This is a genomic window from Enterobacter cloacae complex sp. SYL003, assembly GCF_049236925.1.
GTDB lineage: Bacteria > Pseudomonadota > Gammaproteobacteria > Enterobacterales > Enterobacteriaceae > Enterobacter > Enterobacter intestinihominis.
Genome location: NZ_JBMKJK010000007.1, coordinates 113,736 through 171,406, shown reverse-complemented (window position 1 = coordinate 171,406; position 57,671 = coordinate 113,736). Strand labels below are relative to the sequence as shown.

Here is a 57,671-nt window from a genome sequence, read left to right as displayed (position 1 = left end):
GAAGCGACTATCCGTCTGCGTGAAGAGATTGCTGAACAGCACCGTGCGCTGGGTCAGATCAAAGAGATGGCGGCTAAATACGGCTGTGATATCTCTGGTCCTGCAACCAACGCTCAGGAAGCTATCCAGTGGACCTACTTCGGCTACCTGGCCGCGGTTAAGTCTCAGAACGGTGCAGCAATGTCCTTCGGCCGCGTATCCACCTTCCTGGATGCGTATATCGAACGCGATATCAAAGCAGGCAAAATCACCGAACAAGACGCTCAGGAAATGATTGACCACCTGGTCATGAAACTGCGTATGGTTCGCTTCCTGCGTACTCCAGAATATGATGAGCTGTTCTCTGGTGACCCAATCTGGGCAACCGAATCTATCGGCGGTATGGGCGTAGATGGCCGTACTCTGGTAACCAAAAACAGCTTCCGCTTCCTGAACACCCTGTACACCATGGGTCCTTCTCCGGAGCCGAACATCACCGTTCTGTGGTCTGAAAAACTGCCACTGAACTTCAAGAAATTCGCCGCTAAAGTGTCCATCGACACCTCTTCTCTGCAATACGAGAACGATGACCTGATGCGTCCGGACTTCAACAACGACGACTACGCTATCGCGTGCTGCGTAAGCCCAATGGTTGTTGGTAAGCAAATGCAGTTCTTCGGTGCGCGTGCAAACCTGGCGAAAACCATGCTGTACGCAATCAACGGCGGCGTTGACGAAAAACTGAAAATGCAGGTTGGTCCTAAGTCTGAACCGATCAAAGGCGACCTTCTGAACTTCGACGAAGTGATGGAGCGCATGGATCACTTCATGGACTGGCTGGCTAAGCAGTATGTCACTGCGCTGAACGTCATCCACTACATGCACGACAAGTACAGCTACGAAGCCTCTCTGATGGCGCTGCATGACCGTGACGTCGTTCGCACCATGGCGTGTGGTATCGCAGGTCTGTCCGTTGCGGCTGACTCCCTGTCTGCAATCAAATATGCGAAAGTTAAACCAATTCGTGACGAAGATGGTCTGGCTATCGACTTCGAAATCGAAGGCGAATATCCGCAGTTTGGTAACAACGACGCTCGCGTTGATGACATGGCGGTTGACCTGGTAGAACGTTTCATGAAGAAAATTCAGAAACTCACTACCTATCGTAACGCTATCCCGACTCAGTCTGTTCTGACCATTACCTCTAACGTTGTGTATGGTAAGAAAACCGGTAACACCCCAGACGGTCGTCGTGCTGGCGCGCCATTCGGCCCAGGTGCTAACCCAATGCACGGTCGTGACCAGAAAGGTGCGGTTGCCTCTCTGACCTCCGTTGCTAAACTGCCGTTTGCTTACGCGAAAGATGGTATCTCTTACACCTTCTCTATCGTGCCAAACGCGCTGGGTAAAGATGACGAAGTACGTAAAACTAACCTCGCGGGTCTGATGGATGGTTACTTCCACCACGAAGCGTCCATCGAAGGTGGTCAGCACCTGAACGTGAACGTGATGAACCGTGAAATGCTGCTCGACGCGATGGAACATCCTGAGAAGTATCCTCAGCTGACCATCCGCGTATCTGGCTACGCAGTACGTTTTAACTCCCTGACGAAAGAACAGCAGCAGGACGTTATCACCCGTACTTTCACTCAGTCCATGTAAGTGGAATTGACTGAAATCACGCGTTAAAAAGCGTACAATAAAGGCTCCACGCAAGTGGGGCCTTTTTAACACCCTCGCTTCATCAGTCTCTTTTGTCCGCTATCTATACTTAATGGATAACAGCCAAAACAGACTCGACATAGCCTTTGAGCTGTGCATCTACATAGGCCCCCGGATGGGCCAAATTCGGAGATATCACCGCAATGTCAATTATTGGTCGCATTCACTCCTTTGAATCCTGTGGCACCGTCGATGGCCCGGGGATCCGCTTTATCACTTTCTTCCAGGGCTGCCTGATGCGCTGCCTGTACTGCCATAACCGTGACACCTGGGACACCCATGGCGGTAAAGAAGTCACCGTTGAAGATCTGATGAAAGAGGTGGTGACCTATCGCCACTTCATGAACGCGTCCGGTGGTGGCGTGACGGCATCCGGCGGTGAAGCTATTCTTCAGGCTGAATTTGTGCGCGACTGGTTCCGCGCCTGCCATAAAGAAGGTATTCATACCTGCCTCGACACCAACGGCTTTGTGCGCCGTTACGATCCGGTTATTGATGAACTGCTTGAAGTGACCGATCTGGTGATGCTCGATCTCAAGCAGATGAACGATGAGATCCACCAGAATCTGGTTGGCGTCTCAAACCACCGTACGCTGGAATTTGCCAAATACATTGCCAACAAAGGCGTCAAGACCTGGATCCGCTACGTGGTGGTACCGGGCTGGTCAGATGATGATGATTCTGCACATCGTCTGGGCGAATTTACCAGGGATATGGGTAACGTGGAGAAAATTGAACTCCTGCCCTATCACGAGCTGGGCAAACACAAATGGGTGGCAATGGGTGAAGAGTACAAGCTCGATGGCGTGAAGCCGCCGAAAAAAGAGACGATGGAGCGCGTCAAAGGTATTCTTGAGCAGTATGGCCACAAGGTCATGTATTAACGAAAAGGCCCGGTGAAAACCGGGCCTTTTTATATTCTATTTAAAGACGCCGTTAATCACCGAAGTCACAATCGCGGTACTCAGCGCAATTAAGACCAGGTCGTCACCCACCACGCGCCATTCATAGCCCGGATAAGAAGGAAGCTGACCCAGCATATCGGCTGGCACGGTTTTCTTCGCAATGCCCGGAGGCAGTGGCTTACCGCGCGCCAGGTTTTTCGCAATACCCGGAGGCAGAGAGTCGTAGCCCGTTAAGCCGTAATTCAGTGCCAGATGGCGGGCATGATCGAAGCTCACGCGGACGTCAACATCATGACCAACATCGTTGCTGTTTTTAAAGCTCTTATCCGATTTTCCTGGATTATCCTGGCCGGTATTGTGCTTATTACCATGGTTACCAGCGTTCCCGTTACCATGATTGCCGCTATTACCTTGTCCGCCACCGTTTCCGTGACCACCGCCATTCCCGTTTCCTGGATTAGCCATGGCCGGAGCCGTTGCAAACGTTAAAGCCAACACTACGGCAAGTGCGGTAGTGGAAAAACGACGAGTAGACATGATTGCTGCCTTTTAGTGGTAGAACTCATTTGAATTATCGCCAGGCAGTAAAAACTCACAATAAGTAAAAGTCTTATATGTGACAGGGACAAAAAAGCCTGTCATCGACAGGCTTTTATTTAATCAGGCATGTGCCACTGGCGTTGGGTGCTCGCCCGCTTTGCGCAGCAGCATTAACAGATAAATAAACGATACGCTGGCGATCATGATAAACAGCAGATTATCAGAGTAATTTTGCATGAGCATAGCGGTAAAAGTCGGCCCCAGTAAACTGCCGATGGTGTAACTCAGCAACAATGCCTGGTTCATCGCCACCAGCTGGTGATGCTCAACTTTCTCACAGGCCCAGGCCATCGCGACCGGATAGAGCGTAAAACCCGCAGCCCCCAGAATGAACAGCGCAGGCGCCATCGCGGCGTTGCTGAGCATGGCGAGACAGCCCATGATGACCACGAAAACCTGGACGCGCAGCACCAGCAGACGACCAAAGCGGTCCGCCAGGCGGCCAATCGGCCACTGACCGACAATCCCCGCGCTGACCATCACCGCCATCCAGAAACCGATCCCGGAATCGCTGACGCCCTGATGGTTGAGATAGAGCGGCATCAGGCCATAGAGCGACCCCAGCACAATCCCGGAGATAATGCAGCCGTTAATCCCCAGGCGCGCCTGACGCAGTCTCAGCATCGGCCAAACGTGCGTGGCCTCCTGATGCTCACTGCTCTGGTTCACGATACGGGTAAAGAGCAGCGGCAGAATTGCGGCCAGCACCATCCCGGTTACCCATGGCAGAACGCTCATCAGGTCGGTTGGGAATTTGCTGACCATCAGTTGTCCCAGAACGGTACCGACGTAGTAAACCATCATATAAGCCGCCAGCAGACGCCCGCGATTACGGGACGTGCCGCTGCACATCAGCGCACTTTCAACCACCACCCAGATCATGGCGCAGCCAACGCCCGCAATAAAGCGCCAGACCATCCAGCTCCAGAAGCCGACCATCAGTCCTAAACCGGCGCATCCGACGGCAAAGATCAGTGACGCCAGATAATAACTGCGGTTAAAACCAAAGCGCTTAATAAGGCTGCCCGTTAATAAGGTACCCAGCAGATTGCCCGTAAAAAAGGACGAGCTAACCATACCCACCTGCCAGGTTGGTAAGTTTTCATGGGCGAGCCATAGCGGGACGAGTGTGTTCAACACCGCGATCGCCAGGGTCAGCAAAAGCAGGCCACAGAGCAACAAAAGCACCGGGCGGGTATAGGTGGTCATGGATTAAAAACCGTGAGGAAGTTCAGATTTCGTGCGCATCATGCCACTGGCAAAAACAAAGTCAATCCACCGATTCAGGCGTCACGCACGATATGCGCCTTGTCGATTTAAAAAACTCATCCTGCTAATGCAAAGCCTGCTACCAATATTAATTATCTATTTGTTTTTATTTATTTCCGGGAATTTTTACAACGAAACATCAGTCGAAAAATTTCATGAATGAAAAAAGAAAAGCCGGGCACTATGTCCCGGCTTTTTATAACAAAATCTAAAATTAGCTGGCGACAGCCATACCGACCGTCATATGCAGACCGTAAAATACGCCGCGACCAATTAACTCCCCTGCCAGCACCAGCACAAAGGCCAGTGACAGCAACGGTAGCGCAGGCGCGTAACCTTTAAGCTGAGGGGCAATCCAGCACACCAGCGCCGCCGTCAGCAGCACCACACGCCAGGCCATCAGAGAACCGTAATCCGGTACCAGCGCCGAAGCCTGTTGGATAGAGCTGTGAATCGTCGCCAGCTCCGCTCCCTGCATAAGCGCTACAACGGTACTGATGACCAGTGCCAGCAGCGAGACCGCGGGCAGCAGGCGCATCGCCCAACCATTAATGCCAGCTACACGCAGAAGCAGATAACCCAGCAGCGGCCCGCCAATAAACATGGTCAGGAAGAAGCTCATCGGCGTCCAGACGCTGTACCAGGTCGGAACGGTATCAATGGTGTTGTACACCCGGACCATCATCCAGACGAAGACAACGCCCAGTACCATGGTGACGATGAGCCACAACGCACGTAACCCTGACGGCAGCTTTTTCAGCGCTGCCAGTAACCACCCCAGCCCGCCAACTGCAAAGAAGATTGCGCCGCTGGCAATCTCGTTACTCAGCGAAGAGGCACCTACGCGGTTCAGGGAGTTAAACGCGCGCATCGGTGAGCCCAGGTGCAGCGTAGAGGCGATAAACCCAATCCCCATCAACACCCACAGGCCAAACATGCTCAACACTAAACGCTGCTGCTGTTCAGCATTGAGGTTCCCTTTTAACAGCGCCAGCGCAAGGACGATAAACCCGCCTGCCACGCACTGCCCAAAGACCGTGAAGATCATAAGCGGCCATTCATGCCATCCACTTCCCATCTCACACCTCCTTTGGGTTTGCCAGGTAGCCGGTGGTATCACCCGTCGGACGGCTGTTGGCGTTAGGTTTAATCACAATACTCGGCTTCGTGAAGTGCGCAGACGGCAGCGGCGCGACCGCAGCAAGCTGACCGTGTTTTTTACGCAGCTCTTCAATCGGGCCAAAGTCCAGCGCGCGCAGCGGGCAGGACTCGACGCAGATGGGCTTTTTGCCGTCCGCCACGCGGCTGTGGCAGCCGTCGCACTTGGTCATGTGGCCTTTAGCCGCGTTATACTGCGGCGCACCATACGGGCAGGCCATGTGGCAGTAGCGACAGCCGATGCAGACATCCTCGTTCACCACCACAAAACCGTCGTCGCGCTTGTGCATTGCCCCGCTCGGGCAGACCTTGGTGCAGGCCGGATCTTCGCAGTGGTTGCAGGCAATCGACAGGTAATAGGCGAAGACGTTCTGATGCCAGACGCCGTTATCCTCCTGCCAGTCGCCGCCTGCGTATTCATAAATACGACGGAAGCTGACGTCCGGGGTCAGGTCTTTATAATCCTTGCAGGCCAGCTCGCAGGTTTTGCACCCGGTGCAGCGGCTGGAATCAATAAAAAATCCATACTGGGTTGTCATCGGTTACTCCTTACGCCTTTTCAACCTGAACGAGGTTTGTGTGGGATGGGTTGCCCTTCGCCAGCGGCGATGGACGCTGCGTAGTGAGAACGTTGATGCAGCCCGCCTGATCGATACGGTTCGCATCCGGGTTATACCAGGCCCCTTCCCCCAGCGCGACAACGCCAGGCATCATGCGCGGAGTCACTTTAGCTTCGATATGCACTTCGCCACGTCCGTTGAAGATACGTACGCGATCGCCATTACTGATGCCGCGCGCTTTCGCATCCATCGGGTTGATCCACATCTCCTGTCGGCAGGCCGCTTTCAGAACGTCAACGTTGCCGTAGGTGGAGTGAACACGCGCTTTGTAGTGGAAACCGGTTAACTGAAGTGGGAATTTCTCCGTCAGCGGATCGTTGTAGTTTTCGAAGCCAGGCGTATAGATCGGCAGCGGATCGATAACGTCCCCTTCCGGCAATTCCCACGTTGCGGCAATTTTTGCCAGCTCTTCGGAGTAGATCTCGATTTTGCCCGACGGCGTGGTCAGCGGATTGGCCTGCGGATCGTCGCGGAAGGCTTTATACGCCACGTGATGCCCTTCCGGATCGCGCTGCTTGTACATGCCCTGCTTGCGGAAGGTATCGAAGTCCGGCAGGTCTGGAATGGCTTTGCGTGAGAGCTCGTGCAGATGGCGCATCCACTCTTCCTGAGTACGCCCCTCTGTGAACTGCTGCTCAACGCCAAGACGTTTCGCCAGCTCGGACGTCATCTCATAGATGGTTTTGCACTCGAAGCGCGGTTTGATGGCCTGGTCTGTGAAGATCACATAGGACATGTTGCCGCAGGAGGCGTCCAGCGCGAAATCCATCTGCTCAGAGGCGGTGCAGTCTGGGAGCAGAATATCGGCATACTTCGCCGATGAGGTCATGTGGCAGTCGATCACCACAATCATTTCGCACTTCTTGTCGTCCTGCAAAATTTCATGGGTGCGGTTGATCTCTGAGTGCTGGTTGATCAGGCAGTTACCGGCATAGTTCCAGATCATTTTGATTGGCACATCCAGCTTATCTTTGCCCCGAACACCGTCGCGTAGCGCGGTCATTTCCGGGCCGCGCTCGATCGCGTCCGTCCACATAAACATGGAGATGCTGGTCTGAACCGGGTTATCCAGCGTTGGCATACGTTCAAACGGTACTTCATACGAGCCTTCACGCGCCCCGCTATTACCGCCGTGAATGCCGACGTTGCCAGTCAGAATCGAGAGCATAGAAATAGCGCGGGTGGCAATTTCGCCGTTCGCGTGACGCTGCGGTCCCCAGCCCTGGCTGATATAAGCCGGTTTTGCTGAACCAATTTCACGGGCCAGCTGAACAATACGTTCGACTGGAATGCCGGTGATGGTGGATGCCCACTCAGGGGTTTTCGCTACCCCGTCGCTGCCCTGACCAAGAATATACGCTTTGTAATGCCCGTTAGCCGGTGCGCTGGCTGGCAGCGTCTTCTCGTCATAGCCGACGCAGTATTTATCAAGGAACGGCTGATCGACGAGGTTTTCAGTGATCATCACATACGCCAGCGCATTGACCAGCGCCGCATCGGTACCAGGGCGGATAGGGATCCACTCGTCTTCTCGCCCCGCGCCGGTATCGGTGTAGCGCGGATCGACGATGATCATACGTGCGTTGGATTTGGCGCGCGCCTGCTCAAGATAATAGGTTACCCCACCGCCGCTCATACGCGTTTCGCCCGGGTTGTTGCCGAACAATACCACCAGCTTGCTGTTTTCTATATCCGACGGGCTGTTACCGTCTGCCCAGCCGCCATAGGTGTAGTTCAGGCCCGCGGCAATCTGTGCGGAAGAGTAGTCGCCATAATGGTTGAGATAGCCGCCGCAGCAGTTCATCAGGCGCGCTACCAGCGTTTTACCCGGCGGCCAGGAGCGGGTCATGGTGCCGCCCAGCGTCCCGGTGCCATAGTTCAGGTAGATGGATTCGTTGCCGTACTCTTTGATCAGGCGCTGCATGTTGGTCGCGATAATATCGTAGGCTTCGTCCCAGCTAATGCGCTCGAACTTCCCTTCCCCACGCTTACCGACACGCTTCATCGGATATTTCAGACGATCCGGGTTATAAACGCGACGGCGCATTGAGCGGCCACGCAGACAGGCACGAACCTGGTGTAACCCTTCATAGTTATCATCGCCGGTATTGTCGGTTTCAACGTATTTGATTTCACCGTCCACAACATGCATACGCAGCGGACAACGGCTACCACAGTTAACGGTACAGGCACTCCACACCACTTTTTCCGGGGCTGAAGCGGGAGACAGAGCCTCCGCCGCCGACGCCAGACGGGTAAAAGGAAGCGTAAAGGCGCTGCTGGCAACCGCCAGACCACCTATTGCCGTGGTTTTCATCAACCCACGGCGAGTGACCTCGGCAGCCATTAACGCTTCAGGCGCTTTGATTTTCATAAAGACTCACTTTGGTTGCTCACAAAGAAAAGAGAGGCGGCGCATACCGCTATGTAGTTTTATATATAACGAATTCCTTCGTTACAGGTGTTTTATGCTAACTTTCGTTCGGAGGAGTATTACTACTTTAGAGGGAGGGAATATTGCGTCGTATCAAATCAAAGATATAAAAAAAGCGCCCTGAGGCGCTTTTTTGTTTTGCAGCAAAATATTAGCCGATAAACTGCTGGCCTTTCATGTAAGGACGCAGCACCTCAGGGATCTCAATACGACCATCTGCCTGCTGGTAGTTCTCCAGCACGGCAACCAGCGTACGGCCAACCGCCAGACCAGAACCGTTCAGGGTATGAACCAGACGGGTCTTCTTGTCGGACTTGCTGCGGCAACGCGCCTGCATACGACGCGCCTGGAAATCCCAGACGTTAGAGCAAGAGGAGATTTCACGGTAGGTGTTTTGCGCAGGCACCCAGACTTCGAGGTCGAAGGTTTTGCAGGCGCCGAAGCCCATGTCACCGGTGCACAGCGCCATACGGCGGTATGGCAGCCCCAGCAGCTCCAGCACTTTCTCTGCGTGACCTGTCATCTCTTCCAGCGCGTCCATAGACTCTTCCGGACGAACGATCTGCACCATCTCAACTTTATCGAACTGGTGCATACGGATCAGACCGCGCGTATCACGACCGTAAGAACCGGCTTCAGAACGGAAACATGGAGAGTGCGCAGTCAGTTTGATTGGCAGATCGTCTTCGTCGATGATCTCATCACGCACGAGGTTGGTCAGCGGCACTTCCGCGGTTGGGATCAGCGCGTAGTTGCTGCTGTCAGCTTCTTCGTCCAGCGGACGGGTATGGAACAGATCGCCGGCAAATTTCGGCAGCTGGCCTGTACCGTACAGCGTATCGTGGTTAACCAGATACGGAACGTAGGTTTCGCTGTAGCCATGCTGCTCGGTGTGCAGATCCAGCATAAATTGCGCCAGCGCGCGATGCAGGTGAGCAATCTGACCTTTCATTACCACGAAGCGAGAACCGGTCAGCTTAACCGCAGCCGCAAAGTCCAGGCCCGCGTGCATTTCGCCCAGCGTCACGTGATCGCGCACCTCGAAGTCAAACTCGCGAGGCGTACCCCAGCGTTTCACTTCAACGTTGTCGTTTTCGTCTTTGCCGACAGGGACGCTGTCGTCAGGAATGTTCGGGATCGCCAGAGCGATATCACGAATTTCAGCCTGAAGAACGTCCAGTTCAGCTTTCGCCTGATCCAGCTCTTCACCCAGTTTGTTCACTTCCAGGCGTAATGGCTCAATATCTTCCCCGCGCGCTTTCGCCTGGCCAATGGATTTCGATCGAGAATTACGCTCTGCCTGCAGATTTTCTGTTTGTACCTGCAAAACTTTACGACGCTCTTCAAGAGCGCGCAGCTTATCTACATCCAGCTTAAAGCCCCGGCGTGCCAGTTTTTCAGCGACTGCGTCTGGCTCATTACGCAGCAGATTGGGATCGAGCATGCTTATCCTGTGCTTATCGAATTAAAAGAGGAAAAAGTGACCACAGCCTGCGGCCACAGAGATATATTGCCAACATTACCGCAACGATTGAACTAACGGTAGCGTTTTATAGGGCTATTTTGATCCTGTCCGGCAAGCCAGGCGAGCTTTTCGCCAATCTTACCCTCAAGACCTCTGTTTGTGGGGTGATAATAGCGGGTTTGTGCCATCTCCTGCGGGAAATACTCTTCCCCGGCGGCGTAGGCGTTGGGTTCGTCATGGGCGTAGCGATACTCCTGCCCGTAACCCATCTCTTTCATCAATTTGGTAGGCGCATTGCGCAGATGAACCGGCACATCGTAGTCCGGACGTTCACGTGCATCCGACATCGCCGCTTTGAAGGCGGTATACACCGCGTTACTTTTCGGTGCGCAAGCCAGATAGACAATTGCCTGCGCAATGGCACGCTCGCCCTCCGCAGGCCCGACGCGGGTAAAGCAGTCCCAGGCGGAAATAGCGACCTGCATGGCGCGTGGATCGGCATTACCGACATCTTCTGACGCAATCGCCAGGCAGCGACGCGCGACATATAACGGATCGCCACCGGCGGTGATGATACGCGCATACCAGTAGAGCGCCGCATCCGGAGCGCTGCCGCGCACGGACTTATGTAAAGCAGAGATGAGGTCGTAAAAACGATCGCCTTTATTATCGAAGCGCGCGCTGCGCTCACCGGCAATTTCGGTGAGCAGTTCAGGCTTTAATACGCGCTTGCCCGCATCGTCCACTTCGGCCATATCGGCCATCATTTCGAGCGTGTTCAACGCACGACGGGCATCACCGTTAACCAGTTCGGCGATAGCAAGACGCGTCTCGTCCGGCAGAACGATATCCTGTCCGCCGTAACCACGCGCGTTGTCCTCCATCGCCTGCGTCAGAACTTTTTCGATATCTTCCGTGGTCAGCGATTTAAGCAGATACACGCGCGCCCGGGAGAGCAGAGCAGAATTCAGTTCAAACGACGGGTTTTCCGTGGTGGCGCCGATAAAGAAAATCGTACCGTCTTCAATATGCGGCAGAAAGGCGTCCTGCTGGCTCTTGTTGAAGCGGTGAACTTCGTCGACAAACAGAATGGTGCGACGTCCGGCATTGCGGTTTTGTCGCGCCCGCTCGATCGCCTCGCGGATCTCTTTCACCCCCGACGTGACCGCCGAGATGCGCTCAACGTCCGCGTTGGCATAGCGGGCGATCACTTCAGCGAGCGTGGTTTTTCCGGTGCCGGGTGGCCCCCAGAGGATCATGGAGTGCAGATGCCCCGCCTCAATAGCGCGCGGCAAGGGTTTCCCCGCAGCCAGCAGATGTTGCTGACCGATGTACTGCGCTAAATTTTCTGGCCGCATACGGGCGGCCAGAGGTTGAAACGCATTATCTGAAAAATCGAGCGACAGGTTGCTCACTCATGCCTCTTACTTATTGCGTTGGTCGTCCACCGTTACGCCCTGCGGCGGGGTAAAGGTGAATTTCGATGCATCAATGGCGCCGTTTTGCTGAGACTTCAACTGATAGCTGCTGCGCTGATCGTCCTGCTCAACCGCGCCGAACTGATTGATGGTACCGTTGCTGCTCACGTTAATGGTGAACTGCTTCAGATTACCGTTGCTGCCTTTTGGCGTCAGGACGAACTCATCACCGTTTTGTTTGATGTTGTACTGCTGCCAGTCGCTGGACTGGTTACGGGCAATGAGCATAAACGGCGTATTGCTGGTCGCGTCTTTGAGCCAGGTGGCGGTCGCCTGCTCAACAAACGGATTGTAGAACCACAGGGTTTTACCGTCAGACACCAGAACGCTTTCATCCGGCTGGGTCATGTGCCAGTTGAACAGATTTGGGCGTTTCACCCACAAATCTCCCTGGCCTTCCTGCACCGCGTTGCCGCTGCCGTCAGTCACTTTTTGCGTGAAGCTGGCGTGGAAACTGCTCACTTTATCCAGTCGGCTTTTAAGGTCGCTGGCTGCATCAGCCCAGACGCTGCTGGCAACAAAACTGGAGAGTAATGCACAGGCGATGGCGATTTTTTTCATTGTTATTCCTTAAAATACGTCTTCCCGATATGGGGGTTCCGTTTCTATTCTGTACCTGCCCGAAGGCAGGCGACAGAAGAATATGCTTAATTTTTGCTGATTTACCCTTCTTTGCAATCGCTGAAGGTTACTCAAAAGGCGGTGGCGCCAGCACCTCACGGTTACCGTTGTGCCCCTGTTCGCTCACGATGCCCTGGGCTTCCATCTGCTCAATGATACGCGCCGCGCGGTTGTAACCGATACGGAACTGGCGCTGCACGCCGGAGATGGACGCTTTGCGTTTTTCGGTGACGAAATTAACCGCCTGGTCGAATAACGGATCCAGCTCTTCGCCGCCGTCAAAACCACCGCCGCCACCTTCGTTTTCGCTGTCAGAGGTGATGCCGTCAACATATTGCGGTCGCCCGCGCGCTTTCCAGTCTTGCACAACCGCGTGCACTTCCTGGTCGCGAACAAACGCACCGTGAACACGCACCGGCGAGGTGGAGTTCGGCCCGGAATAGAGCATATCACCCATCCCCAGCAGCGACTCTGCTCCGCCCTGGTCAAGGATAGTACGGGAGTCAATTTTACTCGACACGGTAAACGCGATACGAGTCGGGATGTTTGCCTTAATAAGACCGGTGATTACATCCACGGACGGACGCTGCGTTGCCAGTACCAGGTGGATGCCCGCCGCACGCGCTTTCTGTGCCAGACGCGCAATCAGCTCTTCCACTTTCTTGCCAACGGTCATCATCAGGTCGGCAAATTCATCCACCAGCACCACGATGTAAGGCAGTTTTTCCAGCACCGGATGCTGGGCATCCATGCTGTCACCCGGCTTCCAGTATGGGTCCGGAATCGGACGGCCCATACGCGCCGCCTCGGCGATTTTCTCGTTATAACCGGCCAGGTTACGCACGCCCAGCGCCGACATCAGCTTGTAGCGACGCTCCATTTCATTGACGCTCCAGCGTAATGCGTTGGCGGCGTCCTTCATGTCGGTAACCACTTCCGTTAACAGATGCGGAATGCCTTCATAGACGGACAGTTCGAGCATTTTTGGGTCGATCATGATGAAACGCACGTCTTCAGGCTGCGCTTTGTAGAGCATACTGAGGATCATGGCGTTCACCCCGACCGATTTACCGGAGCCGGTAGTACCCGCAACCAGCAGGTGCGGCATCTTCGCGAGATCGGCAACCACCGGATCGCCTGCGATATCTTTACCCAATACCACGGTCAGCGGGGACGGGTTGTCGCGGAATTTGGTGTTATCCAGAACTTCACGCAGATAAACGGTCTGGCGTTTCTTGTTTGGCAGCTCAAGGCCAACGTAAGGCTTGCCTGGGATCACTTCCACCACGCGTACCGCCACGGTGGACAGAGAACGCGCCAGGTCGCGGGAGAGGTTAGAAATACGCGCCGCTTTTACGCCCGGTGCCAGGTTCAGTTCGAAACGGGTGATCACCGGGCCCGGTGAGTAGTTCACCACGTCCGCTTTAATGCGGAAGTCAGCCAGACGCGCTTCCACCAGACGGGCCATCTGCTCAAGGGCAAAGGTATCCACCGGCTCGACTTCCGCTGGCGGTGGCGTTAACAGATCCAGCGACGGCAGCGGCGTACTTGGTCGTTGCAGCGGTCGGCTGTCTCCGTTACGCATCAGCAGCGGGTGAATCAGGCTCTCCTGCGGCTGTGGTGCTGGCTGCTGGGACTGTGGCTGAGGCGGTTGAGAAGGTGTCTGCGGCTGCGCATACGCCTGCGGCGCCGGCTGTTGCGGCTGCACGTAAGCCTGTGGTGCAGGCGGCTGACGCACCGGCTCCGCTTCCGGCATTACGCTCGGCGTGAACAGCGGTTCGCTTGGGCCATCATCCACCAGATCTTTCATTGGTGAGAATTCGAAATCCGACAGCGAGAACGGGTTTGCCCCCGAAGGTTGCTCACCGGAATAACGCTGCTGCTGCGTTGCTGCAAACTGGCGCGCCAGCTCCGCTTCGGTCGCATCATCGTCGTCCTGCTGTGAAGGCACGTGATGCTGTGAAGGCACGTCATGCTGATACTCTTCGCCGTAACGCTGATTCTGCTGGGCAGCAAACTGACGCGCCAGCTCATCCTGATGCAGTTCGTCGGCATCATCTTCGTAGTCGGACTCACGGGCTTTTTCTTCAGCCATACGCTGGGAAGGCAGTTTAATGCCATAAGAGGCCAGCTCCCGGCGAGTCGGTACGCGCACGCGGTTAGGGCGCGGCAGCTGTGGGCCAATGCCCTCTTTCACCTGAGGACGCGGGGCACTGTCGGCTGCCGGGCTGAATAGCGGAGCGGACGCGGCAGCGGCTGCCGTTGCCTGCTTCACGGCTTCAGCACCCGACGCGACGGCTGACGTAGGTTCTACAGGTGGAACGCTTACAGTAGGCGCTTTTGCAACGGGCTCCTGTACCGGCTCGGGCACGGGCTGATACCAGGCGGCAAGCTGCTCGCGCTCACGGGCGCGGCGCTCTTCCACTTCTTCAAAATAGTATAATGGCGGACGAGATGGCTTCGCTTCCTCCACCACTTCGGGTTCAGACACCGGTGCAACGTATGGCTGTTCAGGTACAGCGGGTTCGGGCGTATAAGCCTGATACGGTTGTTGCGGCACGCTGGCAGGCTCAGGCGGCTGAGACGTTTGCTGCCACTGTTCCTGCTGCACAGGAATATAACTTTCAGGCTCAGGTGCAATGGTCGGTTCAGGCGTATGGACGCCTGGCGCAGTCTGCCAGTCTACCTGCGGTTGCTGGATCGCGGACTCCGGTGCCGGAACAGGCGAGGACGGCATCACGGCTTCAACAGGCGCAACATGGGCCTGCGCAGCCGTCGTTGCGGCGGCAGCAGCGGCTACCGGTTCAGTCACGGAGTGGCCATTCAGCAGCGGATCGTATTCGTCATACTCTCCCGGCGTGGCTCGATGGCCAGAGAACAGTACGTCATCAGGGTCGACGGCCGCACCGCGATACTCAATCTGCTCGTCTTCATCCATACGTTTGCCGGAGAACAGCGCGGCATCCGTTTTACGGCCTAACGGGTTAGCAAATTTTTCAGCGACGCGCTGGCGGCGCGCCAGAGCACCGCGCAGAATACGCGCGCGGCGAGATTCACGCCGCTGTACAGGCGCCTCGTCTTCCTCTTCGTACTCATCTTCATACTCGTCTTCATCGACCCACGTATCGTCACGACGGGTACGGTTGCTGGCGAACGTCAGCAGCGTCAGAATAAAGCTGCCGATCTTCTCAGCAATGCTCACCCAGGACCAGCCGGTAAACAGCGTCAGGCCCGCCGCCCAGATACAGAGCAGCGCCAGCGTGCCGCCGCTGCTATGAAGCATCGGTTGCAGCGCGGAGCTCAACAGGCTGCCGATCACCCCGCCGGAGGCGAAGTACCAGATATCATCGGCGTTGATCGCCGCCAGCCCACAGGAGGTGAGGATCAGTGCCAGGGCGCCAATCAGGCGCAGCGAAACGGCAAAATAATCGATGTAGTCGTCGTTCTGTCGATGACGCCAGGCAAACCAGCATCCGCCAATAATGATGACGGGAAGGGTATAAGCCATCACTCCGAAAATGAAAAAGAGCGTGTCCGCAAGCCAGGCACCGGGAACGCCACCTAAGTTATGAATAGGCTCATGCCATGCGGTTTGCGACCAGCTGGGATCTGAGGGGTTGAAACTGAGTAAGGCGGCCATCAGCCAGACGGCAAAAAGGGCAATAACAATCAGTAACGCCTCGAGGAGACGACGTCCGCTGCTTAGCTTAGATAATGTGACTTCTTTGTCTTCAGTGTATTCCTGGCTCAAGAAAGGCTCTCCAGGTATCAGGCATGTCCTGCCTGTGTGCTAAAACGGACAACAGCGCCGGGTATCCCCGGCACTGTTGCTGTATGGATTAACAGGAGTGTAATCAAACTACACTGATTTTGCACCTGTTCCGTGTTAGCGCGTCTTAATAACCAGACGATTGCTCTGTTTGACCTCTTCCATCACCACATAAGTACGGGTGTCGTTCACGCCTGGCAGACGCAGCAGGGTTTCACCCAGCAGCTTACGGTAGGCGGACATATCGGGCACACGGGTTTTTAACAGGTAGTCAAAATCACCGGAAACCAGATGACACTCTTGAATTTCTTCAAGTTTTTGTACAGCGGCGTTAAATTGCTCAAACACATCCGGCGCACCACGATTCAGAGTAATCTCAACAAATACCAGAAGTGAGGCATCCAGATAATGCGGGTTTAGCAGAGCCGTATAGCCCTGGATAAAACCCTGTCTTTCCAGTCGACGCACACGCTCAAGGCACGGCGTCGGGGAAAGTCCCACACGTTTTGAAAGCTCGACGTTGGAAATACGCCCATCCTTTTGCAATTCATTAAGAATGTTACGATCGATACGGTCGAGATCTTTGCCAGGGCGCTTCTTGCTATCTACCATTATTATTGTCTCTCTGTATTCCTTCCCTACTCCTGCCTGGACCCTGTGCACATCACTGTTCAGAGCCTGCACCCGTTATTCATCACATCGCCTGGTTATGTATTAGACGCGATGTGGATTCGGGTTCTGCGGTAAGAAGACCGTTGCCCGAAAGCAGTCACAGACATCACGTATGGCGTCTGTCCACACCATGCGTAGATTTCACTGACCCGGTAAAAATGGCATTTACGTGCATGTCTATTCGGCATGCAGTTCATGCGTCTTTTTTTCTTCCTTGAATGTTTTCGCAAAAGCGCAGGGGATTGTCAAAGCAAAACATCGATTTTTAGTACAAGATGCCGGATATTCATTACGGGGGGGTATTAATCATCATTTTATTGCCTTATAAACGCGCGATTTTCAGTAGCAGACGTGATATGACCGTGTCTGATCCATAGGGCGTGACTATTGCATATATCGGAAGCAAAACTGTCGTGCTCTTTTTTTACGGCAACAAATTCCCTACAATCCAGCCCATTGCCTGCCAACAACAATGGGGATCTCATGGGCACGACCAAACACAGTAAGCTGCTAATCCTTGGTTCTGGACCTGCGGGATATACCGCAGCGGTCTATGCTGCACGCGCTAACCTGCAACCGGTACTGATTACCGGGATGGAAAAAGGCGGTCAGCTGACCACCACCACGGAAGTGGAAAACTGGCCGGGCGACCCGAACGACCTGACCGGGCCGCTGCTGATGGAGCGCATGCACGAGCATGCTGCTAAATTCGAAACCGAAATCCTGTTCGACCACATTAATAAAGTGGATTTGCAGAACCGTCCGTTCCGTCTGACCGGCGACAGCGGTGAATACACCTGCGATGCGCTGATCATCGCTACCGGTGCCTCTGCCCGTTATCTCGGTCTGCCGTCTGAAGAAGCATTCAAAGGGCGCGGCGTATCAGCCTGCGCGACCTGCGACGGTTTCTTCTATCGCAACCAGAAAGTTGCGGTGATCGGCGGCGGCAACACCGCTGTGGAAGAAGCGTTGTATCTGGCGAACATCGCCTCAGAAGTACACCTGATCCACCGTCGCGACACCTTCCGCGCCGAGAAGATCCTGATCAAACGCCTGATGGATAAAGTGGCGAGCGGCAACATTGTGCTGCATACCAACCGTACGCTGGAAGAAGTGACCGGCGATCAGATGGGTGTGGCAGGTCTGCGAATTCGTGATACGCAGAACACCGACACCGTCGAAACGCTGGAGGTGGCAGGCCTGTTTGTGGCAATCGGTCACAGCCCGAACACGGCCATTTTCGAAGGCCAACTTGAGCTGGAGAACGGCTACATCAAAGTGCAGTCTGGCATTCACGGCAATGCGACGCAGACCAGCATCCCAGGCGTCTTCGCGGCTGGCGACGTGATGGACCATATTTATCGTCAGGCGATCACCTCTGCGGGCACCGGCTGTATGGCCGCGCTGGACGCAGAACGCTATCTGGACGGACTGGCAGAACAAGGTAAATAATCTTTACAAGTCAGTAACAAACGTAAATAAAGGCGGCCACTGGTCGCCTTTATTTTTGCTCACGTGTAACATGCAGATGTCTAATTTCTTATAACGTCACCTGCAAAGTACGCAATGGAAAAAACCCGTCAACAAGAGTTAACGCGCTGGCTGAAACAGCAAAGCGTTCTGTCCCGCCGCTGGCTTATGATCTCCCGCGTTCTGGGATTTATCAGCGGTCTGTTGATTGTTGCCCAGGCATGGCTGCTGGCCCGCATTCTCAATCATATGATCATGGAGAGCATCCCGCGCGAAGCGCTGCTGCTGCCGTTTATCGTTCTGGTGCTGGTTATCGTCCTGCGTGCGTGGGTGGTCTGGCTGCGAGAACGGGTTGGGTTCCATGCCGGCCAGCACATCCGCTATGAGATCCGCCGCAAAGTGCTCGACCGGCTTTCGGAAGCCGGGCCTGCGTGGATCCAGGGCAAACCGGCCGGTAGCTGGGCGACGCTGATCCTTGAGCAAATCGACGATATGCACGATTACTATGCGCGTTATCTTCCACAGATGGCGCTGGCAGTGTTTGTGCCTCTGATGATTGTTATCGCCATCTTCCCTGTTAACTGGGTAGCGGCTCTGATCCTGATGGGGACCGCCCCGCTCATCCCGCTGTTTATGGCGATGGTCGGCATGGGTGCGGCAGATGCTAACCGTCGCAACTTCCTTGCGCTGGGTCGGTTGAGCGGTCATTTCCTGGACCGTCTGCGCGGAATGGAAACCCTGCGGATCTTTGGTCGTGGTGAAGCGGAAACCGAAAACATTCGCCTGGCGTCGCAGGATTTTCGTCAGCGCACCATGGAAGTGTTGCGCATGGCCTTCCTTTCTTCCGGCGTGCTCGAGTTCTTTACCTCCCTGTCGATTGCGCTGGTGGCGGTTTACTTTGGCTTCTCCTACCTCGGCGCGCTGGACTTTGGCCACTACGGTACGGCGGTCACGCTTTCCGCCGGGTTCCTGGCGCTGATCCTGGCCCCGGAATTTTTCCAGCCGCTTCGCGATCTCGGCACCTTTTACCATGCCAAAGCGCAGGCGGTGGGTGCTGCCGACAGCCTGAAAACCTTTATGGAAACGCCGCTGGCGCATCCGGAGCGTGGTGAGGTGACGCTGAATACGAACGATCCGGTGACCATTGAAGCACAGGATTTTTCTGTTCTGTCGCCTGAAGGCAAAGTGCTGGCCGGCCCGCTGAACTTTACCCTGCCTGCCGGGCAACGTGTGGTGCTGGTGGGTACCAGCGGCTCAGGTAAAAGCTCATTGTTGAATGCGCTGTCAGGTTTTATGGCGTACACCGGATCGCTGCGTATCAACAAAACGGAGCTGCGCGAGCTCGATCCTGATGCCTGGCGTAAACAGCTAAGCTGGGTGGGTCAAAACCCTCAGCTGCCTGCCCCAACGCTGCGCGAGAATGTGCTGCTGGCAAGGCCGGATGCACGTGACGATGAGCTCCAATCGGTCCTCGACCGCGCCTGGGTCAGCGAGTTTTTGCCGCTGCTTGCGCAGGGTGTCGATACCGTCATTGGCGATCAGTCTGCCGGGCTGTCAGTGGGCCAGGCACAGCGCGTCGCGGTTGCCCGTGCGCTGCTGAACCCCTGTTCGTTAATGCTGCTGGACGAACCCGCCGCCAGCCTGGACGCTCACAGCGAGCAGCGCGTGATGGATGCGCTTAACGCAGCCTCACGCCAGCAAACTACCCTGATGGTGACCCACCAGCTGGAAGGTATTGCCGACTGGGATCAGATCTGGGTGATGGAAAACGGACACATTGTTGAGCAAGGCGATTACGCCGCGCTTGTTGCCGCGCAGGGGCCCTTTGCGACCCTGCTGGCGAACCGTCAGGAGGATATCTGATGCGCGCCCTGCTTCCCTATCTTGCTTTGTATAAACGCCACAAATGGATGCTGACGCTCGGGATCGTACTGGCGATTATCACTCTGCTCGCCAGCATCGGCCTGCTTACGCTTTCTGGCTGGTTCCTCTCCGCATCTGCGGCCGCAGGCTTTGCCGGGCTATACAGCTTTAACTACATGCTGCCTGCCGCCGGGGTGCGCGGCACGGCGATTACGCGAACTGCCGGGCGCTACTTCGAACGCCTGGTCAGCCACGACGCGACCTTCCGCGTGCTGCAACACCTGCGTATTTATACGTTCAGCAAATTGCTGCCCCTCTCCCCTGCCGGGCTGGCACGTTTTCGGCAGGGCGAATTACTCAACCGCGTAGTTGCGGATGTGGATACGCTGGATCACCTCTATCTGCGCGTCATCTCGCCCATGGTGGGCGCGTTTGTGGTGATTGTCGTGGTCACGCTGGGGTTGAGTTTCCTGGATGTTCCCATCGCACTGACGCTCGGCGGCATCATGCTGATGACGCTGATTATTCTGCCGCCCCTGTTTTATCGTGCAGGTAAAACCACCGGGGAAAACCTGACGCGTCTGCGCGGGGAATACCGCCAGCAGCTCACCTCCTGGTTGCAGGGTCAGGCCGAGCTCACCATTTTTGGTGCCAGCAAGCGCTACCGCACCCGTATGGAAAATACGGAACTGAACTGGCATGAAGCCCAGCGTCGCCAGTCTGAACTGACCGCGTTTTCTCAGGCGCTGATGATGTTAATCGGTGGGTTTGCCGTTATCGCCATGCTCTGGATGGCCTCCGGTGGCGTGGGCGGTAACCCGCAGCCTGGCCCGCTGATTGCGCTGTTTGTTTTCTGTGCCCTGGCAGCCTTCGAAGCCTTAGCCCCAGTCACCGGCGCCTTTCAGCATCTCGGCCAGGTGATTGCCTCTGCGCTGCGCATTACGGATATTGCAGAGCAGGAGCCGGAAGTGAAGTTCAGCGCGGGTCAAACCGCTGTGCCGGAGCAGGTCGCGCTGACGCTCAGCAACATCACCTTCGCCTACGACAAGCAGGCGCAAAACGCGCTGGAAGACATCAGCCTTTCTGTTGATGCCGGGCAGCGCATTGCGATCCTTGGCCGTACGGGATGTGGCAAATCGACGCTTCTGCAACTCCTCACGCGCGCCTGGGACCCGCAGCAGGGCGAGATTCGGTTTAACGACCTTCCGCTGTCTGATTTTAGCGAAGCGGCCTTGCGTAAAACGGTCAGCGTCGTGCCCCAGCGTGTGCACCTGTTCAGCGCTACGCTGCGCGATAATCTTCTTCTGGCGGCACCGGACGCCTCTGACGATACGCTGCGGGCGATGCTGGAACAGGTTGGGCTGCACAAGCTGCTTGAGGACGACGGGTTGAACAGCTGGCTGGGTGAAGGGGGCCGACAGCTTTCCGGCGGCGAACTGCGTCGTCTGGCCATTGCGCGCGCCTTGCTGCACGATGCTCCGCTGATGTTGCTGGATGAACCGACAGAAGGTCTGGATGCGACAACCGAGAGTCAAATTCTTGATTTACTGACAAAGGTGATGAAAGGCAAAACCGTGCTGATGGTCACTCACCGCCTGCGCGGGCTGGTGAATTTCGATCGAATAATTGTGATGGACAACGGACACATAATTGAGCAAGGTAATCACGCAGAGCTGCTGGCAAAACAGGGTCGCTACTACCAGTTTAAACAGCGCCTGTAGACTATATTTGTAGCGTCCTCTCTCGCGTACTGGAGTTCTGTTGTCATGCGCCTGGTGCAGCTTTCTCGCCATAATATTGCGTTCCCTTCTCCGGAGGGGGCGCTGCGTGAACCTAACGGATTGCTGGCTTTGGGCGGCGATCTCAGCCCGGCGCGTCTCTTAATGGCTTACCAGCGCGGCATCTTCCCGTGGTTTTCACCCGGCGACCCGATTTTATGGTGGTCTCCGGACCCGCGAGCCGTGCTGTGGCCCGGGCAGTTTCACCTGAGCCGCAGCATGAAACGTTTTCACGCAAATTCGCCCTATCGCGTCACGCTCAATCATGCCTTCGGGCAGGTTATCGAAGGCTGCGCTGAAGATCGTCATGAAGGCACCTGGATAACCCGCGACATCATTATCGCCTACCACCAGCTTCATGAGCTGGGCTACGCGCACTCCATCGAAGTATGGAAAGAGGATAACCTCGTTGGGGGGATGTACGGGGTGGCGCAGGGCACGCTGTTCTGCGGCGAGTCGATGTTCTCCCGCGCCACGAATGCGTCGAAAACCGCGCTGCTGGTTTTTAGCCAGGAATTTGCCCAACGCGGCGGACAACTGATGGATTGTCAGGTGCTGAATGAGCACACCGCCTCGCTCGGCGCGGTTGAAATTTCCCGCCGACGCTATATCGAACACCTTGAACAGTGCCGACTGGAGACTCTTCCGCGCGATTTTTGGGTTCCCAGAATGCTCTTTATGCCCAATGCCTAAATGTTTTCCGCATATTTTTTATGAGGGTGTTATAATTACGCCGCAGAGTAGCTTCTGCCTGTTGCCCCGCCGCCGTTTGGGACCCTCGCTTCAGATAACGTCCTGACGTTTATCCTGTCGTATCCCCTTTACGAATGCGCTTTCCGTTCGGTTGTACCGTGACGCTTGGGCAATACGCTGAAATTGTTTTGCTGCGTTTTAAACGCGCAATTCTTTACTTAATTGATGAATTTCGGCATTATCTTGCCGGTTCAAAACTTGGTAGTGATACCCCAGAGGATTAGATGGCCAAAGAAGACAATATTGAAATGCAGGGTACCGTACTTGATACGTTGCCTAATACCATGTTTCGCGTAGAACTGGAAAACGGTCACGTGGTAACTGCGCACATCTCCGGTAAAATGCGCAAAAACTATATCCGCATTTTGACGGGCGACAAAGTGACTGTTGAACTGACCCCGTACGACCTGAGCAAAGGCCGCATTGTCTTCCGTAGTCGCTAATTGTTTTCGCCTGTAATGGCAGATGAATATTTAAAAGGTCGGGACAATCCCGGCCTTTTTTATTTATGGCCTTAGTGTGGCTGTGTCGGCAGATGTATTGTCATGCACGGGTTCATGGGTACGATTAAATCTTCAGCTATCGCGTGGGTAATGTCATGCAACAGTCCCGTCAGGTGCGGCAACATATCGCGGTCAAAATGCGAAACCAGCAGCACGTGGTTTAACGCCCGGCAGTAGTCACATTTCGTTTCTGTATCTTCCAGCAACCACTCTTTTTGTCGCGGCTTTTCCGCTTCGTCCTCAAATTCCACCACCTGAAAATCACGCATGGATTCTGTGAGGCCGGATTTTACCTCTTCCAGATAAGCTCCGAGACAGCGGCAAACGGGCTGCGTTTGTGGGAGCGAATGACAGTCGAGCAGGATTTCAGTGAGCAGGTTACAGCGTTCGGCAAGAGTTGGGAGATCGGGGTTGAGGGAGAGTTCGGTGTAGAGCTGGGCGAAGCTATTAATATTAGTCATATGTAATCCTTTATGCACGCAAGATTGTCTGTGCACACACTTTCAGGACGCCAATCCCGGCACCCGATTTTGCAGGTGCGACACCATTTTATTACTGTAGATTTATCCAGCAACTGACTTCGAAAGAATCTGGAAAGCGCCTCGCAAAATTCCTCTGCGGCCTGATGCCCTCACCCCAACCCTCTCCCACTGGGAGAGGGAGCAAACAAAAAAAACGGCAACCGAAGTTGCCGTTTTGCTTTTACCTTTCAACTCAGTGAGCCGCTTCCGGCTTGTGCTTCGCCGCACTCTGGAAATCGTACGTCAGTTCGTTCTTCGCCTGATCCAGCGCCACGGTCACCTGGCCGCCGTCAACCAGCGATCCAAACAGCAGTTCGTTCGCCAGCGGTTTCTTCAGGTTGTCCTGAATCACGCGCGCCATCGGACGGGCACCCATCGCACGGTCGTAGCCTTTCTCGGCCAGCCAGTTGCGGGCCTCCTGGCTCACTTCCAGCGACACGCCTTTCTGATCCAGCTGAACCTGCAGCTCGACGATGAACTTATCCACCACCTGATGGATCACCTCGGTAGACAGGTGATCGAACCAGATAATGTTGTCCAGACGGTTACGGAACTCCGGCGTGAAGATCTTCTTGATCTCCTCCATCGCATCGGTGCTGTTATCCTGATGGATCAGGCCGATGGATTTGCGCTCGGTTTCACGTACCCCGGCGTTGGTGGTCATCACCAGCACCACGTTGCGGAAATCGGCCTTGCGCCCGTTGTTATCGGTCAGCGTCCCGTTGTCCATCACCTGCAACAGGATGTTGAACACGTCCGGGTGCGCTTTCTCGATTTCATCGAGCAGCAGGACCGCGTGCGGATGCTTGATCACCGCGTCGGTGAGTAGGCCGCCCTGGTCAAAGCCCACGTAGCCCGGAGGCGCACCAATCAAACGGCTGACGGTGTGACGCTCCATATACTCGGACATATCAAAGCGCAACAGCTCAATGCCCAGCGCTTTGGAGAGCTGCACCGTTACCTCGGTTTTACCCACACCGGTCGGGCCGGCGAACAGGAAGGAACCGACAGGCTTGTGGTCATGCCCCAGGCCAGCACGGGCCATCTTAATCGCTTCGGTTAAGGCCTCAATGGCTTTATCCTGACCAAAGACCAGCATTTTCAGGCGATTGCCGAGGGTGCGCAGCGTATCACGGTCGCTCTGAGAGACGCTCTTCTCAGGGATACGTGCGATACGGGCCACCACGGACTCGATATCCGCTACGTTCACGGTTTTCTTACGCTTGCTCGCTGGCATCAGGCGCGCACGCGCACCCGCTTCATCAATCACGTCGATCGCTTTATCCGGCAGATGACGATCGTTGATGTATTTCACCGCCAGCTCCACCGCCGCACGCACCGCTTTCGCGGTGTAACGCACGTCATGGTGCGCTTCGTACTTGGTTTTCAGGCCGTTGATGATCTGCACCGTTTCGTCAACCGACGGCTCGGTTACGTCGATTTTCTGGAAACGACGCGCCAGCGCACGATCCTTCTCAAAGATGTTGCTGAACTCCTGGTACGTCGTAGAGCCCATCACGCGGATCTTGCCGCTGGAGAGCAGCGGTTTGATCAGGTTGGCGGCATCTACCTGACCACCGGAAGCCGCGCCTGCGCCGATGATGGTGTGGATCTCATCGATAAACAGGATGCTGTTGGTGTCCTGCTCCAGCTGTTTTAACAGCGCTTTGAAACGTTTTTCAAAATCACCGCGGTATTTGGTGCCCGCCAGCAGCGAGCCGATATCCAGCGAGTAGATGGTGCAGTCGGCAATCACTTCCGGCACGTCACCCTGCACAATGCGCCAGGCCAGACCTTCGGCAATCGCGGTTTTACCCACGCCAGATTCCCCCACCAGGAGCGGGTTATTCTTACGGCGACGGCACAGCACCTGGATGGCACGCTCCAGCTCTTTGTCGCGGCCAATCAGCGGGTCGATACCGCCAACGCGAGCAAGCTGGTTAAGGTTGGTGGTGAAGTTTTCCATACGATCCTCCCCGCCTGCTTGCTCTTCATTGCTGTTGATCTGTCCGCTGGGATCCGATGCCTGGTTAGGCTCGTCTTTCCGCGTTCCGTGAGAGATGAAGTTGACCACGTCGAGCCGGCTGACTTCGTGTTTACGCAGCAGGTAGGCCGCCTGGGACTCCTGCTCACTGAAGATGGCGACCAGCACATTGGCGCCCGTCACTTCGCTACGTCCGGAAGACTGGACGTGGAAAACCGCGCGCTGCAGCACGCGCTGGAAGCTGAGCGTCGGCTGTGTGTCGCGCTCTTCTTCACTGGCTGGCAGCACCGGTGTGGTTTGTTCGATGAAGGCTTCGAGTTCCTGACGTAGCGCCACCAGATCCACGGAGCAGGCTTCCAGCGCTTCGCGGGCAGATGGGTTGCTAAGCAGTGCGAGCAGCAAATGCTCGACGGTCATAAACTCATGTCGGTGCTCACGCGCTCTGGCGAAAGCCATGTTTAAACTGAGTTCCAGTTCTTGATTGAGCATAGGCACCTCCCCCAATTTTATGCCTTATCAGGCCTTTTCCAGCGTACACAGCAACGGATGCTCGTTCTCCCTTGCATAGTCGTTCACCATCGCTACTTTGGTTTCCGCTACTTCGGCAGTAAAGATGCCGCAGATCGCTTTGCCACGATAATGAACGGTAAGCATCAGTTGCGTTGCACGTTCAACATCATAAGAAAAGAACTTTTGTAGCACGTCAATAACAAATTCCATCGGCGTGTAATCATCGTTCATTAACATAACTTTATACATAGATGGCGGTTTTAGCGCGTCGCGCACTTTATCTTCCGCCAGCTGGTCAAAATCCAGCCAATCGTTGGTCTTACCCATTATGCATAACCACTTTGAATCTACCTCAGATGTTAGATAACAATCATCTATTACTGTCATCCGCGATGTCTGTCACAAACTGTTGCAATAGCGTTAACTGCCTCAAATTTTGGTTGATTATTGTCCCAACTCCAGCGCCAAACGCTTGACGGCTTCTTCCGTTTCTCTAAATTGTACAAGCGTGAGTTGGCGAGGTTTTGAACAGCCCCCACTCCACCACCGGTTCATTCCATCTTAATTTATAAGATTTACGAAGGATGTCGAAGCATGGAAATGGGTACTGTTAAGTGGTTCAACAACGCCAAGGGGTTTGGCTTCATTTGCCCCGAAGGCGGCGGCGAGGATATCTTCGCTCACTATTCCACCATTCAGATGGATGGTTACAGGACGCTCAAAGCCGGGCAGTCCGTCCGGTTCGATGTACACCAGGGGCCAAAAGGCAATCATGCCAGTCTGATCGTCCCCGTTGAAGCAGAAGCGGTTGCATAGCTCTCTGATTCATTGTGTACACCCTGCAGGCAAAATGCCAGCCCGATCGGCTGGCATTTTTATTTTCGGGTTATTCGCGCGCCAGCGCATCCACCGGATCCAGCCGCGCCGCGTTTCGCGCCGGTAGCCAGCCGAACAGAATACCGGTGAAGGTGGAACATAAAAACGCCGTCAGGATCGCCATCGGCGAGAAGCCAATCTCCCAGCCCGGTAAGAAGAGCTGGAGCGCAAAGGCGATCATCATCGAGAGCGCAATCCCCATCGCACCGCCCACCAGACACACCAGCACCGCTTCAATCAAAAATTGCTGCAGCACGTCGCTGGCTCTGGCTCCGACCGCCATGCGGATGCCGATCTCCCGCGTACGTTCGGTCACCGACACCAGCATAATGTTCATCACCCCTATCCCGCCGACGACCAGCGAAATCACCGCCACCAGCGTCAGGAACAGCTGAAGAGTACGTGTGGTCTTTTCCGCCGTTTTCAAGAGGCCATCCATATTCCAGGTGAAGAAATCCTTTTTCCCGTGGCGCAGGGTTAACAGCCGCTCCAGCTGCTGTTCTGCCAGCCCGCTGTCGTAGCCCTCCTTCACTCGAACGGTAATAGAGTTAAGCCAGGACTGCCCCATGATGCGCCCGGAAATGGTGGTGTACGGCAGCCAGACGCGCAGGATTTTACTGCTGCCGAACATCGACTGCTTCTCTTCCGCCACGCCGATCACCGTCGCTGGCATGTTGCCTACGAGGATCACTTCCCCCACCACATTGGTCTTATTCGGGAACAGCTGCCTGCGGGAGTTAGCGTCTAACACCACCACCTGCGCCCTGCCCGCCAGCTGTTCAGCGTTGAAGGTCGCCCCTTCGCTGAAGGTCATGCCGTAGACGTTGAAGTAATCTCCGCTGACGCCGTTAGCGCTGGCCGCCACGTCGATGTTGCCGTAGCGCAGACGCAGGTTTTGCGAGACGGCAGGCGTGGCGGAGTTCACCCACGGCTGCTTCTGAATAGCCGCCAGATCGTCATACTTCAGCGCCTGCTGATACTGCGGCTCGTCGTCGCCAAAATCTTTGCCGGGATAAACGTCGATGGTGTTAGTCCCGATGGCACGAATATCTGCCAGCACCAGTTGTTTCGCCGCATCGCCCACCACCACAATCGACACCACTGAGGCAATACCAATAATGATGCCAAGCATGGTCAGCAGAGTGCGCATTTTGTTGGCCGCCATCGCCAGCCAGGCCATGGTCAGCGCCTCGCGGAAACCGCTGGAAAACTGGCCCCAGCCGGTTGCGGCTGGCAGCGCCTCTTTCGCCGCCGCCGCTCTGGACTGACGTGGCGGCGGGTTGCTGACCAGCTCGCCGTCGTGGATCTCGATAATGCGTTCCGCCTGCGCTGCCACCTGCGGATCGTGGGTGACGATAATCACCGTATGCCCCTGATCGCGAAGCTGATGCAGGATCGCCATCACCTCTTCACCGGAATGGCTGTCGAGCGCACCGGTTGGCTCATCGGCGAGGATCACCTGCCCACCGTTCATCAGCGCGCGGGCAATACTCACGCGTTGCTGCTGACCGCCGGAAAGCTGCGAAGGCTGATAATCAACACGCTCCGCCAGCCCAAGACGCGTTAACAGCGCCTTCGCGCGTTCGAGGCGTTTTTTGCGCTCGACGCCCGCATACACCGCTGGCACTTCCACATTCTGCGCCGCGCTCAGGTGTGAAAGCAGATGGTAACGCTGGAAGATAAAGCCAAAATGCTCGCGACGCAGCTTCGCCAGCGCGTCGCCGTCCAGGGTGGAAACATCCGTCCCGGCCACGCGATAGGTGCCGCTGGTAGGCTTATCCAGACAGCCGAGAATGTTCATCAGCGTTGATTTACCCGAGCCCGATGCCCCGACAATCGCCACCATTTCACCGGCTTCAACGCGCAGGGAGATGCCTTTCAGCACCTCCACCGGCCCGTCGCCGGACGGATAGCTGCGACGAATGTCATTCAGCTCAAGCAGCGCCGTCATTGCGCGGCTCCAGGCAGGCTTTCGCTGGTGACCACTTCCTCACCCTCTTCCAGCCCTTTTACCACCACCACGTCGGTGTCGTTACGTGCGCCAATCACCACTTCCCGCTCGCGGGTTTCACCGTTGCGCAGCACTTTCACCTTGTAGCGATTGTCCCCGGCGGATTCGCCCAGCGCGGAGAGCGGAACCGTCAGCACGTTTTTCACGCCGGTCAACTGGATATGCACCTGAGCGGTCATGTCCAGACGCAGCACGCCCTGCGGGTTTGGCACCTCAAAACGCGCATAGTAGAAGATGGCGTCGTTGACCTTCTCCGGCGTCGGCAGGATATCTTTCAGCATCCCTTCATAGCGGGTTTGCGGATCGCCCAGCACCGTAAACCAGGCTTTCTGCCCCGGCTTAAGGTGAATGACGTCCGCTTCAGATACCTGGGCTTTCACCAGCATGGTGCTCATATCCGCCAGGGTCAGGATGTTCGGCGCCTGCTGCGCGGCGATGACCGTCTGGCCTTGCAGGGTGGTTATCTGCGTCACTTCCCCGGCCATTGGCGCAACGATTTGCGTGTAATCGAGGTTGGTTTTCGCCGTATCCAGCGAGGCCTGATTCCGCTTGATTTGCGCATCGATGGTGCCAATCTGCGCCTGCTTCACCGCCAGCTCCGTGGCGGCTGTGTCCAGATCCTGTTTCGAGATGGCCTGCGTTTTCGCCAGCGCCTGCTGGCGCGACAGGGTGACCTGAGCGAGATTACGCTCCGCCTGAGCCTGAGCGCGCTGCGCGCGCAACTCCATCAGCGTCGCTTCCACTTCGCGGATCTGGTTTTGCGCCTGCTCAGGATCGATCACGCCCAGCAACTGGCCTTTTTTAACCTTATCGCCAATCTCAACCGACAGGGTTTTAAGCTGACCGCTGACCTGCGCGCCCACGTCAACCTTACGCAGGGCATCCAGCTTCCCCGTCGCCAGCACGTTTTGTTGCAGCTCGCCCGGACGAACAATCAGCGTTTGATACTGTGGTACCGGCGCGTTCAGTACCTTCCATAACCAGAATCCGCCTGCTAACACCACTACCGCCAGCAGCAGAAACAGCTTTCTGCGTTTTCCCTTCAGGTTCATAAATATTCCAAATAATTGTTCTGGCTATCATCACCGTTGATTTTATCTAAACCACTCCTCAACGAAACCCCCGATCCCCGTTATCGTCGGGAATTGTTTACCCGATGTTGATAAAGCGCCTGCTGAAATAGCGAAATTCCACCAGAAGCAGGATCTAACATGTCTTCCATCGTCGATACACCTTATTCAACGCTGTCCCAGCCTAAATCGGGCTGGCAACTGTTTAAAAGCCTGGCATCGGGTTCCCTCACGCCGGGGCTGGCGTGGCAAAATCCGGCCTATCGACGTAAGTTTATGCTGCGCTCGCTGGCAACGCCGTTCACCACTGCGCGCCTGCTCGGAAACCTTGCAAAACAGCCCCGTCTGATGCAGATCCTGCGCGTGCAGCCCGGCCTGCCGTGCCGCCTGCACCGACCGTGGCTGACCGTCAATATGGGCCGTCAGAATACGCTGGACGCATTGGACAATCACTATCAGATGATGAGCCGCCATCTTCCGGCGTCACTGCTGAACGGCTACCTTTCCAGCCAGGGCATCACGCTGGTGACGTTAACGGGCAAAGAGGAGCAGCAGTTTAGCGTTCGCCTGAGCGCGGATGCGTTTCTGGACAAAGAAGGGGAAGCGACCCTCACTTTTTGCGACCACCAGAACACGGTGCTGGCCGAGCTGACCTTTACGCTGTGCAAATACCAGGGCAAGTCAACGCTCTTCATCGGCGGAATGCAGGGGGCGAAAGCGCATGTCCCGCACGAGCACATTCAGCTGGCGACCAAAGCCTGTCACGGACTGTTCCCAAAACGTCTGCTGGTTGAAGCGGTCATGACGCTGGCAGGCGCCTTCCCCGTCGAGCAGATCCTCGCGGTGAGTAACGCCACCCACATCTACCGCAGCTGGCGCTATCGCAAGAAAAAAGAGGGAAAATTGCTGGCTGACTATGACAGCTTCTGGCGCTCCCTTGGCGGACAGCAGCAGGAGAACGGCAACTTTGCCCTGCCACTGACCATGCCACGCAAACCGATGGAAGAGATTGCGAGTAAAAAACGGTCCGAGTACCGCCGCCGCTATATCCTGCTTGATAGCCTGCATCAACAGGTATCGCAGGCGACTGCCCGTTAATCGGCTCTCCCGCGTGCCAGCCAGAGGACGCGGGAGAACATTTTACGCAGCAGCGTGGGCACCGACTCTACGCCCCGCCTGCCCGCTTCCGTCGCGACTTCAATGGCCAAATCCGGTTTTGACGACCGATGGATAGCTTTGGCAATCACCCGACGCATATTCATGGGCACATCCACCGGGATCATCGCCACGCGGTGAAAGACGTCGTCAAATCCCTGGCGGTACATAAAGTGCTCCATGTCCATCGCGGGCAGCGTGGTCAGATGTTCCCGCTCCTCTTCACGATCGTTATTGAGCAGGCTACGCACGGTCGCCGCATATTTTTTACCCGCCTCATCGCCATCCACCAGCACGTGCCACTCTATCCCCATCCGGCGCGCAAATTTGATCAGCGGCTTTAAGCCAGACTGAGCAAATTCGATCACTTTGATCCCTTCGGCATCAAAGTGGTGCCCGCACTGGCGCGCCAGCTCGTTTATCACCCAGGTTTCAGTTTCCCCTTCCACCAGCAACCAGCAGCGGGCAAACAGGGAAGAGGCTCGGTTAAAACGGATATGAAACGCAATGCGTCGGCCATCTTCGGCATTTAACCCGCCGGGCCCGAGCCGGTAGGCGGTGACCCGCGAGGATTCACGCACCAGGCGGCAGACATACTCCACCGGCGTCAGGGAGAGCAGCTCGCCGGAATTCGTGGTGGTGACACGCTGCAACGGCAGCAGATTAAGAAGATGCCACGCCACGGAAAGCATAATCGGGTGCAGCCGCGTTTCCGGATCTTCCACCAGCAGCAGCGGGCGCGCGTCCCGATCCAGGCGCACCGTCCCTTTCGCCTGTAAAAGCGTGGAGAATAATCCCAGCAGGATCACCCGATGCGTGCGCCCGCTGGGGCGGTCGATCATGCGGTTGATAATATCGAGATAGCGCCAGCTTCGTTGCTCGTCGTGCGAGCGGCGGCGCATCAGGCGGTGGCGCGCCTGCCCCGTTCCCTGCTCAGAGAAGTAGTGCTCCAGCAGTTGGACCATGGCAGACAGCCCCTGACGGATCTGGCCGTCGGTGAGGTTCTGCGGCCGCGAGACCAGTTCACGGGCGAGGAAATCCAGCTCGCGGGCGGTTACTTCCACCTCGGGCATATTCGGCACGGTGCCGTTACGGATCCGCCGCATAAAGCGCGCGTCTCGTAAGCGCAACACGGGGGAGAGGCGGATAAGATGGCGGGCAAGCTCGTCAATATTATCGAGCGGGATCGGATTCCCCTTCTCATCAAGAAATTCACGCAGGGTTAATACCCCGTCGTTTTGCGCCATTTCGCCCTCAAGGCGATAGAAAATACGCTGGAACCCATCTTCACAGGGCACCCAGCAGGGCGACATAGGGCGAAAACGACGCACGCGATGGCGTCCGGGCTCGGATTCGCGGAAGGTCAGAATGATATGCAGGTGTTTCTCGCGCCCATTGACATCCCCCGGCGGAAACCAGAAGTCATCATGGACAAAGTGGTACAAGTTCTCTTCGGGCGAAAGCAGCAGCGTCAGGGCATCCAGCAGGCTGGATTTACCCCAGGCGTTTTCGCCTATCAGGACGTTGTTCTGTTCCAGTTGCAGCGACAGGCGGTTAATCCCGCGAAACCCGACAATCTCCACACGTTCGAGTAGCATACATCCCCCGCATTTCGGCCACTTTTTCCTTCAAGTTATCAGCAGTATAGCGGCAGGCTGTAGGTCACGACAGCAGAATATACGCCCCCTTAATAATTGGGCTATGCTCTAATTACCTCCGTTCTGAACAAGGATTGACATCACATTGCCTTAAATCAAATTTAGTGAATTTATTTGAGTGGCGAAGGGATGTTGATGGTTTCAAAATACTGGCTCTTTGAGTCGTCATCCCTTTATGGCGATATAACCCGCGCGCAGGAATGGGCGCGGACGTTTATTATTGAGGTGGTTATGTTCAGAAAATTAGCGGCAGAATGCTTTGGTACATTCTGGCTGGTGTTTGGTGGCTGCGGTAGCGCAGTACTCGCAGCCGCATTTCCGGAATTAGGTATTGGATTTGTCGGCGTCGCGCTGGCATTCGGTTTAACAGTATTAACCATGGCATTCGCCGTGGGGCATATTTCCGGCGGTCATTTCAACCCGGCCGTCACGTTAGGTTTATGGGCGGGCGGACGTTTCCCGGCGAAAGATATTATTGGCTATATTATTGCCCAGGTTATTGGCGGTATTATTGCCGCGGCGGTGTTGTACGTCATTGCCAGCGGGAAAGCCGGGTTTGACGCCGCGGCCAGCGGATTTGCGTCAAACGGCTTCGGCGAACACTCTCCAGGCGGCTACTCAATGCTGTCTGCTATCGTGATTGAAATTGTGCTCACCGCAGGTTTCCTGTTGGTGATCCACGGCGCAACGGACAAATACGCGCCTGCGGGCTTTGCCCCCATTGCTATTGGTCTGGCGCTGACGCTTATCCACCTGATCTCCATCCCGGTGACCAATACCTCCGTTAACCCGGCACGCAGTACCGCGGTGGCTATTTTCCAGGGCGGCTGGGCGCTTGAACAGCTGTGGCTGTTCTGGGTGATGCCAATTATTGGCGGTATTCTGGGCGGCGTGCTGTATCGCACCCTGCTGGAAAAACGCGATTAATTAAGTGCGGCCTGTAATGTCGGGTGGCGATAAAGCTTACCCGACCTACGTGGGTGTGCACTTTGTAGGCCGGGTAAGGCGTAGCTGCCACCCGGCTTTTTTTGTAGCTTTACCTCACAGCCTTTATTGGGTAGTGTCTCTGGCGCTTAAATGATACTCAAAAGGACCGGCTGTTCATGTTCTCAGGACTCCTCATCATTCTTCTGCCCCTGATTGTGGGCTATCTTATTCCGCTGCGTCATGAATCGGCCTTAAAGCTTATTAATCGTTTTCTCAGCTGGATTGTTTACGTCATTCTGTTCTTTATGGGGATCAGCCTGGCCTTCCTGGATAATCTGGCGACGAACTTGCTTTCCATCCTGCATTATTCTGCGGTTACGGTAGTGGTTATTCTGCTGTGCAATATTGCCGCGCTGTTCTGGCTGGAACGCACTATTCCCTGGAAAAATCACCACCATCAGGAAAAGCTTCCCTCCCGAATTGCGATGGCGCTGGAATCATTAAAGCTGTGCGGCGTGGTGGTGCTCGGTTTTTTACTGGGGCTAACCGGATGGGCTTTTTTACAGCACGCTACGGAAGCCAGCGAATATACGCTGATTTTCCTGCTCTTCCTGATCGGTATTCAGTTGCGAAATAATGGCATGACGCTGAAGCAGATTGTCCTGAACCGCCGGGGCATGATGGTTGCCGTTATCGTTGTGGCCAGCTCAATGGCGGGGGGAGTGATTAACGCCTTTATTCTCGATCTGCCGCTGAAAACCAGCCTGGCGATGGCATCCGGTTTTGGCTGGTATTCGCTGTCCGGTATTCTGCTGACCGAATCGTTTGGTCCGGTGATCGGCAGCGCCGCCTTCTTTAACGATCTGGCGCGCGAGCTGATAGCCATCATGCTGATCCCCGGCCTGGTACGCCGCAGCCGCTCTACCGCGCTGGGCCTGTGCGGGGCCACCTCAATGGACTTTACCCTGCCGGTGTTACAGCGCTCGGGAGGTCTGGAGATGGTTCCTGCCGCTATTGTACACGGCTTTATTATGAGCCTGCTGGTCCCCATTCTGATGGCGTTCTTCTCAGCCTGATACTGCTTTGGCGGTAGTGAACCTGCCGCCAAAATTGCGCTAAATCAATAACCCTCCACTTAGTATAAGAAAGCACTTTTCTCCGTTGTGGCACAGGCATAACCTTAAACATGTATCTCAAATATAACTTTAACAGGTGTGATTATGTTTTGTGTGCAATGTGAACAAACCATCCGTACCCCGGCAGGCAACGGCTGCTCTTACGCGCAGGGTATGTGCGGCAAAACCGCAGAAACGTCCGATCTCCAGGACCTGCTGATTGCGGCGCTGCAAGGCTTATCCGCCTGGGCCTTCAAGGCCCGTGAATATGGCCTTGTCGATCACTATGTCGACAGCTTTGCGCCGCGCGCATTTTTCTCCACGCTGACTAACGTTAACTTCGATTCACCACGCATTGTGGGCTATGCCCGCGAAGCGATTGCCCTGCGTGAAGCCCTGAAAGCGCAATGCCTGAATGCCGACGCCAGCGCCCGCGTGGACAACCCGATGGCGGAACTACAGCTGGTGAGCGACGACCTGGGCGAGCTACAGCGTCAGGCCGCCGAATTTACTCCCAATAAAGACAAAGCGGCGATTGGCGAGAACATCCTCGGCCTGCGCCTGCTGTGCCTGTACGGTCTGAAAGGTGCTGCGGCGTATATGGAGCACGCGCACGTACTCGGCCAGTACGACAACGACATTTATGCCCAGTACCACAAAATCATGGCATGGCTGGGCACCTGGCCTTCCGACATGAACGCCCTGCTGGAATGCTCGATGGAAATCGGCCAGATGAACTTCAAAGTGATGAGCATTCTGGATGCCGGTGAAACCAGCACCTACGGTCACCCAACGCCGACGCAGGTCAACGTCAAAGCGACCGAAGGTAAATGCATCCTGATCTCCGGCCACGACCTGAAAGATCTCTACAACCTGCTGAAGCAGACCGAAGGCACCGGCGTTAACGTTTATACCCACGGCGAAATGCTCCCCGCGCACGGCTACCCGGAACTGCGTAAATTTAAGCATCTGATCGGTAACTACGGCAGCGGCTGGCAGAACCAGCAGGTGGAGTTCGCCCGCTTCCCTGGCCCAATCGTCATGACCTCTAACTGCATCATCGACCCTACCGTGGGCGCGTATGACGACCGTATCTGGACCCGCAGCATCGTCGGCTGGCCGGGCGTGAGCCACCTTGAAGGCGATGATTTCGGTCCGGTTATCGCACAGGCGCAGCAGATGGCAGGCTTCCCGTACAGCGAAATTCCGCACCTCATCACCGTCGGTTTTGGCCGTGAGACCCTGCTGGGTGCGGCGGATTCCCTGATTGACCTCGTCAGCCGTGAGAAACTGCGTCACATCTTCCTGATCGGCGGCTGTGACGGCGCGCGCGGGGAACGTAACTATTTCACCGATTTCGCCACCCGCGTTCCGGAAGACTGTCTGATCCTGACCCTGGCCTGCGGTAAATACCGTTTCAACAAGCTGGACTTCGGCAACATCGAAGGTCTGCCACGCCTGGTGGATGCTGGTCAGTGTAACGATGCGTATTCAGCCATCATTCTGGCGGTCACGCTGGCAGAGAAACTGGGCTGCGGCGTGAACGATCTGCCGCTGTCGCTGGTGCTCTCCTGGTTCGAGCAGAAAGCGATCGTTATTCTGTTGACCCTGCTCTCTCTCGGCGTGACCAACATCGTCACCGGGCCGACCGCGCCAGGCTTCCTGACGCCGGACCTGCTGGCCATCCTGAACGAGAAATTTGGTCTGCGTTCCGTGACCAACGTTGAAGATGATATGAAGCAACTGCTGAGCGCGTAAGGAGTAACTCATGACCATGCCAACCTCACAATGTCCGTGGCGGATGCAGGTTCATCACATCCAACAGGAGACGCCGGATGTGTGGACACTGTCGCTGCTGTGCCATGACTACTACCCGTACCGCGCAGGTCAGTATGCGCTGGTGAGTGTGCGTAATTCGGCGGATACCCTGCGCGCCTACACGATCTCCTCCACGCCGGGCGTGAGCGAATACATAACGCTCACCGTCCGTCGTATTGATGACGGCGCAGGCTCCCGGTGGCTGACCCGTGACGTGAAGCGCGGGGATTACATCTGGCTGTCTGACGCGCAGGGCGAGTTCACCTGTGACGACAAGAAGGAAGACAAATTCCTGCTTCTGGCGGCAGGCTGTGGCGTAACGCCGATTATGTCGATGCGCCGCTGGCTGGCGAAATACCGTCCTCAGGCCGACGTGCAGGTGATCTTTAGCGTGCGTTCCCCGGAAGATGTGATTTTTGCCGAGGAATGGCGAAATTATCCGGTGACCCTGGTGGCTGAGCACAACGCGACGCACGGTTTTGTCGCGGGGCGTCTGAGCCGCGAAATGTTGCAAAGCGTGCCGGACATTGCGGATCGTACCGTGATGACCTGCGGCCCGGCGCCGTACATGGAGATCGTGGAGAAAGAAGTGAACGCGCTCGGCGTGACCCGCTTCTTTAAAGAGCAGTTCTTCACGCCTGTAGCGGCAGCGGCGACCAGCGGGATGAAGTTCACGAAGCTGCAACCGGCGCAGACCTTCTTTGGTCGCGTGGGCACCACGCTGCTTGAAGCGCTCGAAAGCAATAACGTGCCGGTAGCGGCAGCCTGTCGCGCGGGTGTGTGCGGCTGCTGTAAGACGAAGGTGGTTTCCGGTGAATACACCGTCACCAGCACCATGACGCTGACCGATGCGGAAATTGCAGAGGGTTACGTGTTGGCGTGTTCATGCCATCCGCAGGGGGACCTGGTGCTGGCATAATCTGGCGCAGTGCCCCCATTTGTTGCCGGGTGGCACTGCGTTTACCCGGCCTACTTTGTACATGTTGGCTCTTCGTAGGCCCGGTAAGCGTTAGCGCCACCGGGCTTTTTGCCGGGTGACACTGCGTTTACCCGGCTTACGTTGTGCCTACTGCCTGTGCGTATGGAATACCAGGCAGCCAATACAGTGACTTTCTTCTAAGCTTGTAAGCGATATCACATAAAGGAGAAGGACCACCATGAAACAAACCGTGGCTGCATACATAGCGAAAACCCTGGAGCAGGCTGGCGTAAAGCGTATCTGGGGCGTCACCGGCGATTCGCTGAACGGACTCAGCGACAGCCTCAACAAGATGAAGACCATTGAATGGATGCCCACCCGCCATGAAGAGGTCGCCGCCTTTGCCGCGGGTGCCGAAGCGCAGCTCACGGGCGAACTCGCCGTCTGTGCAGGTTCCTGCGGACCGGGAAACCTGCACCTTATCAACGGTCTTTTCGACTGTCACCGCAACCATGTTCCGGTGCTGGCGATTGCCGCACATATTCCGTCATCCGAAATCGGCAGCGGCTATTTTCAGGAGACGCATCCTCAGGAGCTGTTCCGTGAATGCAGCCACTACTGCGAGCTGGTCTCGTCGCCGGAGCAGATCCCACAGGTGCTGGCGATAGCCATGCGTAAGGCGATCCTGAATCGCGGGGTTTCGGTGGTTGTGCTGCCGGGGGACGTGGCGCTGAAGGCTGCACCTGAAACCGCCACCACCCACTGGTACTCTGCGCCACAGCCAACCATTACCCCTGCGGATGAAGAGCTTAAAAAGCTGGCGCAACTGCTGCGATACTCCAGCAATATCGCCCTGATGTGCGGCAGCGGCTGTGCCGGCGCGCATAAAGAGCTGGTGGAATTTGCCGCTAAGCTGAAGGCGCCAGTTGTGCACGCCCTGCGCGGGAAAGAGCACGTTGAATACGATAACCCGTACGATGTGGGCATGACCGGGCTGATCGGTTTTTCCAGCGGCTTCCATACCATGATGAACGCCGATACGCTGATCCTGCTCGGCACCCAGTTCCCGTACCGCGCGTTCTACCCGACGGATGCGAAAATTATCCAGATCGACATTAATCCCGGTAGCATCGGCGCGCACAGCAAGGTGGATATGGCGCTTATCGGCGATATTAAATCCACCCTCGCCGCCCTCCTGCCGCTGCTGGAAGAAAAAACGGACCGCAAATTCCTCGATAAAGCCCTGAGCGACTATCGCGATGCGCGTAAGGGGCTGGACGATCTCGCCAAACCGAGCGAAAAAGCGATCCACCCGCAGTATCTGGCGCAGCAGATCAGCCACTTCGCCGACGACGATGCCATCTTCACCTGCGACGTGGGTACGCCCACCGTCTGGGCCGCGCGCTATCTGAAAATGAACGGCAAACGACGCCTGCTTGGCTCGTTCAACCATGGCTCAATGGCCAACGCCATGCCGCAGGCGCTGGGCGCAAAAGCGACGGCACCGGAACGTCAGGTGGTGGCGATGTGCGGCGACGGCGGGTTCAGTATGCTGATGGGGGATTTCCTGTCGGTGGCGCAGATGAAGCTTCCGCTGAAAATCGTGGTCTTTAACAACAGCGTGCTGGGCTTTGTGGCGATGGAGATGAAGGCCGGAGGCTACCTCACGGACGGCACCGAGCTGCACGACACCAACTTTGCCCGCATCGCCGAAGCCTGCGGTATCACCGGTATTCGGGTGGAGAAAGCCTCAGAGGTGGACGAAGCCCTGCAACGTGCCTTCGCCATCGACGGCCCGGTGCTGGTGGATGTGGTGGTCGCCAAAGAAGAGCTGGCAATCCCGCCTCAAATCAAGCTGGAACAGGCTAAAGGTTTTAGCCTCTACATGCTGCGCGCCATCATCAGCGGGCGCGGTGACGAAGTGATCGAACTGGCAAAAACCAACTGGCTCAGGTAAAACATTTCACAAGACCTCTTAATGAAAGGGATGTGAAATGATTGATTTACGTAGTGATACCGTTACCCGTCCGGGCCGCGCCATGCTCGAAGAGATGATGGCCGCCCCGGTCGGGGACGACGTCTACGGCGATGACCCGACGGTCAACGAACTCCAGCGCTATGCGGCCGAGCTGAGCGGTAAAGAGGCTGCCCTGTTCCTGCCCACCGGCACGCAGGCTAACCTGGTGGCGCTGCTGAGCCACTGCGAGCGCGGCGAAGAGTATATCGTCGGCCAGGGGGCGCATAACTACCTGTACGAAGCCGGCGGCGCGGCGGTGCTTGGCAGCATTCAGCCGCAGCCGATCGATGCCGCGCCGGATGGTACGCTGCCGCTGGACAAAGTCGCGGCAAAAATCAAAGCCGATGATATTCACTTCGCCCGCACTAAACTGCTGAGCCTCGAAAACACCCATAACGGTAAAGTCCTGCCGCGCGAATACCTGAAAGCGGCATGGGATTTTACCCGCGAGCGCAAGCTCGGCCTGCACGTTGACGGCGCACGTATCTTCAACGCCGTGGTGGAGTACGGCTGCGAGCTGAAAGAGATCACCCAATATTGCGACTCGTTCACCATTTGCCTCTCTAAAGGGCTGGGCACGCCGGTAGGTTCCCTGCTGGTTGGCAGCGCGGACTACATCAGACGCGCCAACCGCTGGCGCAAAATGACCGGCGGCGGGATGCGTCAGGCGGGTATTCTGGCGGCTGCCGGACTGTACGCCCTGAAAAATAACGTGTCACGCCTGAAAGACGATCACGACAATGCGGCGTGGATGGCAGCGCAGCTGCGTGAAATCGGCGCTGATGTCATGCGTCATGACACCAACATGCTGTTTGTCCGCGTCGGCAATGAGCATGCTGCCGCGCTGGGCGAATTTATGAAAGCCCGAGGCGTGCTGATCAACGCCTCCCCGGTCGTGCGACTGGTGATGCATCTTGACGTTAACCGCGAGCAGTTGACCGAGGTGGTGAAACACTGGCAGGCGTTTTTACAGCGTTAAGGAGCATACCGTGCCGCAACGTATTCTGGTGCTCGGTGCCAGCGGGTATATCGGTCAGCATCTGACCACTGCGTTAAGCCAGCAGGGGCACCAGGTGCTGGCAGTGGCACGCAACACGGAACGCCTGCAAAAGCTACATTTGCCTGGCGTGACGTGTCACAACGTTGACCTTAACTGGCCGAAAGCGCTTCCTGCGCTGCTGGAAGGGGTCGATACGCTGTACTACCTTGTTCACAGCATGGGCGAAGGCGGCGATTTTATCGCCCACGAGCGTCAGGTGGCGATGAACGTACGTGATACGCTGCTGCAAACGCCGGTAAAGCAGGTGATCTTTCTAAGCTCGCTTCAGGCGCCTGAGAACGAGCAGTCAGACCATCTGCGCGCCCGGCAACTGACGGCAGAGACATTGCGAAGCGCCCGTATCCCCGTCACCGAACTGCGGGCAGGGATCATCGTCGGCGCGGGTTCCGCCGCGTTCGAAGTGATGCGCGATATGGTCTACAACCTGCCTGTGCTGACACCGCCGCGCTGGGTACGCTCGCGCACTACGCCCATTGCGCTGGAGAATTTACTCCACTATCTGGTGGCATTGCTGGATCATCCGGCGGCGGCGCATCGTGTGCTGGAGGCGGCTGGCCCGGAAGTGTTGAGCTATCAGGCGCAGTTCGAACATTTCATGCGGGTGAGTGGCCGCCGCCGCTGGCTGGTGCCCGTCCCCTTCCCGACCCGCTGGATTTCGGTGTGGTTTTTGAATGTGATCACCTCCGTGCCGCCGACGACTGCCAAAGCGCTTATACAGGGACTGAAGCACGATCTGCTGGCGGACGATCGTGAACTGCGTGCATTGATCCCTCAGGAATTGATCCCCTTCGACGATGCCGTACGCAATACGCTGAAAGAAGAAGAGAAGCTGGTGAACTCCAGCGACTGGGGCTACGATGCGCAGGCGTTTGCCCGCTGGCGGCCCGAGTACGGCTATTACCCAAAACAGGCGGGCTGTACGGTAAAAACCACTGCCAGCCTCTCAGCGCTGTGGGACGTTGTGAACCAGATCGGCGGCAAAGAGCGCTATTTCTTCGGCAATATCCTCTGGCAAACGCGCGGCACGCTGGACCTACTGGTGGGTCACCGGCTGGCAAAAGGCCGTCCTGCCGCCCCGTATCTGAACGTGGGCGATACGGTCGACAGCTGGAAGGTGATCATCGTTGAGCCGGAAAAACAGCTGGCGCTGCTGTTTGGCATGAAGGCACCGGGGCTGGGGCGGCTCTGCTTCACCCTTAAAGACAAAGGCGATCACCGCGAGCTGGACGTTCGGGCGTGGTGGCACCCGCACGGAATGCCCGGCCTGTTCTACTGGCTGCTGATGATCCCGGCACACCTGTTTATCTTCCGCGGAATGGCGAAACGGATTGCGCAACTGGCAGAAGAAAAGCGGGAAAGTAATTAAATAAAACCCTTTTTCTTTCACCTTTCCCATTGCAACACATCGTAATTCACGAAAGAATGCGCACGAAATTCTTTTCAACACAGTGGATTGTTATGAAGGTACTGGTTACCGGGGCGACCAGCGGCTTAGGCCGAAATGCGGTCGAATTTCTGCGCAACAAAGGCATCAGCGTGAGGGCCACCGGTCGCAACGAGGCGATGGGCAAGCTCTTGCAAAAAATGGGCGCTGAGTTTGTCCATGCCGACCTGACGGAGCTGGTCTCCTCTCAGGCCAAGGTGATGCTCGCCGGTATCGATACGCTGTGGCACTGCTCCAGTTTTACCTCCCCGTGGGGTACCCAGGAAGCCTTCGATCTCGCCAACGTGCGCGCCACGCGTCGTCTGGGCGAATGGGCCGTCGCCTGGGGCGTGCGTAACTTTATTCATATCTCCTCCCCGTCGCTCTATTTCGACTATCACCACCATCGTGATATTCAGGAAGATTTCCGCCCGGCGCGCTTCGCCTGCGAGTTTGCCCGCAGTAAAGCGGCGGGCGAAGAGGTGATCGACCTGCTGGCCCAGTCAAACCCGCACACCCGCTTTACCGTGCTGCGTCCGCAGAGCCTGTTTGGGCCGCACGACAAAGTCTTTATCCCGCGACTGGCCCAGATGATGCACCACTACGGCAGCGTGCTGTTACCGCGCGGCGGCGATGCGCTGGTGGACATGACCTATTACGAAAATGCCGTTCACGCCATGTGGCTGGCGAGCCAGCCGGAATGCGATAAGCTGGTGTCGGGCCGCGCGTACAACATCACCAACGGCGAACCCTGTACCCTGCGCAGCATTGTGCAAAGGCTGATTGACGAGTTAAAAATCGACTGCCGGATCCGTTCTGTTCCTTACCCGATGCTGGACATGATTGCCCGCAGCATGGAACGCTTTGGCAGTAAATCGGCGAAAGAGCCTGCGCTGACGCATTACGGTGTGTCGAAGCTCAACTTTGATTTTACGCTGGATATTTCGCGGGCGGAGAACGAGATGGGATATAAACCGATTATCTCGCTCGATGAAGGGATAGTGCGTACGGCGGCGTGGTTACGGGATCACGGGAAGTTGCACCGGTAAGCGTTCCAGCCTCATGTAGGCCGGGTAAGCGCAGCGCCACCCGGCAAAAAACAGAGAGTGCGGACTGATGCCCTCACCCCGGCTCTCTCCCTCAGGTAGAGGGTGCAAACATTAAAACGGCAACCCGAGGGTTGCCGTTTGCTTTTACAGAGCCGTCCAGGCTTCAGCCCATGCCAGGCCTGCACCCGGCTCATAGTACGTCGGCGCACTGTTACACCAGCCGCTGTACGGGAACGGTTTGCACTGGAACAATTTACCGTGGTTGTTCACGATATCACCGGCGTTGTACTTGCTGTTCGCGCTCCATGCCGGGTAAGACGTATCTTCTCCGGATGGCGTTGTCGCTTTCGCTTTCACGTTCAGCAGGTAAGACGTGGTGCTGCTCAGCTCGCCATCGCTGACGGTCAGGCTCACTTCATACTGCTGCGCCGTTGCAGACTCAGGCGCCTTAAAGGTCACCACCGCTTTATCTTCGCCGGTCACGGTCTGGCCATCCTGAGAACGCCAGGTGTAGGTCAGCTTGTTGCCGTCTGCGTCGGTAGAGCCTTCCGCGCTCAGAGAAACCTGCGCGCCCGCTTCAACGGCACCGATTGGGCCCGCAATCTGCGCAACCGGCGCGTGGTTCACCGCGACAGGTTCAACCGGAGTTTCATCCGGAACTGGCGCTGGCGTTGGGGCCGGCGTAACATCTTCAGAAGGTGTTGGCGTTGGCGTGACCGGGGTTTCGTCCGGCGTCACCGAGGAACCGTCGTCATTCACGATATTCACGTTATAGAACTTCTGCACGCACTTGCTGTAGTCGCCCTCTTTGAACGCGCTGAACGGTGTCTGATAACCCACCAGCTGGCAAGAGTAAGTCTTGCCGTCCGGAGTATCCGCGCTCCATCCCCAGTCCTGTTCCCAGTAAATCTTCAGGGCGCCTGCGCCACCTTCGTCAAATTGCTTCATGTTGGCGCAACCCAACACTTCGTTCGCCGGAACAGGTACTTTCAGGTAGTTCGCAAATTCTTTGTAATACTTGATACGGTTTTGAGACTGCGCAATTTCAGTCGGGCCGCCGCACTCAACGCCGCCGTTGATGATCTGGGTTGTTACACCGAAGCCCGGGACCAGGCCGTTGGCTTTATCGTGATCGTTCGGCTGCCATGTACCGTCGATCACCTGCAACATGCTTGGTTTTGGCGGCTGTGGATAGGCGAAGAAGAAGATAGCACTGGCCAGGTTCAGCCAGGTGTCCGCCACCAGCTCAGGTTTATCGAGCAGGGTACGCACGTCGCCGTACATCGCTTCAGAGAATGGACCGTAGTTGTAGTTGTAGGACAACTGTTTCGCACCGCGTCCGAAATAGCTCAGGAAATCGCCGTCTTTGTCTTTACCGCAAGGCCAGGTCTGTCCCTGCCAGACGTCCGGATTACATTCGCCGTTATAGCCGCCCTTCTGCCCTTCGCTCCAGCCCATTTCACGCACGTGGACCAGCGCCTGACGCCATTCGGCTTCCGGACGCCAGCTTTCGTGGCCGCCGGTTTCCTGGGCAAAGTGGGCAAACATGGTCGCCAGCTCTTTGCGGCAGATAGCGTCGCTGTCACGACCGTCGTTGTAGGTCTTACACAGCGCCGGGAATTTACCCACGGCTTTCAGGAAGTTGCTGTAGGTATAAGCCTGTGCACGCAGCGGGAAGAGATATTCCCAGTCGCTGGCTTTCACAATCCCTTCAACGCGTTTGACGTTGTCCGGGTTCGCCGCGCGGCCTGGCTCAATCAGTTCGACCTGCGCGTTGTCCAGGGTCTGAATAGTCTCTTTAACGGAGGCCATCAGCGGGAAGTTAGTGAGCTCATGCTCTTTCTTCGCCAGATCGCTGGCTTTCATGGTGTACGGCTCGCCGGTGGTCGCCTGCAAAGAGGCGGCCTGCGCCATAAAAGGTGCAACGCAAGCACCAGCAACAAGTACACTCAGTAACGTCCTTTTGTTCATTTCAGTTTTCCTGTTCGTTTCAAATTAAATGTTAATATCCCGGCTTAGGTATTATTCCGTTAATACATAAACCACATTCAGCTGTTTTCACTTTTCGAAGAACACCTTCAGGAATTCTTCAAAAATAAAAAACGTTAATCACGTGCTGCTAATTTTAATTGCTGATATTTAGCCCAGACCTTATGGGCATATTTCATCCGCTGCGGATAATTCTCTTTCTTCAACCCGGCGTTATAAGCGCCTACCGCTTCCCAGTTATAGCCATATACTCTTATCATTCCGGAGAGAATGGAGGCACCCACCATGATGGAGGTACACGGCTCGGTCATTAAGCGATACTCATCAATGCCTCTGCTTTCCAGCGCGGTAAAATGCGAGCTGTTGATTTGCATCAGCCCGACATCCCGCGTGCCATCGCGGTTTTTCCCAACCGCGTACGGATTCATACCGGATTCCACATTCGCTATCGCGTAGAGTAAATAAGGGTCGACATGATAATAACGCGCCGCTTTATCCCAACAGTTTGCCAGAGCGCCCTGGCTTATTATTAATAACAACAAAATGAGCTTTTTCATTTTTACCTGCTGACTTTATTGGTTATTTCTCCTTAGAAACATCCTGTAAAATGAATTTTTAATTACTCCCCCTCAGAAGGGGGGAGTAATTAATGGGTTAGATTATTTGCAATCTGTTGATGCGCCTTCTTTTACCCATACGTCGCTATTTGCTGGGTTATCACCACGGGTCCACCATTTCGCACGGTAAACGTTACCTTCATAGGTGGTGGTGTCGCCGCTGTTGTAGACCAGGTCAGAACGCCAGTTCATCTTCACGTTGCTTACCAGCTCCCACGCGTCCATACCGAAGCCAGGCTGATTGCCCTGAGTCCAGTATTTCGCTTTCCACACGAGGTGGTCGAAGCTTACGGTATCGCCGTTGTTATAGATTTTGCTCGCGTCCCACGCAGCGTATTTGCTGGCGTTGGCATCGACAGGTGCGTCGCAGCTGCCGGCGGTATCATCAGCTGGCGGGGTTACGTCGTCAGCTGGAGGGGTTACGTCGTCAGCTGGAGGGGTTACGTCGTCAGCCGGTGGTGTGACGTCATCGGCAGGAGGCGTTACCTCGTCAGCTGGCTTAGGCTCCACCGTCACCTGCACGTCAGACTGCACGCTGGTTTTACCGTCCGTCACAATAACGCTCAGGGTGTAGGAAGAGGTATTGTGCACTTCTGGTGCAGTGATGCGAACGTTGGCCGAATCAGTGCCGGTCGCGTTCATATCAGCCGGTACGCTCCAGCTGTAGGTCAGCGCGTCACCATCAGGATCGGATGCCTGTGCGTGCAGAGAAATTGCTTCACCGGACTGAACGGTAACGGCTTCCATAGCATTGATTACCGGCGCCTGGTTGGCTTTAGGCGCTTTATTCACAACCTGGACGTCAACAGCATTGCTCAGCCCTTTAGCGTCGGTTACGGTCAAACGGAAGACCAGGTTCTGGTCGCTTGTCACAGCCGGAACGCTAAAGCTGGCTTTTGCTTTGGTGCTATTGGCGATGGTCACAGAAGGGCCTGAAACCTGCGTCCATTTATAGGTCAGCGCATCGTCGTCCTGGTCGCTGGAAGCAGAGCCATCCAGGGTCACGGTTGCAGGACCGGTGACATTTTGATCGGCAGCTGAAGCCACTGGCGCATGGTTAGTCTCAACAGGCAGATCCGGGATGGAACTTCCGCCCAGCAGGCTTTCGTTCATGGCGTTCAGGATATCGCCGTTATCAGACTCGATAGACCATGCGAACAGTCCGCCCAGGTTTTTGTTCAGTACGTATTTGCCTTTCGCCATAACGGAACGGGCGTTATCGTACGTCACCAGCTCACCGGTGGACTTGTTGAACACGTACGGCGCTTCAGCCGCTTCGTCATATTTGTATTCCCAGCCCGGTTTGCCCAGCATCTGGTTGACGATTTGACGATAGTCAACGATACCGCTTTCCCATGTCCCTTTAATTGGTCCGGTTGCGGTGCCGGTAAATGGATTATCGCCAGTATAACCATGAACGCCGGTCCAGCCGCGGCCATACATACCTGCGCCTACCACGATCTTGCCTGGCTTAACGCCCTGCTCCAGCATCGCTTTTACCGCGTTATCGGTGGTGTAGTTAGTGTCTGGTTTCCAGGAAGCACCGTACAGGGCGGTCTGGTGGCCCAGATCGGTATTGCTCCAGGCACCGTAGAAGTCGTAGCTCATCAGGAAGATATGGTCGAGGTACTGCTGCGTGGTGTTATAGTCCACGTCTTCGATCTTATCTTTACCGGCACCGATTGCAGTAGTCAGCTCGTAGGTACGACCGGTTTCCGCAGACAGTTCATTTAGCATCTGACGCAGGTCGTGCATCAGCGCGGTGTAGGTGGCTTTATCGGTCTGAGGATTGCCGAGTTTGGCGTTTTCACCGCCGCCGCCCGGGAATTCCCAGTCAATATCCACGCCGTCAAACACTTTCCAGGTGGTCAGGAAGTCTTTTACCGACGCCACGAAACGGTCACGCAGTACTTTGTTATCCATCTGATAGAACGGATCGGACAGGGTCCAGCCACCAATGGATGGCAGAATTTTCAGGTCAGGATGGGCTTTTTTCATCGCCATCAGCTGCCCATAGTTACCTTTGTAGGGATCGTCCCAGTTGCTTACGCCTTTCTGCGGTTTCTGCAATGCAGCCCATGGATCGTGAATGGCCACGGTGTAGTCCTGACGGCCAGCACAGGCGCGTTTCAGGGATTCCAGTGCACCTGAAGATTTGGCGCTGTCGTTAATACCGTCGCCGCCGCAAATTGGAATAAAGCCGTACAGCAGGTGGTTAATGTTCGCGACCGGGATCTTATCCGCAGAGAAGTTTCGATCGTAAACGCCCCACTCAGGGAAATAGGCACCGACGACTTTATCGGTATGCTGAGCGAAAGCTTTGTTATTTTCCAGCAGCGGCGTATTCAGCGGCAGCAAATGGCTTCCGTCGGTATCCGCCACGATAATCAGTTTGCTTGCGCTTTTGGTACAACCGCTGTCGTTACACAGTTCGACCTGTTCCTGATAGCGGCCCCCTTTTTTGACTTTGAAGGTCGCAGAACCCGCCGCGCTGCCCGCGCCGGTCCAGACGGTCTTGCCGTCCAGCAGCACTTTTGCAGACGTTGGGGCGTCACCGCTCCAGACGTTCCATTCCACTTTTACATCAACACCCTCTTTATGCACTTTGATGAGGTTGTTGTAATCCTGTGCCGCCTGATCCACTTCTACCAGCGCAAATTTATCATTGCCCGATGTAATAGAAGGCGTACCCGGCGCAGCTGCAAATGCGGAGCTGGTGGCCGCCGCAATAAAGAGCGCCAGATATTTTGGTTTCATAAATTTCATTTTTATTTCCTGATAAATTTATTTATAACGTAATAACCCATGCCTTCCGTGAGATCATGGATGCGTTTCGCGTAATGCGTATTTAACCAACGTGAGTGCCGTGAACAAAAAATTGTTGCTGCGCTGTATTCCTCCATAAAAAGATACAAGCCAAATCCCGTGTAGCTTATATCTCCTACGATACACCGAGTGTAAAAAGTCGTCCTTCTCTCCCAGCATCAAAAAGATTTATAAAAAACCTTGACCAGTATATTTAAAATATGAAAGCAAACTGCTGACTAATAAACACCACGATTCCAGAAAAGGCGAGGTAAGGACCAAAAGAAATAGTGAGGTTATTTTTATTTAAATTATTGACGGCGAAATAACCGACAATACCGCTTAACGCTGCCGCCAGTTCAATGGAGGGTAATGCCTGCCAGCCGCACCAGGCGCCCAGCGCCGCCAGTAGCTTAAAATCCCCGTAACCCAGCCCTTCTCGTCCGGCGATCAGACGAAAAGCCCAGTAGAGCAGCCAGAGCGACAGATAGCCCGCCACCGCGCCAAACAGCGCATCGCGTAGCGGCAATGTGTGGTCAATAGCATGGAGCACTAACCCCGCCCACAGCAGCGGCTGGGTCAGGCAGTCCGGCAACAACTGATGCTGCCAGTCGATCATGGCCAGCGGCAGTAAAAAAGCCGCCAGTAACCACAAAGAGAACAGCGCCTGAACGTCCGGCATGCACCAGGCCGTGATGCCAAAAAACAGCGCGGAGAACAGTTCCACCAAAAAGAGTCGCAGCGGGATCGCGCTGCCGCACTGGTGGCAGCGCCCCCGTAATAACAGCCAACTGAGCAGCGGGATATTTTCCCATGCAGCAAGCGTGTGCTGACACACCGGGCAGTGCGAGGCAGGAAAGAGCAGATTGCCGCTCCCCTCCTCATCCATCACCATTCCCGGTACGCGCTCGGCAACAACGCCAAGAAAACTGCCCATAATCCCGCCCAGGATAGCACTCATCATCGGGAAACCGAGCGGACAGGCCTCCCGCATCAGCGTGAAGGTATTCATGCGCTTTTTGACCAGGTAAGCTGCACCTGTGCTTTCACATCGCTGAGGTGGTCAACCGGCGTGAGGTTTATTTTTTGCAATGTCACGCCGGAGGTCTGATTAATTTCACGCAGCCAGCTTTTTAATTCATATACATTTACCCGATTCACCACGAACGATAAAGTTTGCCCCTCCTGGCGCACATCCGTCAGTGAAAGATTAATTTCATGAGCGCTGTTCTCGACCACCGTACGCGGATTATTCGTTTTAACTAACTGGACCTGAAGATGATTTTTATCAATTTCACTGCGCATCCAGTTAAGCGTCTCTTTTTGTCTTTTAAGCGTCGATTTACTATTTTGAATCATATTATCCAGGGGAATTACTCCTGTGTAATACACCGCAGCCGCCACAATGGCAACGGCACATATTTTTAAAATGATTTTTTCCCGGGCGCTGTAATTCTGATAGCGTGATTTCAGCTGCGCGATTCGCTCTTTCATTTATGTTTCCCTGCGATCATGGCGGTATACGGTTCGGTTGTTGAAACAGGTTGTAAGGTAAAATCAAAATTCTCACTGGTCTGGTTCACAAACGCCTGCAACGCGGGCTGGCTTTGCGCGCTAACGCTCAGCGTCAGGGTGTTTTGCTGCGCATCGTATTCCAGCAGATCGATCTCCATCGCAGGGACTGACTGCCTGGCTTTCTCCAGCTCCTCAAGCTGAAGAAAGAACCCCTTGCTCTGTTTTTTCAGGCTTTGGCCAAAGTGATATTTGATATTGGTCTGCTGGCGCATGCTGGGGAAATGGTGCTGATAAACCTGAACGATCTCCTGCTGAACCCGATTTTCCTGCTGTACCAGCATCCAGGCCATCGCAATGCGCGGCCCCAGCAGCAGACCAACGGACAGCAGGCCCGCCGCTATCATCGCTGCTTTCATGCTTTTTGCGGCCTGGCCATGACCGGCCTTAAGGCTGAATTCACCGTGAAGCAGATTCACACGACAGGTTTTCCACTGCGGCTGGATCAGCACCAGCGGGTGCTGCCAGGCATGCTGTACGTCAACGTGAACGTCCGCAGGCGCGTCGCCGTAGCAACACACTTCCCCGTCTCCGGCTTTCTGCATCAACAGCGGCAGCAGGGTTCCCTCCATTTCACCCGCCACGTGGGGAGATAAACGCAGCCAGTAGCCTTTATCCTGTGCGACCAGCGTGCTGCCCCCTACCGCCACGGGCAGCAGCCAGGCATCAGGCAGGGCCTGAATCACGTTTAATCCGGCCTCGTGACAGCGGGTCAATGCCGCACGCAGGCGGTCGGCGTCAATGGCAACGGCGTCGACGTCAGCGCCTTTTTTGTAGAGCACTGTCCAGTGGAGGTTGTCCACGTCGCCAATCAGCGTCTCTTCCGCCATCCACGAGAAGGCCATCGCCTGAGAAGCCACCTTTTTCGGCAGCGTGAAATGGCGGAAAATCATGTCGCTGGCGGGCAGCAGGAGACAAACGCGTGTAGCCAGCGGGTGTTCGGCCAGCATCTCCAGGCTGTCGAGCACCTCGACGCGCTCGCTGCCGGACTCACAGCACATTATTTTCCCGCCCTCGCGGCTGTCGGGGCGAACAAAAAGTACCTGTTTCATAACGTTCTACTTTTCTTATTCAATCATTCGGTAACGACGCTGCCACGTCACGATCTCACCGGCTTCGTTATTCATCTGAAGCTGGCTGACCACGCGAAGCGTTAATTCATCGGTATTGCCGCTGTAATTCACGCGGAAGTACCGGCTGTTTATAGAAAATTGATCTGCCACCTGCGGGAGATCGTCTTTTAACTGCGGGAAGGTCTGCTCCAGCGCTTTGCTGAACGCGTCCATATTTTCCCAGCCCGATTCCGGACGTTTATCCAGCAGACGAACGGCGTCATCCTGCGTGAATTTTCCCGGAAACATGGCCGCCAGCACCACGGCCTGTTCCGGTTGCAGGGTGTTAACGTCCACCTTGCTGGCGGCGTCCGGCAGCGCGCATAACAGCTTGCTCACCTTCGGATATGCCGTAACCGGGAACGCTGGCAGCAGTTTGATCTCCGCGATGCTGCGCATCATCTGGTTTGCCGGTTTCCGGGCGGGCACGATGCCAGCCCACGCATCGCTTTCGGCACCCTCTTTCGCCGTGGTGCTGTCACCATCGAGATAATCCACCAGCTGGAAATAGACCGCCTCCGCCGTGCCCGGACTGAGCCCGCTTTCCGTCAGGAGTTGTTCAACAATCCGCTCTTTACGCGGTTTTTCCGTCACCGCGGGAGCGCTTTGCCCCTGGGGCGCGACGTCGGCGGTCAACAGGTTATTGACGTTAAAGCAGTCCTGAGCGTCTTCCACCTGGCTCACGACCGTGTAGTCTTCTCCCTGCGTCTCCAGCGGCTGATGCCAGTCGCCGTCCAGCGCCAGCGGCTTGCTCTCGCCGCTGGCATCGGTCTGTAACCTGTCCTTCACCACTTTTTCCTGGGCCTGCATCGCCCAGCGCAGTTGCTGCTGGCTTATCTGATAATGCGTTTTCTGCAAATTACGGCAGAACTGCTGGCTGATTTTGGCGGCCAGCGCCGACATCATCACCAGCAAAATCAGCACCACCAGCAGGGCGACGCCCTTTTGTTGACGGATTCGGTTCATGGTCTGGTCTCCGGCGAAGGCGCAGGGGCTGCGTCCGGAGTCGTCGCAGGCGCGTCGGCGGCTTTCTCTGGGGCAGCGGCAGCGGCCACCTCCGGCATATCCCCCGGCGTGGTGAACACCCAGCGCCAGGTATCCCCGTTTTCCATCGTCAACGTAACCTCCACGCCGTCCGGCAGATGGGCGGCGTCGTGCCAGGCTGTCTGCCAGCCCTGACGATAAAACCGCCACTGCAATGCTTTTACGCCGCTGACAATCGGCACTTCGTCAGGCTTAACGTCCACCGGGCCGTCAATGACCGGCCAGACGTCGCGGTACAAACGCCCCTCTTCCAGCCGCCAGCGCACGCGCTCCAGGTGGACCGTTCCGCTCACGCCATTCAGGGTGGTCAGTTCAAGGGCATCGCCCTCCTGACGGAACCGCTCTGGCTCATTACGCGGCGCTCGCGCCTGTAGCTGGAAAAAGTCGCGCTCCATCAGACTCCAGCCGCGCTGAAGCTGGTTGAGCTTAGCGGCGCTGGCATCGGTGGCCGAGCTGGTACGCATCGCGCCGTCCAGAATTTGCCAGGCCAGGGTGCTGATTACCGCGAAAATAGTCAGCGCAATCATGATCTCCAGCAGGGTAAATCCGCGCTGGCGTCGCGTTTTCTTCACTTGCTCTCTCCCGGCGGAATGATGTGCAGGGAAATAACCGGCTGGCTCTCATCGCCTTCCGCATAGACGCGAATGGAGTTCGCCCAGCCGTTGTCGGCGGTTTTCCCCCGCTGCTTACGCCAGTTCCAGCTGCGCCCGCCCATGATTTCCGTCCCCTGCTGCTCAGCATCCGGGAAGTCGGTTTTGGTGAGTTGCGCTTCCGCCAGCTGATTTTCCGCCACCCAACTGGCCTGCAAGGTATCGGCCAGACCATGGGTAAAACGCACGTTCAGGGAGACCGAGTTCATTAGCGCCAGCGCGGCGGTGGAGAAAATCACCAGCGCGACCATCACCTCCAGCAGCGTCATCCCCTTTTGCTTTGTGTTGTCGTTAGCCATCGTTTTCTACCGATACCGGCGCCGCACCCTGCGACACCACGCGGAAATGGTGCTGTTTGTCGTAACTTTGCAGCGTCAGCGTAAAGCGGCTGATTTCACCGTCCGGTAAAAAGATCACCTGTGGCTCGGACGCCACCGTCGCGGCCAGGCGCTGCGGCGAGAGCGACACGTGCATCTCTTCCGGAAAATCACCTTTGGTGGTAATACGTCCGGCAGATAATGGCACCCAGTGACGCTCGCCATTTTTATCCGCGATCGTCACCAGCTGATATTTATCGGTGGCGATCACCAGCCCGACAATATTTCCGTCCATCACCGCACGGTCTGAACCATAATCAACGAGCGCTTTTAATTGCTGGCCAAATATATCCGCGCCGCTGCGCGAAGGAATGGTGGACACCACCATCATGGCGCAGCTGGCAAATATCACCAGCGCCAGAATAATTTCCAGCAACGTAAAGCCGCGTTGATTTTTCATTACTTCTCGTTCTTATCCAGAGACCAGTTGGTAATGTCATCGGCAGTATTCGCTTCGCCGTCCGGACCCGCAGAGAAAATGTCCACCGCACCGTGTTCACCTGGGCTGACCAGAATATAATCGCTGCCCCATGGATCCTGCGGCAGGCGGCGAATATAGCCATCCGCGCGATAGCCGTTCGGGATTGGTGCGATTTCCGGCTTCGTCACCAGCGCCTGCAAACCCTGCTCTGTGGTCGGGTAGCGGTGGTTGTCCAGCTTATACATATCCAGCGAGCCTTCGAGCGCGACAATATCGCTGGTCGCCTTTTGCGTATCCGCTTTTTCTTTATTACCCATTAAGTTTGGCACTACCATACTCGCCAGAACGCCAAGAATAACAATCACCACCATTAATTCGAGCAATGTGAAGCCCGCCTGGCGAGCCAGGTTTTTACGTTTTAGAGCCATGATTTAACCTACCATATTATTAAGTTGCAGAAGCGGTTGTAATATTGAAAGAACGATGAATAAAACAATCGTCGCCATGGATACCACCAGCGCCGGTTCAAATACCGACAGCGTTAATGTAATTCGATGCTGTAATGCCGATTCCTGATTTTCCGCCGCGCGATCCATTAAATTACCTAATTCCCCGCTCTCTTCACCGGAGGCAATCATATACAGCATGGTTGGCGGGAATAATTTCGCCTGTTCCAGCGCCCCATACAGCGACGCCCCCTGACGTACGGTATCGGCGGCCTGCTCCAGCACCTGACGGGCATAGAGATTTTCAATACCGTCCATCGCGATATACATCCCCTCCAGCAGCGGCACGCTGCTGGCCTGCAAAATGCTCAGGGTACGGATATAGCGGGCGCTGTTGATGGCGCACACCAGCTTTTTAATCGGCGAGCCGTTCACCAGCCAGCTGTGCCAGCGAAAACGGTTTTTCACGTTTCGCACCCAGGTTTTGAAGCCGACGAACGCCCCCGCCAGGCTGCCGACAATATAGATACCCCAGGCTTGCAGGAAATCACTTACCGCAATCAGCGTCCGGGTGGTGATCGGCAGTTGCTGTTTCATGTGGGTAAACTGCTCAATCACCTGCGGCACCACCGCCACCAGCAGAATGCCGATCACCGCGATAGCGACCACGGTGAGGGTAATCGGGTAGACCATCGCCTGCGTCAGCTTGCTTTTCATCTTCTGGCGCTGTTCGTTGTACTCCGCCAGCTTCTCCAGCACGTCGCCCAGATGGCCGGTCTTTTCACCGGCCATCACCAGCGTGCAGTAAAGTTTGTCGAAGGTGCGTGGAAACTGGCTAAAGGCGTCGAACAGCGTATGCCCCTCGACCACCTTCTCGCGGATCTCCATCACCATCGCCGCCAGCTTTTTATCTTCCGTCTGCTTAGAGATCGCCTTCAGCGCACTTTCCAGCGGCAGCGCGGCGTTCACCAGCGTCGAAAGCTGACGGGTAAACATCGACAGCACCGGGGTAGAGAGCTTCCCCCCGGTTTTCGCTTTCCCGCCTGTCGCCGTTTCGCGGGTTTCGGTGATACTCACGGGCATCAGCTTTTGCTCGCGAAGCCACTGGCGAACCTGCTTCTGTCCCTCGGCCTGTAACGTCCCGCGCTGGGTTTTTCCCGCGGCACTCGTCGCCGTCCAGGCGTAGAAAGCCATTACGCATCCCCCCCACGCTCGGCGGTGACGCGCATGACTTCTTCCAGAGACGTCACGCCGCCGATCACCTTCAGCAGCCCGTTTTCACGCAGGCTGTAGGCCTGCTTAAAGAGCTGCGTTTCTATGGACATTTCGTCCTTATCTTCATGGATGGCGCGGCGCATGGTACTGTCCACCACCAGAAACTCATGAATACCGGCGCGGCCCTGATAGCCGCTCTGACGGCAGTGTTCACACCCCACCGCGCGATAAATCGCTTTTGGCGGCGCGTCCATAAAGCTGAACAACGCTTTTTCATTGGCATCCAGCGGACTGGTGGTCCGGCAGTGCGTACACAGCCGACGCACCAGACGCTGGGCAATGACACCGAGCAGCGATGAACCGATTAAAAACGACTCCAGCCCCATATCCCGCAGACGGGTTATCGCCCCTGCGGCACTGTTGGTGTGCAGCGTCGACATCACCAGGTGACCGGTCAGCGACGCCTGCACCGCGATCTGGGCGGTCTCACCGTCGCGAATTTCCCCGATCATCACCACGTCCGGGTCCTGACGCAGAATCGCGCGCAGCCCGCGGGCAAAGGTCATGTCCACGCGCGGGTTAACCTGCGTCTGCCCCACGCCTTCCAGCTCGTATTCGATCGGGTCTTCCACGGTCAGAATGTTGCGCTCGTGACCGTTCAGCGCCGAAAGAATGGCGTACAGCGTGGTACTTTTACCGGAACCCGTCGGGCCGGTAACGAGGATGATCCCGTGCGGGCGGTCAATCAGCCCTTTCAGCTTCTCCAGCTCTTCATCAATCAGCCCAAGCTTGTTGATGTCGGGCTTGAGATTGCTTTTATCGAGCAGGCGCATGACCACGCGCTCGCCGTACTGGGACGGAATGGTCGACACACGCACGTCGATGGCCTTACGGCCAATGCGCAGGGAGATACGTCCATCCTGGGGGAGACGTTTCTCGGCGATGTCGAGTTTCGACATCACCTTAATACGCGACACCAGCAGCGGCGCGAGCTTACGCGCCGGTTGCAACACCGGGCGCAGCACGCCGTCAACGCGGAAGCGGATGCTCAGCGTGCGCTCGAAGGTTTCGATATGAATATCCGACGCGCCGTCCTTCACCGCCTCGCCGAGAATGGCGTTGATCAGGCGGATCACCGGTGAGTTTTCGTCGTTATCGAGCAGATCTTCGTTATCCGGGATCTCCTCGGTTAAGGCCATCAGATCGATATCCGCGTCCATGTCGTCCACCAGTTGCTGCGACACGCCGCTGCTCTGCTGCCAGATTTTGGCCAGCATCTCGTCAAACGCTTCCGGCGTCACAGTGACGGGGATGAAAGCACTGCCCAGCACACGGCGCACCTCCAGCAGAGCATGCGCAGGTGTGTCGTCCCGGATATAGACATCATTGTTGTAAAACAGAACGCCGTTATCTTTTGCGTAGTTGCTGCTACACAGTGTTTTACTCAGTTCGTCCACGTTACCCCTCCGCGCTATTCTTTAAACGGATTGCGCGTGGCGCTGGTTTTCACCGGTGCGGCGCCAGTGCTTGCAGAGGGAAACGCGGGCAGGACGGCGTTGTCAGTCGGCTCAACAATACCGAGCTTTTTCTCCTCCACTCGCTGCATCTGGCGCACCCGGATCTGGTCATATTTCTCTTTCGAGGCCGCGCTGTAGTTGTCGTCGTCACGCAGGACGGTGGTATGAATAAACACCATCAGGTTGCGTTTGGAAGTATCCAGCGAGGTGTAGCGGAACAGCTGACCGACCAGCGGGATATCGCCGAGCAGGGGCACTTTGGACACGGACTGTTTGGTCACATTTTCCATCAGACCGCCAAGCACCACCGTCTGGCCACTGTGGACCATCACTTCGTTATTAATCGTGCGCGTGTTGAAGGTTGGGCCGAGGCTGGAGTCTTCCGTCGCGCTGTTGTCGACACTCGACACTTCCTGCTCAATCTTCAGATGGATCATGTCGCCATCGTTAATCTGCGGCACAATCTTCAGCTTGGTCCCTACGGTTTTACGCTCAACCGAGTTAAAGACGTTGTCGCCGCTGGTGGTTTGCGAACCGGAAAGCACCGGCACATCCTGACCGACGTTGAACGACGCTTCTTTGTTATCCAGCGTGACCACGCTTGGCGTGGAGAGGATGTCATTTTTGCCGTCAGTGGAAAGCGCGGTCACCAGCGCACCGAAGTCACCGTTAAAGAAGCCGGTCGCAAGGCCAGTGAAACTTGCCCCTTTCATGGTGCCATTTTTAATCTGGCT

General features: G+C 56.0%; 47 protein-coding genes (2 of these 47 cut by a window edge). 17 read left to right on the top strand and 30 right to left on the bottom strand.

Translation table 11 applies throughout. The features are described 5' to 3' along the window. Positions 1–1,641, top strand: the 3' portion of a protein-coding gene (pflB, locus tag ACOT1A_RS11365) for a formate C-acetyltransferase (RefSeq protein WP_022647624.1). It extends 642 nt beyond the left edge of the window; the window shows 1,641 of its 2,283 coding nt (coding positions 643–2,283); the start codon falls outside the window, past its left edge; the stop codon is at positions 1,639–1,641. 203 nt (positions 1,642–1,844) lie between these two features. Next, positions 1,845–2,585, top strand: a complete 741-nt coding sequence (pflA, locus tag ACOT1A_RS11360; RefSeq protein WP_003858250.1) for a pyruvate formate lyase 1-activating protein — start codon at positions 1,845–1,847, stop codon at positions 2,583–2,585. 36 nt (positions 2,586–2,621) lie between these two features. Here the strand turns inward: pflA and ACOT1A_RS11355 are convergent, their stop codons facing one another. The 10 genes from ACOT1A_RS11355 to lrp form a co-directional block, all read right to left on the bottom strand. Further along, the gene (locus ACOT1A_RS11355; RefSeq protein WP_022647623.1) at positions 2,622–3,143 is read right to left on the bottom strand and encodes an anti-virulence regulator CigR family protein; all 522 of its coding nucleotides are present in this window, start codon (positions 3,141–3,143) and stop codon (positions 2,622–2,624) included. Between the two features lie 123 nt (positions 3,144–3,266). Then, the gene (locus ACOT1A_RS11350) at positions 3,267–4,415 is read right to left on the bottom strand and encodes an MFS transporter (protein WP_022647622.1); all 1,149 of its coding nucleotides are present in this window, start codon (positions 4,413–4,415) and stop codon (positions 3,267–3,269) included. A 274-nt stretch (positions 4,416–4,689) separates the two neighbouring features. Then, positions 4,690–5,553: a dimethyl sulfoxide reductase anchor subunit family protein gene (locus ACOT1A_RS11345; RefSeq protein ID WP_023299719.1), complete on the bottom strand. Its 864-nt coding sequence runs from the start codon at positions 5,551–5,553 to the stop codon at positions 4,690–4,692. Between the two features lies 1 nt (position 5,554). Further along, positions 5,555–6,172 (bottom strand): DMSO/selenate family reductase complex B subunit, encoded by a 618-nt coding sequence (locus ACOT1A_RS11340; protein ID WP_022647979.1) that lies wholly within the window; start codon positions 6,170–6,172, stop codon positions 5,555–5,557. Between the two features lie 10 nt (positions 6,173–6,182). Further along, positions 6,183–8,627, bottom strand: coding sequence for a dimethylsulfoxide reductase subunit A (dmsA, locus tag ACOT1A_RS11335; protein ID WP_023299718.1), 2,445 nt, complete (start codon positions 8,625–8,627; stop codon positions 6,183–6,185). A gap of 211 nt (positions 8,628–8,838) precedes the next feature. After that, entirely contained in the window at positions 8,839–10,131 is a 1,293-nt protein-coding gene (gene serS, locus ACOT1A_RS11330) for a serine--tRNA ligase (protein WP_003858266.1), read from the bottom strand. A gap of 92 nt (positions 10,132–10,223) precedes the next feature. Then, complete coding sequence (gene rarA, locus ACOT1A_RS11325) at positions 10,224–11,567, bottom strand: replication-associated recombination protein RarA (RefSeq protein WP_022647619.1); 1,344 nt, start codon at positions 11,565–11,567, stop codon at positions 10,224–10,226. A 9-nt stretch (positions 11,568–11,576) separates the two neighbouring features. Next, positions 11,577–12,191, bottom strand: coding sequence for an outer membrane lipoprotein chaperone LolA (gene lolA / locus ACOT1A_RS11320; protein WP_022647618.1), 615 nt, complete (start codon positions 12,189–12,191; stop codon positions 11,577–11,579). Between the two features lie 127 nt (positions 12,192–12,318). Continuing rightward, the gene (locus tag ACOT1A_RS11315; RefSeq protein ID WP_276170245.1) at positions 12,319–16,002 is read right to left on the bottom strand and encodes a DNA translocase FtsK 4TM domain-containing protein; all 3,684 of its coding nucleotides are present in this window, start codon (positions 16,000–16,002) and stop codon (positions 12,319–12,321) included. 135 nt (positions 16,003–16,137) lie between these two features. Further along, complete coding sequence (gene lrp, locus ACOT1A_RS11310) at positions 16,138–16,632, bottom strand: leucine-responsive transcriptional regulator Lrp (protein WP_000228469.1); 495 nt, start codon at positions 16,630–16,632, stop codon at positions 16,138–16,140. Positions 16,633–17,175: 543 nt separating this feature from the next. Between lrp and trxB the strand changes: the two genes are divergently transcribed. The 5 genes from trxB (at position 17,176) to infA (ending at position 22,999) form a co-directional block, all read left to right on the top strand. Next, complete coding sequence (trxB, locus tag ACOT1A_RS11305) at positions 17,176–18,144, top strand: thioredoxin-disulfide reductase (protein WP_022647616.1); 969 nt, start codon at positions 17,176–17,178, stop codon at positions 18,142–18,144. 114 nt (positions 18,145–18,258) lie between these two features. Then, complete coding sequence (gene cydD, locus ACOT1A_RS11300) at positions 18,259–20,025, top strand: heme ABC transporter permease/ATP-binding protein CydD (protein ID WP_105322602.1); 1,767 nt, start codon at positions 18,259–18,261, stop codon at positions 20,023–20,025. Further along, a complete protein-coding gene (gene cydC, locus ACOT1A_RS11295) occupies positions 20,025–21,746 on the top strand; it encodes a heme ABC transporter ATP-binding protein/permease CydC (RefSeq protein WP_105322601.1) in 1,722 nt (573 codons plus the stop codon). The genes cydD and cydC overlap by 1 nt, the downstream gene beginning before the upstream one ends. A gap of 45 nt (positions 21,747–21,791) precedes the next feature. Then, the gene (gene aat / locus ACOT1A_RS11290; protein WP_058676868.1) at positions 21,792–22,496 is read left to right on the top strand and encodes a leucyl/phenylalanyl-tRNA--protein transferase; all 705 of its coding nucleotides are present in this window, start codon (positions 21,792–21,794) and stop codon (positions 22,494–22,496) included. Between the two features lie 284 nt (positions 22,497–22,780). Beyond that, entirely contained in the window at positions 22,781–22,999 is a 219-nt protein-coding gene (gene infA / locus ACOT1A_RS11285; RefSeq protein ID WP_002211347.1) for a translation initiation factor IF-1, read from the top strand. Between the two features lie 71 nt (positions 23,000–23,070). Here the strand turns inward: infA and ACOT1A_RS11280 are convergent, their stop codons facing one another. From ACOT1A_RS11280 to clpS, 3 genes are all read right to left on the bottom strand, one after another. Beyond that, entirely contained in the window at positions 23,071–23,520 is a 450-nt protein-coding gene (locus ACOT1A_RS11280; RefSeq protein ID WP_105322600.1) for a hypothetical protein, read from the bottom strand. A gap of 253 nt (positions 23,521–23,773) precedes the next feature. Beyond that, entirely contained in the window at positions 23,774–26,053 is a 2,280-nt protein-coding gene (clpA, locus tag ACOT1A_RS11275; protein WP_022647611.1) for an ATP-dependent Clp protease ATP-binding subunit ClpA, read from the bottom strand. Between the two features lie 27 nt (positions 26,054–26,080). Beyond that, the gene (clpS, locus tag ACOT1A_RS11270; RefSeq protein ID WP_006174393.1) at positions 26,081–26,401 is read right to left on the bottom strand and encodes an ATP-dependent Clp protease adapter ClpS; all 321 of its coding nucleotides are present in this window, start codon (positions 26,399–26,401) and stop codon (positions 26,081–26,083) included. Positions 26,402–26,668: 267 nt separating this feature from the next. Between clpS and cspD the strand changes: the two genes are divergently transcribed. Continuing rightward, entirely contained in the window at positions 26,669–26,890 is a 222-nt protein-coding gene (gene cspD / locus ACOT1A_RS11265; protein WP_006174390.1) for a cold shock-like protein CspD, read from the top strand. A gap of 70 nt (positions 26,891–26,960) precedes the next feature. Here the strand turns inward: cspD and macB are convergent, their stop codons facing one another. Both macB and macA read right to left on the bottom strand, forming a co-directional pair. Continuing rightward, the gene (gene macB / locus ACOT1A_RS11260; RefSeq protein WP_023305795.1) at positions 26,961–28,901 is read right to left on the bottom strand and encodes a macrolide ABC transporter ATP-binding protein/permease MacB; all 1,941 of its coding nucleotides are present in this window, start codon (positions 28,899–28,901) and stop codon (positions 26,961–26,963) included. Then, positions 28,898–30,013: a macrolide transporter subunit MacA gene (gene macA, locus ACOT1A_RS11255; protein ID WP_023305794.1), complete on the bottom strand. Its 1,116-nt coding sequence runs from the start codon at positions 30,011–30,013 to the stop codon at positions 28,898–28,900. The genes macB and macA overlap by 4 nt, the downstream gene beginning before the upstream one ends. Positions 30,014–30,172: 159 nt before the next feature. On the opposite strand from macA, the gene ACOT1A_RS11250 reads away from it, so the two are divergent. Next, positions 30,173–31,129: a VirK/YbjX family protein gene (locus ACOT1A_RS11250; RefSeq protein ID WP_038415768.1), complete on the top strand. Its 957-nt coding sequence runs from the start codon at positions 30,173–30,175 to the stop codon at positions 31,127–31,129. Here ACOT1A_RS11250 and ACOT1A_RS11245 read toward each other — a convergent pair. Continuing rightward, a complete protein-coding gene (locus ACOT1A_RS11245) occupies positions 31,126–32,784 on the bottom strand; it encodes an ATP-dependent endonuclease (RefSeq protein WP_023299709.1) in 1,659 nt (552 codons plus the stop codon). The two genes, ACOT1A_RS11250 and ACOT1A_RS11245, sit on opposite strands and share 4 nt — an antisense overlap. Before the next feature lie 291 nt (positions 32,785–33,075). On the opposite strand from ACOT1A_RS11245, the gene aqpZ reads away from it, so the two are divergent. The 8 genes from aqpZ to ACOT1A_RS11205 all read left to right on the top strand — a co-directional run bounded on the left by aqpZ (position 33,076) and on the right by ACOT1A_RS11205 (position 43,172). After that, on the top strand, positions 33,076–33,771 hold the full coding sequence (gene aqpZ, locus ACOT1A_RS11240; RefSeq protein WP_026080729.1) for an aquaporin Z: 696 nt from the start codon (positions 33,076–33,078) through the stop codon (positions 33,769–33,771). Between the two features lie 176 nt (positions 33,772–33,947). Next, the gene (locus tag ACOT1A_RS11235) at positions 33,948–34,847 is read left to right on the top strand and encodes a lysine exporter LysO family protein (protein ID WP_368958448.1); all 900 of its coding nucleotides are present in this window, start codon (positions 33,948–33,950) and stop codon (positions 34,845–34,847) included. Between the two features lie 144 nt (positions 34,848–34,991). After that, positions 34,992–36,644: a hydroxylamine reductase gene (hcp, locus tag ACOT1A_RS11230; protein WP_023299708.1), complete on the top strand. Its 1,653-nt coding sequence runs from the start codon at positions 34,992–34,994 to the stop codon at positions 36,642–36,644. Between the two features lie 10 nt (positions 36,645–36,654). Continuing rightward, entirely contained in the window at positions 36,655–37,623 is a 969-nt protein-coding gene (gene hcr, locus ACOT1A_RS11225; RefSeq protein ID WP_058646183.1) for an NADH oxidoreductase, read from the top strand. A 238-nt stretch (positions 37,624–37,861) separates the two neighbouring features. Beyond that, positions 37,862–39,580 carry a ubiquinone-dependent pyruvate dehydrogenase gene (poxB, locus tag ACOT1A_RS11220; protein ID WP_023305792.1) on the top strand — a complete coding sequence of 573 codons (1,719 nt, stop codon included), beginning with the start codon at positions 37,862–37,864 and terminating at the stop codon, positions 39,578–39,580. Between the two features lie 37 nt (positions 39,581–39,617). Then, positions 39,618–40,619 (top strand): low-specificity L-threonine aldolase, encoded by a 1,002-nt coding sequence (gene ltaE / locus ACOT1A_RS11215; protein WP_032624552.1) that lies wholly within the window; start codon positions 39,618–39,620, stop codon positions 40,617–40,619. A gap of 10 nt (positions 40,620–40,629) precedes the next feature. Further along, positions 40,630–42,066 (top strand): SDR family oxidoreductase, encoded by a 1,437-nt coding sequence (locus tag ACOT1A_RS11210; RefSeq protein WP_063148386.1) that lies wholly within the window; start codon positions 40,630–40,632, stop codon positions 42,064–42,066. 92 nt (positions 42,067–42,158) lie between these two features. Continuing rightward, a complete protein-coding gene (locus ACOT1A_RS11205; protein ID WP_105323042.1) occupies positions 42,159–43,172 on the top strand; it encodes an NAD-dependent epimerase/dehydratase family protein in 1,014 nt (337 codons plus the stop codon). Positions 43,173–43,316: 144 nt separating this feature from the next. Here ACOT1A_RS11205 and ACOT1A_RS11200 read toward each other — a convergent pair whose 3' ends face one another. From ACOT1A_RS11200 to gspD, 14 genes are all read right to left on the bottom strand, one after another. After that, positions 43,317–45,143, bottom strand: a complete 1,827-nt coding sequence (locus ACOT1A_RS11200) for a chitinase (RefSeq protein WP_063146163.1) — start codon at positions 45,141–45,143, stop codon at positions 43,317–43,319. A gap of 134 nt (positions 45,144–45,277) precedes the next feature. Further along, entirely contained in the window at positions 45,278–45,718 is a 441-nt protein-coding gene (iagB, locus tag ACOT1A_RS11195; RefSeq protein WP_023299704.1) for a type III secretion system invasion protein IagB, read from the bottom strand. A 102-nt stretch (positions 45,719–45,820) separates the two neighbouring features. Further along, entirely contained in the window at positions 45,821–48,544 is a 2,724-nt protein-coding gene (locus ACOT1A_RS11190; protein ID WP_276170246.1) for a glycosyl hydrolase family 18 protein, read from the bottom strand. Positions 48,545–48,797: 253 nt separating this feature from the next. Further along, on the bottom strand, positions 48,798–49,595 hold the full coding sequence (locus ACOT1A_RS11185) for a prepilin peptidase (protein WP_276170247.1): 798 nt from the start codon (positions 49,593–49,595) through the stop codon (positions 48,798–48,800). Beyond that, a complete protein-coding gene (gene gspM, locus ACOT1A_RS11180; protein WP_063150535.1) occupies positions 49,592–50,077 on the bottom strand; it encodes a type II secretion system protein GspM in 486 nt (161 codons plus the stop codon). The genes ACOT1A_RS11185 and gspM overlap by 4 nt, the downstream gene beginning before the upstream one ends. Continuing rightward, positions 50,074–51,207 carry a type II secretion system protein GspL gene (gene gspL / locus ACOT1A_RS11175; protein WP_105322596.1) on the bottom strand — a complete coding sequence of 378 codons (1,134 nt, stop codon included), beginning with the start codon at positions 51,205–51,207 and terminating at the stop codon, positions 50,074–50,076. The genes gspM and gspL overlap by 4 nt, the downstream gene beginning before the upstream one ends. A 15-nt stretch (positions 51,208–51,222) precedes the next feature. Continuing rightward, complete coding sequence (gene gspK, locus ACOT1A_RS11170) at positions 51,223–52,233, bottom strand: type II secretion system minor pseudopilin GspK (RefSeq protein WP_023299700.1); 1,011 nt, start codon at positions 52,231–52,233, stop codon at positions 51,223–51,225. Next, positions 52,230–52,883 (bottom strand): type II secretion system minor pseudopilin GspJ, encoded by a 654-nt coding sequence (gene gspJ / locus ACOT1A_RS11165; protein WP_023299699.1) that lies wholly within the window; start codon positions 52,881–52,883, stop codon positions 52,230–52,232. The genes gspK and gspJ overlap by 4 nt, the downstream gene beginning before the upstream one ends. Then, complete coding sequence (gspI, locus tag ACOT1A_RS11160) at positions 52,880–53,260, bottom strand: type II secretion system minor pseudopilin GspI (RefSeq protein WP_105322595.1); 381 nt, start codon at positions 53,258–53,260, stop codon at positions 52,880–52,882. The genes gspJ and gspI overlap by 4 nt, the downstream gene beginning before the upstream one ends. Beyond that, positions 53,253–53,738 carry a type II secretion system minor pseudopilin GspH gene (gene gspH, locus ACOT1A_RS11155; RefSeq protein WP_023299697.1) on the bottom strand — a complete coding sequence of 162 codons (486 nt, stop codon included), beginning with the start codon at positions 53,736–53,738 and terminating at the stop codon, positions 53,253–53,255. Before gspH ends, gspI begins: the two co-directional genes overlap by 8 nt. Next, positions 53,738–54,187, bottom strand: coding sequence for a type II secretion system major pseudopilin GspG (gene gspG / locus ACOT1A_RS11150; RefSeq protein WP_023299696.1), 450 nt, complete (start codon positions 54,185–54,187; stop codon positions 53,738–53,740). The genes gspH and gspG overlap by 1 nt, the downstream gene beginning before the upstream one ends. A 3-nt stretch (positions 54,188–54,190) precedes the next feature. Then, positions 54,191–55,399, bottom strand: coding sequence for a type II secretion system inner membrane protein GspF (gene gspF / locus ACOT1A_RS11145; protein WP_023299695.1), 1,209 nt, complete (start codon positions 55,397–55,399; stop codon positions 54,191–54,193). After that, complete coding sequence (gene gspE / locus ACOT1A_RS11140) at positions 55,399–56,877, bottom strand: type II secretion system ATPase GspE (protein ID WP_105322594.1); 1,479 nt, start codon at positions 56,875–56,877, stop codon at positions 55,399–55,401. Before gspE ends, gspF begins: the two co-directional genes overlap by 1 nt. Positions 56,878–56,891: 14 nt before the next feature. After that, positions 56,892–57,671 carry the end of a type II secretion system secretin GspD gene (gene gspD / locus ACOT1A_RS11135; RefSeq protein WP_105322593.1) on the bottom strand. The gene runs 1,143 nt beyond the window's last position, so 780 of the gene's 1,923 nt are visible here — the last part of the coding sequence; the start codon falls outside the window, past its right edge; it ends in the stop codon at positions 56,892–56,894.

Excerpts from the sequence above, each read along its gene's own strand:
- ACOT1A_RS11280 (WP_105322600.1), bottom strand. The coding sequence starts at position 23,520 with ATGACTAATATTAATAGCTTCGCCCAGCTCTACACCGAACTCTCCCTC.
- dmsA (WP_023299718.1), bottom strand. The coding sequence starts at position 8,627 with ATGAAAATCAAAGCGCCTGAAGCGTTAATGGCTGCCGAGGTCACTCGC.
- gspK (WP_023299700.1), bottom strand. The coding sequence starts at position 52,233 with ATGAACCGAATCCGTCAACAAAAGGGCGTCGCCCTGCTGGTGGTGCTG.
- ACOT1A_RS11340 (WP_022647979.1), bottom strand. The coding sequence starts at position 6,172 with ATGACAACCCAGTATGGATTTTTTATTGATTCCAGCCGCTGCACCGGG.
- hcp (WP_023299708.1), top strand. The coding sequence starts at position 34,992 with ATGTTTTGTGTGCAATGTGAACAAACCATCCGTACCCCGGCAGGCAAC.
- aat (WP_058676868.1), top strand. The coding sequence starts at position 21,792 with ATGCGCCTGGTGCAGCTTTCTCGCCATAATATTGCGTTCCCTTCTCCG.
- gspM (WP_063150535.1), bottom strand. The coding sequence starts at position 50,077 with ATGAAAGAGCGAATCGCGCAGCTGAAATCACGCTATCAGAATTACAGC.
- gspF (WP_023299695.1), bottom strand. The coding sequence starts at position 55,399 with ATGGCTTTCTACGCCTGGACGGCGACGAGTGCCGCGGGAAAAACCCAG.
- ACOT1A_RS11350 (WP_022647622.1), bottom strand. The coding sequence starts at position 4,415 with ATGACCACCTATACCCGCCCGGTGCTTTTGTTGCTCTGTGGCCTGCTT.
- macB (WP_023305795.1), bottom strand. The coding sequence starts at position 28,901 with ATGACGGCGCTGCTTGAGCTGAATGACATTCGTCGCAGCTATCCGTCC.
- clpA (WP_022647611.1), bottom strand. The coding sequence starts at position 26,053 with ATGCTCAATCAAGAACTGGAACTCAGTTTAAACATGGCTTTCGCCAGA.
- lolA (WP_022647618.1), bottom strand. The coding sequence starts at position 12,191 with ATGAAAAAAATCGCCATCGCCTGTGCATTACTCTCCAGTTTTGTTGCC.
- cspD (WP_006174390.1), top strand. The coding sequence starts at position 26,669 with ATGGAAATGGGTACTGTTAAGTGGTTCAACAACGCCAAGGGGTTTGGC.
- pflA (WP_003858250.1), top strand. The coding sequence starts at position 1,845 with ATGTCAATTATTGGTCGCATTCACTCCTTTGAATCCTGTGGCACCGTC.
- gspI (WP_105322595.1), bottom strand. The coding sequence starts at position 53,260 with ATGGCTAACGACAACACAAAGCAAAAGGGGATGACGCTGCTGGAGGTG.
- iagB (WP_023299704.1), bottom strand. The coding sequence starts at position 45,718 with ATGAAAAAGCTCATTTTGTTGTTATTAATAATAAGCCAGGGCGCTCTG.
- lrp (WP_000228469.1), bottom strand. The coding sequence starts at position 16,632 with ATGGTAGATAGCAAGAAGCGCCCTGGCAAAGATCTCGACCGTATCGAT.
- ACOT1A_RS11245 (WP_023299709.1), bottom strand. The coding sequence starts at position 32,784 with ATGCTACTCGAACGTGTGGAGATTGTCGGGTTTCGCGGGATTAACCGC.
- gspG (WP_023299696.1), bottom strand. The coding sequence starts at position 54,187 with ATGGCTCTAAAACGTAAAAACCTGGCTCGCCAGGCGGGCTTCACATTG.
- hcr (WP_058646183.1), top strand. The coding sequence starts at position 36,655 with ATGACCATGCCAACCTCACAATGTCCGTGGCGGATGCAGGTTCATCAC.
- aqpZ (WP_026080729.1), top strand. The coding sequence starts at position 33,076 with ATGTTCAGAAAATTAGCGGCAGAATGCTTTGGTACATTCTGGCTGGTG.
- ACOT1A_RS11235 (WP_368958448.1), top strand. The coding sequence starts at position 33,948 with ATGTTCTCAGGACTCCTCATCATTCTTCTGCCCCTGATTGTGGGCTAT.
- ACOT1A_RS11355 (WP_022647623.1), bottom strand. The coding sequence starts at position 3,143 with ATGTCTACTCGTCGTTTTTCCACTACCGCACTTGCCGTAGTGTTGGCT.
- ACOT1A_RS11190 (WP_276170246.1), bottom strand. The coding sequence starts at position 48,544 with ATGAAATTTATGAAACCAAAATATCTGGCGCTCTTTATTGCGGCGGCC.
- gspL (WP_105322596.1), bottom strand. The coding sequence starts at position 51,207 with ATGAAACAGGTACTTTTTGTTCGCCCCGACAGCCGCGAGGGCGGGAAA.
- cydD (WP_105322602.1), top strand. The coding sequence starts at position 18,259 with ATGGAAAAAACCCGTCAACAAGAGTTAACGCGCTGGCTGAAACAGCAA.
- ACOT1A_RS11185 (WP_276170247.1), bottom strand. The coding sequence starts at position 49,595 with ATGAATACCTTCACGCTGATGCGGGAGGCCTGTCCGCTCGGTTTCCCG.
- ACOT1A_RS11200 (WP_063146163.1), bottom strand. The coding sequence starts at position 45,143 with ATGAACAAAAGGACGTTACTGAGTGTACTTGTTGCTGGTGCTTGCGTT.
- ltaE (WP_032624552.1), top strand. The coding sequence starts at position 39,618 with ATGATTGATTTACGTAGTGATACCGTTACCCGTCCGGGCCGCGCCATG.
- clpS (WP_006174393.1), bottom strand. The coding sequence starts at position 26,401 with ATGGGTAAGACCAACGATTGGCTGGATTTTGACCAGCTGGCGGAAGAT.
- trxB (WP_022647616.1), top strand. The coding sequence starts at position 17,176 with ATGGGCACGACCAAACACAGTAAGCTGCTAATCCTTGGTTCTGGACCT.
- ACOT1A_RS11250 (WP_038415768.1), top strand. The coding sequence starts at position 30,173 with ATGTCTTCCATCGTCGATACACCTTATTCAACGCTGTCCCAGCCTAAA.
- ACOT1A_RS11345 (WP_023299719.1), bottom strand. The coding sequence starts at position 5,553 with ATGGGAAGTGGATGGCATGAATGGCCGCTTATGATCTTCACGGTCTTT.
- ACOT1A_RS11205 (WP_105323042.1), top strand. The coding sequence starts at position 42,159 with ATGAAGGTACTGGTTACCGGGGCGACCAGCGGCTTAGGCCGAAATGCG.
- gspH (WP_023299697.1), bottom strand. The coding sequence starts at position 53,738 with ATGAAAAATCAACGCGGCTTTACGTTGCTGGAAATTATTCTGGCGCTG.
- poxB (WP_023305792.1), top strand. The coding sequence starts at position 37,862 with ATGAAACAAACCGTGGCTGCATACATAGCGAAAACCCTGGAGCAGGCT.
- cydC (WP_105322601.1), top strand. The coding sequence starts at position 20,025 with ATGCGCGCCCTGCTTCCCTATCTTGCTTTGTATAAACGCCACAAATGG.
- infA (WP_002211347.1), top strand. The coding sequence starts at position 22,781 with ATGGCCAAAGAAGACAATATTGAAATGCAGGGTACCGTACTTGATACG.
- serS (WP_003858266.1), bottom strand. The coding sequence starts at position 10,131 with ATGCTCGATCCCAATCTGCTGCGTAATGAGCCAGACGCAGTCGCTGAA.
- macA (WP_023305794.1), bottom strand. The coding sequence starts at position 30,013 with ATGAACCTGAAGGGAAAACGCAGAAAGCTGTTTCTGCTGCTGGCGGTA.